Below are 56,284 nucleotides of genomic sequence, written 5' to 3' on the forward strand. Positions count from 1 at the left end.
ATTTCGCCTATCCGGGGCATACGGAATACCTCTCTGCGCTGGCGGGGGACGTGCCGGTCGTGATGATGCTGGCCTGCGACGCCCTGCGCGTGGTGCCCGCGACGATCCACATCCCGCTGGCGGCGGTCCCCGCCACCCTGACCGCTGCGGGGCTGGAGGAAGTGCTGCGCATCACCCATGCCGCCCTGATCCGCGATTTCGGCGTGGCGCAGCCCCGCATCGCCGTGGCGGGGCTGAACCCCCACGCGGGCGAGGACGGCAAGATGGGCGGAGAAGAGATCGCGATGATCGCCCCGCTGCTGGACCGGCTGCGTGGCGAAGGGCTGGCCCTGCGCGGGCCGCTGCCGGCGGATACGATGTTTCATGCGGGCGCCCGGGCGGGTTACGACGCGGCGGTCTGCATGTACCACGACCAGGCGCTGATCCCGATCAAGACCATCGACTTTGCCGGTGGCGTGAATGTGACGCTGGGGCTGCCCTTCGTGCGGACCTCGCCGGATCACGGGACGGCGTTCGATATCGCGGGCACCGGCGTGGCGGAGGCGACGTCGATGATCGCGGCGTTGCGGATGGCGCGCGATATGGCGGACGCGCGGGGGGCTGGTGGTGTGGGACCCTCCGGGGGGAGTATTTGGGAAAAAGCGAGGACATGAGCCAGATCGACGACCTGCCCCCCTTGCGGGCCGTGATCGAGACGCACGGGATCGCGGCGAAGAAGTCGCTGGGACAGAATTTTCTGCTGGATCTGAACCTGACGGCGAAGATTGCCCGGATGGCGGGGGATCTGAAGGGGTCCGACATCCTCGAGATCGGGCCGGGCCCCGGCGGGCTGACCCGCGGGTTGCTGGCCGAGGGCGCGCGGCGGGTGCTGGCGATCGAGAAGGACGCCCGCTGCATCGCGGCGCTGGAGGAGATCGCCGACGCCTATCCGGGGCGGCTGGAGGTCGTGAACGGCGATGCGCTGGAGATCGACGTGGCGGGGCGGTTGCAGGCGCCGATCCGGATCGCGGCCAACCTGCCTTACAACATCGGGACGGAGCTGCTGGTGCGCTGGCTGTCGCCGCCCGACTGGCCGCCGTTCTGGGAGAGCCTGACGCTGATGTTCCAGCGCGAGGTGGCGCAGCGGATCGTGGCACAGCCCGGCGACAAGGCTTACGGGCGGTTGGCGCTGCTGGTACACTGGCGCTGCGACGCGCGGATCGTGATGGACCTGCCGCCGGAGGCGTTTTCGCCGCCGCCCAAGGTCAGTTCGGCCGTCGTGCATCTGACCGCCCTGCCCGCGCCCCGGTACCCGGCGGATGCGGCGATGCTGAACCGGGTGGTGGCGACGGCCTTCAACCAGCGGCGCAAGATGTTGCGATCGGCGCTGAAACCGCTGGGGCCGGACGTGGAGGATCATCTGCGGGCGGTCGGCATCCCGCCCACCGCCCGGGCCGAGGAGATCGGGCTGGAGCAGTTCTGCGCCCTGACCCGCAGCCTGACCCCGTGATACCAAAAAGGCCCCCGGATCGGGGGCCTTTCGTCATTCGGTGCCGTCGGTGCCGGTCTGTGACGGCGTATCGCCGCCCTCGGGTTTTGGCCGGGGCTTGCGCGGGGCGCGGGGTTTGCGCGGCTTCGGTGCTGGCGCATCGCCGCGCGATTCCGGCGTATCGACCAGCGTGCTGTCGTTGGTGGCGCCATCGTCGCCAGACTGTTGGACGTCGTCCTGCGGCTGCGGGTTGCGGCGCGGACGGCCGGAGCGGCGCGGCTGGTCGCCGTCGCGCGGTGCCTCCGGCTGGCGCGGCTGGTCGGAAGCGTCACCGTTCGAGGCCTCTTCCTGCGCGCGCAGGCGCTCGTTGCGCTCGCGGTCGCGTTCGGCCTGACGCTGACGGTTCAGCTCTTCCTGTTCGCTGCGCTCGCGGTCGCGTTCGGCCTGGCGCTGGCGGTTCAGTTCTTCCTGTTCGTTGCGTTCCCGGTCGCGTTCGGCCTGACGCTGACGGTTCTGCTCTTCCTGCTCCTCGCGGGCGCGGTCGACCTCGCGCTGTGCCTCTGCCAGCATCCGCAGGTAGTGTTCCGCGTGCTGGGCGAAGTTCTCGGCGTTCACGCGGTCGTTGCTCAGCTGCGCGTCGCGATGCAGCTGGTTGTATTTCTCGATGATCTGCTGCGGGGTGCCGCGCACCTTGCCATCGGGGCCGGAGCTGTCGAAGACCCGGTTGATGATGTTGCCGCCCGTAGGTCGGTTGGTGTTGCGGTTCTTGTTGCCCCGCGACCGTGACTTCGATGATCTCATGTGAACTTCCGTCAAGCCCTTGGCTTTGTTGCGCTGGTCCCCGCAGGTCCGTGCCTTCTTGCACGGCGGGCGACGAAGCGGTGTCTGGCGGCTAACCGGAGAGAGCGCGAGAGCACTCTGCGCGCCGGTTGGTCTGAATTTGCACGTAGGTGCGCCGGTGGCAAGCCAAAAACGCGGAATCGGCGGTCAAACCCGCGGTTTTTGGCCCGAGACCACGCGATCCCGCCTGTCGAGGTCCGGTGTGATGGTGACGGTCGTCAGGCCGTGGCTGCGGAAGAGGTCAACGACGGCGGCCCCTTGCGTCGGCCCGATCTCGACCACCAGCCAGCCGCCCTGCACCAGATGCGCGGGCGCCGCGCGCAGGATGCGACGGTAGGCGTTCAGGCCGTCGCCTTCGTCTGTCAGTGCAAGACGCGGTTCGTAGAGGCCGACGTCGGGGGCCAGCGTCGCGTAGTCGTCCAGCGTGATGTAGGGCGGGTTCGACACGATCAGGTCGAAGGCGGCGGTGCCGCCGGGCAGCGCATCCAGCCAGTCGCCCGCGTGGAACTGCGCCCGGTCGCCAAGGCGCAGGGCGGCGGCGTTGCGCATGGCGACCGCGAGGGCGGCGCGCGACAGGTCGGTGCCGATGCCGAAAGCGGTGGGCCCCCGTTCCGCCAGCAATGTCAACAGGATGCAGCCCGATCCCGTGCCAAGGTCCAGCACCCGGTTCCAGGGGCGTGCCAGCGCGGTCTCGACCAGGATTTCGGTGTCCGGACGGGGGTCGAGGACGTCCGGCGTGACGGCGAAGGTCCGGCCATAGAACTGCCGGCTGCCGGTGAGATGCGACACCGGCACCCGTCGGGCGCGCTGGCCGACGATGCCCTGATACAGTTGCGCAAGGCCCGGCGGCACCGGGTCCTGTGCGATCAGCGTGATGCGGGCGGGGTCGATGCCAAGGACGTGGGCAGCCAGCCGGCGGGCGTCGCGGGGAGCGTCGGGGATGCCGGCGGCGGTCAGCGTCTGGATCGCCTGCCGCAGCAGGTCGGTCCAGATCATGCGCCCATCTCTGCCAGAAGCTGGGCCTGCGCGTCCGATTGCAGGGCGTCGATGATCGCGTCGAGGTCGCCCTGCATGACCTGACCCAGCGAATAGAGCGTCAGGTTGATGCGGTGGTCGGTCAGGCGGCCCTGCGGGAAATTGTAGGTGCGGATGCGCTCGGACCGGTCGCCGGTGCCGATCTGCGCCTTGCGGTCGGCAGAGCGGGCGCCGTCGATTCGCTGGCGTTCGAGGTCGAAGAGCCGGGTGCGCAGCACGTTCATCGCGATCTCGCGGTTGCGGTGCTGCGACTTTTCGGCGCTGACGACGATGATGCCGGTGGGGATGTGGGTAATCCGGACGGCCGAATCGGTGGTGTTGACGTGCTGGCCACCCGCGCCGCTGGCGCGCATCGTATCAATGCGGATATCCGTGGCGGGGATCTGGACGTCGACCTCCTCTGCCTCTGGCAGCACGGCGACGGTGGCGGCGGACGTGTGGATGCGACCGCCGGATTCGGTTTCAGGCACGCGCTGGACGCGGTGGACGCCGGATTCGTATTTCAGGCGGGCAAAGACGCCGTCGCCGGCGATCCGTGCGGTGACTTCCTTGATGCCGCCAAGCTCGGTGTCGCTTTGATCGAGGATCTCGAACTGCCAGCGCCGGCTTTCGGCGTAGCGCTGATACATGCGCAGAAGATCGGCGGCGAAAAGCGAGGCCTCGTCCCCGCCGGTGCCGGGCCGGATTTCCAGCAATGCGGGGCGCGCGTCGGCGGCGTCGCGGGGCAGCAGGGCCAGTTGCACGGCCTGTTCGCTGGCCTCGAGTTCCGCGCGCAGGGCCGGCAGCTCTTCCTCTGCCATGCGGCGCATTTCGGGATCGGCCAGCAGGTCCTCTGTATCCGCGATCTGCTGCACGAGGTCCTGATAGGCCCGCAGGGTGCCGACCACCGGGGTCAGGTCGCTGTATTCCTTGGCAAGTGCGGCGATGTCGGCGCCGGCGATATCGCCGGACATCTTCGCTTCCAGGAACTGGAAGCGGTCGATGATCTGGGCAATGCGGTCTGCGGGTATCATGGCAGTCAGGTGGCAGGCCGTCCGGCCCCCGTCAAGAGGCCGGCACCACCAACGGGCCAAGCTGGGCGAGCCATGCCTCTACCCTTTCGCGGTTCACGCCCATGTCGGAGGACCCGAACCGGGCGCGGCCGAGGATCACCAGCAGCGGCCCGTCGGGGCCGTCGACGACGGTGACCGTGGTGTAGTCGGGATAGCCCATGAGGGCCGAGCGCGTCTCGTAGGTCATCAGCCCTTCGCCGACGGAGCCCGCGACAAGCTGCGTCCGTTCGGTCTGGCGCGCGACGCTGTCCACGGCGCGCAGCACGTCGGCGGCGGGCGCGGTGATCTGGCGCGCTGCCTTGAAACTGTGGGCGCCGGCGTCGTCGCCTGCCTCTGTCGCGACGGGGGCGACGTGGTAAGTGGCAAGGTCGGTGGGCGACAGGCGGACGTATGCGACGCCGGCCACGGCCACGACGCCGACACCGAACAGGATCTTCTTCAGCATGGGATGCTCCTTCGTTGCCTAGCGATATGGGACGCCGGGCAGGATCGACAACATCTCGAACAGCAGATTGGCACCGACGAGCGCGGTGTTGCCGGAGGGATCGTAGGGCGGCGAGACTTCGACCAGATCGCAGCCGACGATGTTCAGGCCGCGCAGACCGCGGATCAGTTCCATGGCCTGCGCCGTGGTCAGGCCGCCGATTTCCGGCGTGCCGGTGCCGGGGGCGAAAGCGGGGTCGAGGCTGTCGATGTCGTAGGTGATGTAGGTCTTCGCATAGCCGATTTTCGCTGTGATCTCGGCGGCCAGCGGGGCGAGGCTCTTGTGCCAGAGCCCGGGTGCGAGATGCTGGGTGAAGCCCCAGCCCGCGGCCTCGGTAAAGTCGTCGGCGGCATAGCCGGTGCCGCGCAGGCCGATCTGAAAGACCTTGTCGGGGACGACGAGATTTTCCTCCCATGCCCGTCGCAGGAAGGTGCCATGGGTCTCGCGTTCGCCGAACATGGTGTCGTTGACGTCGGCGTGGGCATCGACGTGGATCAAGGCGACGGGGCCGTGCCGTTTTGCGATGGACCGCAACACCGGCAGCGTCAGGCTGTGGTCGCCGCCCAGCGTCACGGGAATGATGTCCTGCGCGAGGTATGCGTCGTAAGCCCTTGTGATGATGCGGATCGTGTCCGAAAGCGAGAAGGTGTTGATCGCCACGTCACCCAGATCGGCCACCTGCAGACCGTCGAAGGGAGCGGCCCCGGTCTGGATGTTGTAGGGGCGGATCATCGCCGATTGCTCGCGCAGCTGCTTCGGCCCCATCCGGGTGCCGGACCGCCAGCTGGTGCCTATATCCATCGGGATGCCGATGATGCCGACGTCAAGGCCCGCCGCCGTCTCGGCCGCAGGCAGTCGCATGAAGGTCTGCGGGCCGGAGAACCGTGCGAGGTCGTTGCCCGAGATCGGTTGGTTCGGCATCCTCAGTGCCCCAGCGGCAGGGCGCGCTCGATCAGGCGCGCGAAGAAGGACGCGCCGTAAGGCGCTGTTTCGTCATTGAAATCGTACTTCGGGTGATGCAGCCCGGCAGTGTCGCCATTGCCCACGAAAAGATAGGCGCCGGGGCGTGCCTCGAGCATGTAGGAGAAATCCTCTGCCCCCATTTCCCGCGGGGCATTGGCATCGCAGGACGACACTTCTGCCGCGACGGCGGCCGCGAAGGCGGCGCAGTCGGGGTCGTTGACCGTGGCGGGATCGCCGTTGCCGTAGTCCAGCGTCGCGGTCACGCCGAAGCTGGCGGCATGGCCCTGCACGATCTCTTCCAGCCTGCGGATCACCATGGCCTGCACTGCGGGGTCGAAGGTGCGGACGGTCCCGTTGATCATGGCGCTGTCGGGGATGACGTTGAACACGGTGCCGGCGTGGATCTGCGTGACCGAAACGACGAGGTCGTCGAGGGCGCGGTGGTTGCGGCTGACGATGGTCTGGATCGCCTGCACCATGGCCACTGCGGCGCTGATCGGGTCCACCGTGGCGTGCGGCGTGGCGCCATGGCCGCCGCGCCCGTTGATGTGAATCGTGAATTCGTCCACCGCCGCCATGATCGGCCCCGGCGTAGTGTAGAACTGGCCGACCGGCGTGCCGGGGGCGTTGTGCAGGGCATAGACCTCTGCGATGTCGAAGGTGTCGAAGATGCCTTCGCGGCGCATCCGCTCTGCACCCGCGCCGCCTTCCTCTGCCGGCTGGAAGATCAGCGCGACGCGGCCCGCGAAATTCCGCGTCTCGGCCAGATGGCGGGCGGCGCCCAGCAGCATCGTGGTGTGGCCGTCGTGGCCGCAGGCGTGCATCGCACCGGGGGACTGACTGGCATAGGGCAGCTCCGTCTCTTCTGTCATCGGAAGCGCATCCATGTCGGCGCGCAAGCCTATGGTCTTGCCGGGTTTCTGCCCGTTGATGATCGCGACGAGGCCGTTTTCGGCAATCCCTTCGTGGATCTCGTCCACGCCGAATTCGCGCAGTTTTTCCGCGACGAAGGCGGCCGTCCGCTGCGTGCCATAACGCACCTCGGGGATGGTGTGCAGATGCTGACGCCATGCGGCGAGGTCTGGCGCCATGGCGGCGATGGCATTGGTGACGGGCATGGCTGGCACTCCGGGGCTGTGAACCCTAGAACAGTGGCAGAGTGACCGGAGGCCTGCAATGTCGAACGATCTGATCCACGACCCGGAGGGCGGGATGCCGCGCCTGCTGGAAATCATGCGCCGCTTGCGCGATCCGCAGACAGGCTGCCCTTGGGATATCGAACAGGACTTCGCCAGTATCGCCCCCTACACGATCGAGGAAGCCTACGAGGTCGCCGATGCGATCGCGCGGAACGCCTGGGGCGAATTGCGGGGGGAGTTGGGCGATCTGCTGCTGCAGTCGGTCTATCACACCCAGATGGCCGAGGAGGCGGGGCTGTTCAACTTTGACGACGTGGTGCGCGATATTTCGGACAAGATGGTGGCGCGGCACCCGCATGTCTTCGGCGACGAGAGCCGCGACAAGTCCGCCGACCAGCAGACCGCCGACTGGGAGAAGATCAAGGCCGCGGAACGGGCCGCCAAGCGCGAGACCCGGACGCTGGATGGCGTCGCCATCGGCCTGCCCGCCCTGATGCGTGCGGTGAAGTTGCAAAAGCGCGCGGCGCGCGTGGGTTTCGACTGGCCAGAAATCGGCATGGTCGTCGACAAGATCGCCGAGGAAGCCGCCGAGCTGGTCGAGGCCCGCGACACTCTGACGCCCGACAAGGTGGCAGAGGAATACGGCGACCTGCTCTTCGTCATGGCGAACCTCGGGCGGCATCTGGGGGTCGATCCGGAGGAAGCCCTGCGCGCCGCCAATGCCAAATTCACACGGCGGTTCGCGGCGATCGAGGATGCGCTGGCTACCGAGGGCCGGACGCCCGCGGACAGCGATCTGGCCGAGATGGATGCGCTGTGGGACGCGGCGAAGTCCCGCGAGCGGGAGACCGGCAGAACGGATCGGGCATTGACCTGAGTGAAATTGTCGGGTTTATGGGATGTCGACAACAATGGAGACGCCGATGACCCTTCGCACCCTTTTGCTTGCGACCGCCGCCAGTGCCTGTGCCCTGCCCGCCGTGGCAGACGTGAACATCTATACCACCCGCCAGCCCGAGCTGATCCAGCCGGTGATGGATGCCTTTACCGATAAGACGGGCATCGCCGTGAACCTCGCCTTCGTGAACGAGGGGCTGATCGAGCGCCTGAAGGCCGAGGGCCCGCGCAGCCCCGCCGATCTGGTGATGACCGTCGACATCGCCAACATGCAGCGGGTGGTGGACAGCGGGACGATCCAGCCGATGGACGATCAGATCCTGCAGGATGCCGTGCCCGCCAACCTGCGCGCCACGGACAACACATGGTTCGCCCTGACGACCCGCGCCCGCATCGTCTATGCCAGCAAGGACCGCGTGGCAGAGGGCGAGATCAGCACCTACGAGGATCTGGCCGATCCGAAGTGGAAGGGCCGGCTCTGCACCCGCTCCGGTCTGCACGACTACAACCTCGCCCTGCTGAGTGCCTATATCGCCCACCACGGCGAGGAAGAGGCGAAGGTCTGGGCGCAGGGTCTGAAGGACAACCTTGCCAAGAAGCCCGAGGGCAACGACCGGAGCCAGGTGAAGTCGATCTGGGCGGGTGAATGCGACATCTCGCTCGGCAATACCTACTACATGGGGCAGATGCTGGCCGATCCGGAACAGACGGAATGGGCCAACAGCGTCAGCATCCGCTTTCCGACGTTTCAGGACGGCGGCACCCACGTCAACATCTCTGGCATTGCCATGACCAAGAGCGCGCCCAACAAGGCGGAGGCGCAGCAGCTGATGGAGTTCCTCGTCTCGCCGGAGGCGCAGGCGATCTACGCCGAGGTCAACAACGAGTATCCCGTACTGGAGGGTGCGCCGCTGTCCGATCTGGTCCAGAGCTGGGGTGAATTCACCGTCGACGACATCGACCTGACCGAAGTCGCCGGCCACCGCGCCGCCGCGCTGCGGATCATGGAAGAAGTGAACTTCGAGGGCTGAACGATGCTGCGGGCCCGAATTTTTTCGGGCCCGCGACTCTCAGTTTGGGCATCTTCCTAGTGGCAATGAACTTTGCCAACGGACGTCTGCATGTGACAGCATTTGCCCGGAGGCGAACTTTTGCGGCATCCGCCACCATGTGCCGCCGCAGGGAGGACCATCGAAAGTGTAAACAGACCTGCAATTGTGCCCGTCAGAATAAATTTCTTCATTTCGCATCCAATTAATCAATTGTTTACCGTTATCGGTAATGCGCGCAGTGTTGACGCAAACACTGACAGAATCAAAGTTTAATTCCAAATTGCGGGTCGCTTCGGCGCGGCTGGGTCGCGCCCGGGCGTGGCACGTCAGCCCGCGGCCTTTTCCTCGAGCATCAGCCATTCGGCCTCTGCCTCTTCCAGCTTGCCGTGGCGGTCGGTCAGGGCGTCCGTGGCCTTTTCGAACTTCACGGGGTTCTGGGTGAAGAGGTCGGGGTCGGCCATCAGGGTTTCCAGCTTGGCGATCTCGGCCTCCAGCCGCGCGATGACGCCGGGCAGTTCCTCCAGTCGGTGCTTTTCCGTGAAGGACAGGCCGGTCTTGCGGGCCACGGCCTGCGGCTGCTTGCCGGACTTCGACAACTGCTTGCCGACGGAGGATGCCGCCTTGGCCCGGTCGCCGCGCTGCGCCTGATAGTCGGTCCAGCCGCCGGCATAGACCGTGGCCTGCCCGTCGCCCTCCATCGCCACGGTGGTCGTCGCGGTGCGGTCGAGGAAGTCGCGGTCGTGGCTGACCAGCAGCACCGTGCCGTCGTAGTCGCCCAGCAGGTCCTGCAGCAGGTCCAGCGTCTCGATGTCCAGATCGTTTGTCGGTTCGTCCAGCACCAGCAGGTTGCTGGGCTTCGCCATCAGCCGCGCCAGCAGCAGGCGCGCCTTCTCGCCGCCCGACAGGGCGCGGACGGGGGCGCGGGCCTGCGCCTCGTCGAAGAGGAATTCCTTGAGGTAGCCCACGACATGCTTGGGCGTGCCGCGCACCATGATCTGGTCGGCCTTGCCGGAAACGCCCATCTCGGGGTCGTTCACGAGGTTGTCCCAAAGCGTCATCTCGGGGTCGAGCTGCGCGCGGGTCTGGTCGAAGAGCGCGATCTCGAGGTTGGTGCCGAGCTTGACGCTGCCCTGATCCGGTTCGACCTGTCCCAGCAACATCTTGACGAGCGTGGTCTTTCCGACGCCATTGGGCCCGACGAAGGCGATCCGGTCGCCGCGCTGGACGGTCAGGTCGAGACCCTGCACGATCTGCTTGCCGTCGAATTCCTTGAACAGGCCAAAGGCTTCCATCACCTTCTTGCCGGATGTGCTGCCGCCTTCGAAGGCCATGGCGGCGGTGCCCTGCCGCTGGATCTGGCCCGCCCGCTCGGCGCGCAGGTCCTGCAGCGCGCGCACGCGGCCCTGGTTGCGCTTGCGCCGGGCGCTGATGCCCTCGACCGCCCACCGCGCCTCGGCCTTGATCTTGCGGTTCAGCTTGTGGCGTTGCTGGTCCTCTTCCTCCCAGATCCGGTCGCGCCAGGCCTCGAAGCCGTCGAAGCCTTCCTCGGCGCGGCGCACCTCGCCCCGGTCGATCCAGAGCGTCGCGCGCGTGAGGTTTCGCAGGAAGGCCCGGTCGTGGGAGATCAGCACGAAGCCCGCCTTGGTGGACTTCAGCTCCGCCTCCAGCCAAGCGATCGCCTCGATGTCGAGGTGATTGGTCGGCTCGTCCAGCAGCATCAGCTCGGGTGCTTCGGCCATCAGCTTGGCCAGCGCCGCGCGCCGCTTCTCGCCGCCCGAGGCGGTGGCGACCAGCCCGGCCGGATTGAACTTCAGCCCTTCGGCGACCATGTCGACGCGGTAGGCCTCGTCCGGGTCGAGGCCGGAGGCCGCGTAGGCGCCCAGTGTCTCGAACCCCTCCATCGTCGGGTCCTGTTCCATGTAGCCGACGGTCACGCCGGGGGCAGCAGTGCGGGCGCCGGAGTCGGCCTCGACCAGACCGGCCATGACCTTCATCAGGGTCGACTTGCCGGACCCGTTGCGGCCCACGAGGGCCACCCGGTCACCGGGCTGGACGACCAATGAAAGGTTGTCGAAAATGGGATCTCCGCCAAAGGTCAGCGAGATCTCGGAAAGCTGAAGAAGGGGTGCGCGTGCCATGGCGGTCAGCTACGCAGGCGCATCCCAAAGCGCAAGGCCCCGCCCCGTGCCTGCGACGAAAATATCGCCGTGACGGATCAAGACCGCCTCGCTTTTTTCCAAATACTCTCGCCAAAGGCTTGGCCCGGCACGGGCCAAATCAATCCCTGTCCCGCCAGCGCACCATCTGCCGCATCATCCCGTGCAGCATCCGCACGTCGTGACTGGTCAGCGGCATCCGTGACCAGAGGTTGCGCAAATTCAGCTTCATGCTTTCGGCCTTGTGGTCGGGAAAGAAGAAGCCCGCCTGCCCCAGCGTGTCTTCGTAATGTTCGGCCAGCTTCTGCACCTCGATGGTCTCGGCCAGGTCGGGCTGGGCGAAGGCATCGCGCAGGGTGCTTCCATGCTGGCGCTGCCATTCGTAGGCGGTCAGCAACACGCATTGCCCGAGGTTCAGCGAGGCGAACTGAGGATTCACCGGGACCGAAATGATCGCATTGGCCTGTGCGACGTCGTCATTCTCCAGCCCCGCGCGTTCGGGGCCGAACATGACGGCCACCTTTTCCCCCCGCGCGATGCGGGCGGCGGCGTCCTGCATCGCCTCTTCCGGCGTCAGCACCGGCTTGGTCAGCTCGCGGGGCCGCGCGGTGGTGGCATAGGTGTAGTGGCAGTCGGACAGCGCATCGGCCGTCGTGTCGTAGATCATCGCCTCGTCCAGCAGGCGGCCCGCGCCGGAGGCCATGGCGACCGCCCGGCTGTTGGGCCAGCCGTCGCGCGGCGCCGTGATCCGCATCCGGTCGAGGCCGAAGTTCCACATGGCGCGCGCGGCGGCGCCGATGTTCTCGCCCATCTGGGGGCGGATCAGGACGAAGGCGGGTTGCGGCGTGGTCGATGGCATGGCGGGCTTTCCGGTCTGGACCGGGGTCTGATAGGCTGGAGGGCATCAAAGGACAAGATCGGGGCGCGGATCATGGCTTACGACGAAGGGCTGGCGCATCTGTGGCGCGAGGATCTGGCGGAGGTGGAGGGGATCGCCGAGCTGCACATGTTCGGCGGGCTGTGCTTCATGGCACGCGGCCACATGCTTTGCGGTGTGATCCGCGACGGCGGCATGGCGCGGGTCGGCAAGGATCACATGGCGGCGGCCTGCGCGATGGAGGGTGTGACGCCGCTGGCCTTCACCGGGCGCCCGATGGGCGGGCTGGTGGCGCTGGATGCAGAGCTGATGGCGGACGACGCCCGGCGCGGGGCGGTGCTGGCCCTTGCGCTGGATTTCGTGGCGGGTCTGCCGCCGAAGTAGCCAAGCCCGGCAAAGCCCGCTAGAACGCAGAAAATTTCAAACCGGATGCCCGCCATGACCGATGCTGCCGACCTGCCGCAACTCTACCTGATCACGCCGACGGAACTGGACCTCGACACCTTTTCGGCGCGTCTGGCTGCCGTGCTGGACGCGGCCCAGATCGCCTGCGTGCGCCTGTCGCTGGCGACCCGGGACGAGGACCGGATCGGACGCGCCGCCGATGCGGTGCGTGCGGTGACGGCGGAGCGCGACGTGGCGCTGGTGATCGAGCGGCACGTGCAGATGGTCGCGCGGCACGGCCTTGACGGAGTTCACCTGCTGGACGGGGCGCGGTCAGTCCGGGCCACCCGCAAGGAGCTGGGCGAGGATGCGATCGTCGGCGCCTTCTGCGGCCAGTCGCGCCACGACGGCATGACCGCGGGCGAGCTGAACGCAGACTACGTCAGCTTTGGCCCGGTGGGCGAGACGGCGCTGGACGACGGCAGCCGGGCCACGCTGGAGCTCTTCGACTGGTGGTCCCAGATGATCGAGGTGCCGGTCGTGGCGGAAGGCGCGCTCGACGTTGATCTGATCCGCGGCGTGAGCCCGCATGTCGACTTCTTCGGCATCGGGGACGAGATCTGGCGCACAGACGACCCGGCCGCGACCCTGCGCGAGATGATCGCCGCAATGTCCTGACGGGACAGTCGGTTACAGCGCGATCCTCACCTGACGTTCCAGTAGTGCCGCTAGGGGCTTGCGTCCGGTGTCGGCGGTCAGGTGGCGGACCGCGTGATAGGTGACCGTCACATGACCCTGACGCGGCAGCGCCAGCGTCGCCAGCAGGTGCGGACCGAAGGCCATGTCGCCCCACCAGCCATAGGTTCGCGGGTCGGCGCCGCGCGGGGCGGCGTATGACAGCGTCACCGGCTGCACGGCCAGTTCCAGCTCGATCAGCGGCGCAAAGAGCGTCGGCTTGAACGGCAGTACACGTAGCCCGTCGCTCGATGTGCCTTCGGGAAAGAAGACCAGCGTCTGGCCGCGCCGCAACCTGTCGCGCAGGGTGGCGATGTCGCGGGTGGCGTTGCGGCGGTCGCGGGTGATGAAGACCGTGCCGGTGGCCCGCGCCAGCCAGCCGATGCCGGGCCAGTGGGCGACCTCTGCCTTCGACACGAAGACGACGCAGCCGCCGGCGTTCAGCACGAAGATGTCGAGCCAGCTGACATGGTTCGCCACCAGCGCCCCCGGCCCGGTCATCGGCGTCCCCTGCACCCGGCGCGGCAGGCCCATCAGGCGCAGGGCGCCACGACAGACGGTTCGCGTGAGGTATGGCGTCCAGGGGCGGTCCTGTCCGTGCAGGGCCCGTTCCGGCAGGCGCAGGATCAGCAGCAAAGCCAGACCGCCGAAGACCAGCAGCGCCATCGGGATCGCCCGGCGCAGGATTCGCAGGGCGGTGCGCGGCCCGATGACCGGGACCGCCGGGGCGGGATCGCCGGCCCAGGTCATCCGGCGCGTCCCGGCGCGAAGCGCGCCCGCTGTTCGCCGGTCATCGCGGCGGTGTCGAGGATCATGCAGACATCCGTCGTGTTGAAGCCGGCGTCGATGCAGGCCCCGTCGCCCACGACGCCCCCCAGGCGCAGGTAGGCCTTGATGAGAGGTGGCACCGCACGCAGGGCGGCCTTGCGGTCGGGGGCGCCGCCGGTCGGCAGCGGCACGGCGCCGGGGCCCCGGGGCCGCGCGCGCAATTCCACAGGCGCCAGATGATGCTGGCGCAGATAGGCCAGAGGTGCGGCCAGCGCCCCGGCATCCGTGCCATGAAACGAGGCGAGACCGAAGAGCAGCACGCCCGACGTGTTCGCCGCGTGGCGCGCTAGACCGGCGAAGAGGTGCATCATCGCCGGCCCGCCGCGGTAGTCCGGCAGCAGGCAGGACCGCCCCAGTTCCAGCAGCGGGCGGCCACTGGTCAGCAGGGGCGCCAGGTCGAACTCCGCCGCCGCAGAAAAGCCGCCGGCGTCGCGCGCCTGTGCCGCCGTCATCACCCGGTAGACCCCGACGACTTGGTCGCGGGGCCGCGACAGATCCTCGAGCATCAGATGGTCGCTATGGGCGTCGAAGGCGTCGGCCTCGGTCGCGGTGCAGTGATCGACGTGCGGGCCCGCGGCGCCCAGTTCGTCGACGAAGACCCGGTAGCGCAGGTGCTGGGCCGCGTGCAGGTCGGCGGGGCTGCTGGCCAGGCGCGTGCGAAACTGCGGAAGCGCTTGGGTCATGGCGACATGGGTCATTTCGGGTCCGGACGTCTCTTCGGAATAAAGGCAGGTCGTTAAGATTTTGGCAACCAAATGGCGTCACGCTCGCCGGATCGGATTGACAGGTGCGGCAGGGTTGCTACCGTCGGTTGATCACGGCTTGAACACGGGGACCAGCATGACTCGCGATCCGTCGATGACGACCTTCCCCTGCTCTCGGAAGTTGACCGTGATACGCCCGTCGATGTTGGATTGCACTTGCCCCGTGCCCCAGTCGGGGGCGGCCGGGTTCTGCACCAGCATTCCGGGTTCCAGCATGGCGTTCAGATCGTCTGGCATCGGGTCCGTCCTTTGTCTGCCGGGGTGTGCGGAATGACCAACGATCTGGCCACGCTCGTCGGGTCCCGCATCTGCCATGACCTTATCAGCCCGATCGGCGCGATCGGCAACGGGGTCGAACTGATGTCGCTGACGGGCGGCGGCGACAGCAGCGCGGAAATGGCGCTGATCGCGGATTCGGTCGAAAATGCCTCTGCCCGGATCCGGTTCTTTCGCGTGGCCTTTGGCGCGGCGACGCCCGGCCAGACCTTTCCCCGGCGCGACGTCGTCAAGATCCTCGCCGATACCGCCCGCGGCGGGCGCATCAGCTATGACTGGCAGGTGGACGGCGATGCCGACCGGACCGACGTGCGCAGCGCCTTTCTGCTGTTCCAGTGCTTCGAAACGGCGATGACCCACGGCGGCAACATCACCGTCCGCCGCGACGGCACGACATGGACCCTGACCGCCCGGGCCGAGCGTTTCCGGATCGATCCCGACCTTTGGGCAGGTCTGACGCAGCCGGGGCGCCATGTGGTCGAAACGGCGTCGCAGGTGCAGTTCGCGCTGTTGCCGCAGGTCATGGCGGACTGCGGCAGCAGGCTGGCGATCACCCAGGACGAAACCGAGATGACGGCGACCTTCGGCCCGGCATAAGGGGGCGGGTGTCGGGGGCTGCGGTCACGCAATGACGGCGTGTCGCTTCGTTTTTATAGGTCACGACAAATCGTTGCGGGCCGATTTTCGTCCTAACACTTTTGCCGCGGCGATACTTTTGTCAGGCCCGGATTGGGGCGTCGATGCGGCCCCACAGGCGTCAGGGCCTTATCGTCCCGTCACCGGTCACGAGGTACTTGAAGCTGGTCAGCTGCTCGGCCCCCACGGGCCCGCGGGCGTGCAGCTTGCCGGTCGCGATGCCGATCTCGGCGCCCATCCCGAACTCTCCGCCGTCGGCAAACTGGGTAGAGGCGTTGCGCAGCAGGATCGCCGAATCGAGATGGCGGAAGAAGCGGTCGGCGGTGGCATCGTCCTCGGTCAGGATCGCCTCAGTGTGCTGAGAGCCGTAGCGGCGGATGTGGTCGATGGCGGCACCGACGCCGTCGACGATTCGTGTGGCGATCACCATGTCGAGGAATTCGTGGCCGAAATCCTCTGCCGTGGCAGGCACGGTGCCGGCGATCTGCGCGTCGCCCTCGGCCCGCACTTCAACGCCTGCGTTTAGCAGGTCGCGGATCAGCACGTCGCCGTGGCGGTCCCAGAAGGCGCGGTCGATCAGCAGGCATTCCGCCGATCCGCAGATGCCGGTGCGGCGGGTCTTGGCGTTGACGACGATGGCGCGCGCCTTGTCCAGATCGGCGGCGCCATCGACGTAGACGTGGCAGATCCCCTCGAGGTGGGCAAAGACCGGCACCCGCGCCTCCTTCTGCACGAGGCCGACGAGGCCCTTGCCGCCGCGCGGTACGATGACGTCGATGAAATCCGTGGCCTGCAGCATGGCCGTGACCTCGGCCCGGTCGCGGGTGGGGACAAGCTGGATCGCGGCCTCTGGCAGACCGGCGGCGCGCAGGCCAGCGACGAGCGTCGCGTGAATCGCGAGCGAGGAGTGCAGGCTTTCGGAGCCGCCGCGCAGGATGACGGCATTGCCGGATTTCAGGCAGAGCGCGCCCGCGTCGGCGGTGACATTGGGACGGCTTTCATAGATCACGCCGATCACGCCGATCGGCGTGCGGACACGGCGGATCCGCAGCCCGTTGGGCCGGGTCCAGGCGTCGATCTCGGCCCCCACCGGGTCGGTCTGGGCGGCGATGGCGCGCAGGCCATCGACCATGCCCTGAATACGCTCGGGCGTCAGCAGCAGCCGATCCATCATGGCGTCCGACAGGCCCTTGTCGCGGCCGAAATCCATGTCGCGCGCGTTGGCGGCAAGGATCGCGTCCTTCGTGGCAAGCATCGCCTCGGCGGCGGCCAGGAGGGCGCGGTCCTTGGTGGCGCTGTCGGCGGTGGCAAGGTCGCGGGCGGCGGCGCGGGCCGCCTGCCCCATCTGCATCATAAGGTCGGTCATGGGGTGCCCTTGTCCTGAAGAACCATGTCGTCGCGGTGGATGAGGGCCGCGCGGCCCTTGTAGCCGAGGATCGCCTCGACCTCCGCGCTGCGGTGGCCCCTGATCTGGCCCGCCTCGGCGCTGCTGTAGTTCGTGAGGCCAAGACCCAGCGGCGCGCCGGTGGTGCCGACGATCTCGACCGGGTCGCCACGGTCGAAGGAGCCCGACACGGCCGCGACCCCGGCGGGCAGCAGGCTCTTGCCGTCGTGCAGGGCGGCATCGGCGCCGGCATCGACGGTAAAGGTGCCGCGCGGCTTCATCGCGGCGATCCAGCGCTTGCGGGCGGCCTGCGGCGTGGTCTGCGCGGCGAACCATGTGACGCGGGCACCGTTTTCAAGCGCCAGCAACGGGTTATCTGTCGATCCCAATGCAATGCATAGGGCGCAGCCGGCTTCCGTCGCGACACGGGCCGCGAGGACCTTGGTCTTCATCCCGCCCTTGGACAGGCCAGATACGGCGTCGCCCGCCATCGCCATGATCGCCGGGGTGATCTGGGCAACCTGGGGAATGAATTCCGCCGTCGAATCGCTTTGCGGGTTGGCGGTATAGAGGCCGTCGACGTCCGACAGCAGCACAAGCTGGTCGGCGCCCACCGTCACGGCGACCTGTGCCGCCAGACGGTCGTTGTCGCCGTAGCGGATCTCGTCCGTGGCGATGGTGTCGTTCTCGTTCACGATGGGAACCACGCCGAGGGAGAGCAGGGTTTCCATCGTGGCGCGGGAGTTGAGGTAGCGGCGGCGGTCGGTGGAGTCGTCCAGGGTGACGAGGACCTGCGCCGTGACGATGCCAAGGGGGTCCAGCACGTCCTGATAGGCCCGGGCGAGCTGGATCTGGCCCACGGCCGCGGCGGCCTGCGATTGTTCGAGGGGCAACTCTCCCCGCGCCAGCCCGAGCACGCCACGCCCCAGCGCGATCGAACCGGAGGAGACGAGGATCACATCGGTGCCGCGGGCCCTGATGCGGGCGACGTCCTGCGCAAGGGAGGCCAGCCAGTCGGCGCGCAGGGCCCCGGTCGTTCGGTCCACCAGCAGGGCGGAGCCGATCTTGACGACCAGACGCCGCGCGGCGGTCAGGGTTGCCATGACGTCCCCTCGGCGGGATCGTCGGCGTTCTCCTCGGTCCCTGCGGCGGCGCTGACGCGCGCGCGCAGACGTCCCTCGTCGATCTCGGCCCGCAGGGCGCGCAGCACGTCGGTGACGCCTTCGCCGCTGACACCGGACATCAGCATGACGGGGCCGCCGGTGCTGGCCTCCATCTCGTCCTTGAGGAAGGCGCGCTCCTCGGCGTCCAGCGCATCGATCTTGTTCAGCACCGTGATGCGGGGCTTGTCAGCGAGGTCGCCGCCGTAGGCCTCCAGCTCCTCCACGATGGTCCGGCAGTCCTGCATCGGATCGCCGGAGGTGCCGTCGACGAGGTGCAGCAGCACGTTGCAGCGTTCGACGTGGCCCAGGAACATGTCGCCGAGGCCGCGGCCTTCGCTGGCGCCTTCGATCAGGCCGGGAATGTCGGCCACGACGAATTCGACGTTGTCCACGCCCACGACGCCGAGGTTCGGCACGAGCGTGGTGAAGGGGTAGTCGGCGATCTTGGGCCGGGCGTTCGATGTCGCGGCGAGGAAGGTGGACTTGCCGGCGTTGGGCATGCCCAGCAGACCCGCATCGGCGATCAGCTTGAGGCGGAGCCAGATCGTGCGCTCCACCCCCTCCTGCCCCGGGTTGGCGCGGCGCGGAGCTTGGTTGGTGGCGGATTTGAAGTGAAGGTTGCCCCAGCCGCCGTTGCCGCCGCGGGCGAGCACGACCTCCTGACCGACCTCGGTCAGGTCGGCAATGACGGTTTCCTCGTCCTCGTCAATGATCTCGGTCCCCACGGGCAGACGCAGGATGATGTCTTCGCCGGTCTTGCCGGTCATGCCCTGCCCCATGCCGTGCTGGCCGCTTTGGGCAAAGAAGTGCTGCTGATAGCGGAAGTCGATCAGCGTGTTCAGCCCGTCCACCGCCACGGCGATCACGGAGCCGCCGTTGCCGCCGTCGCCGCCGTTCGGGCCGCCGTATTCAATGAACTTCTCGCGCCGGAACGATACGCAGCCGGCGCCGCCGCCGCCGGACCGGATGTAGACTTTGCACAGGTCGAGGAATTTCATCGGACGGGCTTTCGGGCTGTTAAGGGGCGCTGTTACGCCCTTTGGGGGTGTTTCTCAAGAGAGTGCCGCCCGGCCGCTTGCCGGATCAGAGCCCGGTCTTGAGCATGTAGGTCCAGGTGGGCACCAGTGCATTGCGCGCGACGCTGAACGCCTCTGCGTCGCCGAGGTAGTCGAAGCCGCAGTTCGTCAGTACGCGGGCGGACCCGGGACTGTCCTGAAACGCTTCGGCGAAGTATTGCGCCGCCTGATGCGGATTGTGGGCCAGCAGGGTGCGCACCGCTTCGGTCGCGAAGCCGACGTTCCAGAAGGCGGGCGCCACCCAGTAGAAGAGTTCGGACTGCGCCCGGTCCATCGGCGCGAGCGAGATCAGGCCCAGCACCTCGGCGTGGCCGGTGCAGGTGCCGTCGAGGACCCAGATATCCTCTGCCCGGTCGGGGTGCGACGCGCGGGCGATCATCGCCTCGATCACGCCGGGGGGCAGCGGATGCGGGATGGCGCGGGTGGCGCGGGCCAGCTTGGGATCGGCGGCATACATGGAAATCAGGCCGACGTCGGACGCGCGCAGCGGGCGCAGCGAGAACCGATCGGAAACATAGGTCTTCTGCGTCGTGACCGGGGCAATGATCATGGGTTTCGCTCCTCCTCAAAACCGATGGTGCGCCCAGAATATGACGGGCGCTTGAAATGCAAAAAGGGGGACCGGTTTGCACCGATCCCCCTCATCTTGTCAGGTGTCTCGGCTTATTCCGCGGCCTCGGCCACCGGCAGGACGGAAATGAAGGTGCGACCCTTCAGGCCCTTGTGGAACTGCACGTTGCCTTCGACGGTTGCAAAGATCGTGTGATCCTTGCCCATGCCGACGCCGTTGCCCGGCCACATCTTGGTGCCGCGCTGACGCATGATGATGTTGCCCGGAATGACGACCTCGCCACCGAACTTCTTGACGCCAAGGCGGCGTCCGGCGCTGTCGCGCCCGTTACGGGATGAACCGCCTGCTTTTTTGTGTGCCATGTGTCGGTCTCCTTACTTCGAAAGTTCTTTGGCCTGCTCGACCCAGCCTTCACGCTCGATCCGGCCCTTGAAGTTCAGCTTCTCGCCGAACTCTTCGACGTCTGCGTCAGACCAGGCGGCGATCTGCGCGTAGGTGGTGATGCCTTCGGCGTGCAGCTTCTTTTCCAGCGCGGGGCCCACGCCCGAGAGCACCTTCAGATCGTCGCCGCCGGCGGGGGCGTCAGCCTTGGCGGCCTTGGGGGCAGCGGCTTTCTTGGCGGGCTTGGCGTCGGCCGTGTCATCGCTGCGGGTCGCGGCGTAGGCGGCGGCTGCACCGGCGGCGGCCATGGCCACGGCACCGGTTGCAAAGGCGATGCCACGGCCCGACAGGGCGGCGCGGATGCCGGTGTCGGAGGCGCCGGATTCCAGGATGTCGCCGATACGCACGAGGGTCAGCTGCTGGCGGTGTCCCTTCTTGCGCTGCGAACCGTGCTTACGACGACGCTTGACGAAGTTGATCGTCTTCGGGCCCTTGATCTGGTCGATCACGGTGGCCTTGACGCCGGCGCCTTCGACCAGCGGTGCGCCGATCGTGTCGCCGACCATCAGAACGTCGTTGAACTGGATTTCGTCGCCGGCCTGAGCGTCCAGCTTTTCGACACGCAGCACGTCGCCCGACTGGACGCGGTATTGCTTGCCACCGGTCTTGAGAACCGCAAACATATGTCTTTCCTTTTGTCTTTCGCGTCGGTCAGGTTCCCCGAAGGGCATTTGCGGCCTCAGCCACCCGTCAACAGCGCGCCCTTGGGCGAATTCATGTATCAATCCCGACAAGGGTCTTGCCGGGATGGCGGCTTATCTGACCTATGGGCCTGCAAGTCAACCCCGAAGAACGAGGTCCACCCATGCGTATCGCCCTGCCCTGCCTGATCCTGCTGACCGCCGCCGTCACCGCCTGCGCGCCGGGCGGCGGGGTGCGCAACCCCTTCACCGGCGTGACCGGTGCCTTCACCGCGCCCGACCAACAGCGCGGCGCCGTGGAACTGGCGGTGAAGTCGGAATTCCCCGCGATCATGGCCCAGATCGACGCGGGCGGCGGCCCGGCCCTGTCCGCGGCCTTCGACGCGGCGGGCGTCCCGGTCGAGGATCGACCCGCCCGGATCATCCAGCTGCAGAACGACCGCGGGCTTTACGAGGCGAATCCCGCCGCCCTGACCTCTGCCCTGCTGATCTGGGGCGGCGGCGACGGTCAGATGTCCTGACCGGCCATCGTCAGGGCGGAGGCGCGGCCAAGGTCGCGGCTGATCGCCACGAACATCTGGTCGAAGGCGTCGAACATCGCGACGTTCAGGTCCTGACCGGGTTTCGTCTTTGAAAAGTCGATGTAAGCCTGCAGCTCGTCGTCCGAGAGCGGCTGGTAGGCCATGGTGAGGAAGCCGTAGACCCATTCGGTCGTGTTCGCCCTGATCTCGGGCTCCTGATTGTAGACGTCGGCGAGGACCTGATCCTCTGTCAGGGTGCTGTCGTAGGCGCCGCCGTCCTGCAGGCCCATGTAGAAGGCATAGTTCGCGTTCATCGCCCCCACGACGTTGGTGTCGATCAGGTCGTTGGTCTGCGCGAAGGTCGTGATCATCCGCGACCGGGGCGTATCGTCGGCCAGCGCCAGTCCTGCCGCCTCCTTGGCGGCGGCATCGACGGCCTCGTCCAGCAGCGCCCGCCGGGCCGAGGTTTCAAGCTCGATGATCTCCTGCCCGAGGTCGGAGGTGAAGAAGTCCAGCATCGCGTCGACGTCCTTGCCGGCGACGGCGGCGTTCAGTTCGGCGGCAGCCGCGCCCCGCATCCGGTCAAGGTCGTAGATGTCGCTGACGGTCTTGTCCCAGGAGGCGCTCGCGGCACCAGACAGCAGACCGTCGTTGATGTCCTGCCCGTAGGCCAGCCCTTCCTCGCGCATGATCTCGATCATCTCCGGCAGGCCGAGGGCGTCGAAGAGCGCCGCCCCCTTTTCCGCATCGACGGCCTGCGCTGTGGCGCCATTCAGCGTGGCGACGAGTGCCAGGGGGGCCAGGAACAGGGAACGGGCGGCGTGCAGCATGGGGCATCCTCGGGGAACGGGGTAGCGACTTGATAGGGGCGAATGATGAATAATCCAAGCGCCGCCTTGGCTGCGCACGACAAAGTCAGCTTGTCGCGATGCAGGGGGTTGCGGTTTGCCCGGCCGCGTTCTAAATCCCCTGCCAAGACGGCCCCCGCGCGGAGAGGTGACGGAGTGGTCGAACGTGGCGGTCTCGAAAACCGTTGAGCCTGCAAGGGTTCCCAGGGTTCGAATCCCTGTCTCTCCGCCATTTTCCTGATGACCGGTTCAAGATACCCGCCACCGCCCCTGCGGGTGGCAGGATCGCATTGCAGCCCTTCTGGCGAGAGGCTTTAGCCCTTACCACGAATTGCTGCGCTTTGGTCCGGTCAGGAGCGCGGGTGTGTGGACGTTGTAGAGAGCGTAGCGCCGGGGCTTGACCCGGTTGATCACGGTCAGGATGCGGCCGATGTGCTGTTCGCGCAGTTCGTCGAGGGTCTGTGCGACCAGATCGCGGGGGGTCCTGCCCCAACGGGTCACCAGCAACACCTGCGATACGGCACCGGCGATCCGGTCGACCGACACGCTGTCGCGCGGCGGCGTGCCGATGATGACGACGCAAAGGCCCCGCGCGGCGGCGGCGGCGATCAGCGCCTTGATCGGGGCGTCGTCGTAGAGCGGCGGCAGCGGGCCGGTGCCGCGCGACATCTTCATCTGTCCGGTCGCCGGATCGCGGCGCATCGCGGCATCGATGTTGACCTGACCCCGCAAATATTCGGCAAAGCCCGCACGCTTGTCCTTCGCTTGGGACAGGCCGAACCGGCGGCGCTGCGGCAGGGTATCGACGATCAGGATCTGGCGCCCGTTGGCGGAGAGCGCCTGCCCGATCGCGGCGGCGACGAAGCGGCAGCCGTCGCCCCTGCGCGTGGCGGTGATCAGCAGGCTGCTCGGGAATTCACCGCCGGAGGACGCGGCGATGCCGCGCACGAGCCTGTCCGCCGCATGGGTGAGCCGCGTGTCCGTGGCGGGACGCGTCCGGGCCCGCCCCGTCCGGCGCGACTGCGGTAGCAGGCCGACCGGCAGGACCGAGGGATCAGCCGCCAGCTGTCGGGGGCTGCGCACCGCCCGGTCGGTCAGGTCGAGGATACCGGCGCAGGTCAGTCCCAGCACCGCGCCGCCCAGAATGGCAATCAGAAGGTAGACCTTGCGCCCCCGTCCTTCCGGCCAGAGCGGCACGGCAGCGGGCGTCAGGACGTCGACATTCACCGCGGGGCGGCGCAGCACGGTTTCAAGCAGGCGGATCTGGTCGTTCACGGTGTCCAGCTTTGTCGCCTGATCATCCGCCCGGGCGACCAGATTGGCCATGTCCAGTTCGCCGGCCGACAGTTGCGTCAGCTGACCCTGTGCGGTGCCGCGTTTGGCCTGAAGGGCCGCTTCCTCCTGATCGATATGGACAAGTTGCGCGCGCATCGAAGCGGCCCAGTTCGACAGTTCCCGCCGGATCGCGTCCTTGAGGTCCGCGACCTGCGCGCGCTGGGTCTGCACGCCGCCGTAGCCGTCGCCGAAGAGGCTGGTCAGATGGGCCAGATCGCGTTCCTGCCGGTCGAGGGACTGGCGCAGCTGAGTCACCGCCGCGGTTTCGTTCAGGGGTGCGGGGCCGTTGTCGTTCAAGTTGGCCTCGACCGTGGCGACAGTGGCCGCAAGATCGGCGCGGCGGGCCTGCAGGTCCGCAAGCTGCTGGTTGAGCATGGTCAGCTGGGTCTCGTCCGCCGCGGCGTCCGAGCCGCCGGCCACGCCGGCCTGTGCGGTCCGCAGGGCCGCGATATCGGCGCGGGCCTGCGCGGTCCGGGCGGCCTGATCCTGTGCGCGCAGCCGCAACTGGTCGAGCGCCTCGGTCACGCGGGCGTCGCGATGCGCCGTCACCTCGTCCACGTAGGACGCGATGATCGCATTGGGCACCGCCGCCGCGACCTCCGGATCGGTCGAGCGGAAGGTCAGCTGGAGGATGTTCTCGGTCTGCCGCCAGACCGAGAGGCGGCCGTAGACGGCGGCGACGGCGCGGCTTGTCGCATCGCCCGGCGGCGTGGGTCCCGCATCGGCGGGGCTGATCCGCTGATGCAGCCGGGAAAGCCCGGTGACGGGCGCGAGCGCGGGATTGAATTCCGGCTTCCCGGTCAGGTTCAGGCGGTCCACGACCCGCTCCACCACGGTGCGTGCGCGCAGACGCTCGACTTCGTCGGACATGACGAAGACCTCGGCCGGCTGACCGTCCTCGACGCTGAGGACCGGGGTGACCAGAAAGCGCGCCTCAGCCTGATAAACCGGCACTATGGACAGGATGTAGGGCAGTGAAAGCAGTGTCACGAGGGCCGTGACCCCGAGGATGACGCCAAGCCTGCGCCGGACGAGCCGCACGAGAACCATCAGGTCGAGGTCATTCGCGGTCGGCGTGATCGCATCGGGCTCTGTCGTCTTGAGCCATGCGATACTGTTGCCGGAAATCTGGTTCATGCCGCACCTCTTTGCAAGTCTCGGGTCGTGCAGGCCTGTTCGGCGGTCGCGCGGTAGATCTGGTCCAGATGCGCGGTATAGGCCGCGATACTGAAATATTGCAGGTAATGGGCCCGTCCCGCGCGCGACAGCGCGGCGCGTTCCGTCCCGTCCGCGATCAGACGCGCCAGCGTCGCGGCCAGCGCCGTCACGTCGCCGACGGGCACGAAGACACCGGTGATGCCGTTGGTCAGCACCTCGCCATGGGCGCCGACGGGCGTTGTCACGACGGCGAGCCCGTGCGCCAGACCTTCAAGGACGGCCATCGCCATTCCCTCGCCGTGGGAGGGCAGCACGAGGATGTCGAAGCGGCGGCACAAGGCGTCGACCTGCGCGGCGTTCAGCCAGCCGGTCAGCGTCACCCGGTCCGACAGCCCTAGGGCCGCGGCCTCTGCGCGGTAGGTCGCGACCGGGCCGTCGCCAGCCAGCACCGCCTGCCAGGGCAACGCGGCGAGCGCGGGATCGGCCAGCGCGCGAAGAAGTTCGGGCACACCCTTGCGGGGGCCGAGTTGACCGAGGAAGAGCAGGCGCACCGGGGCAGCCCCGGTCTGCGGTACGGCCACCGCCGGGCCGGGGTCGGGCACCGCGTTGTGCAGCACCGTGACCTTGTCCGTGCCATGCCCCAGCAGGTTGAAGACCGTACGCCGGTCCCGCTGACCGAGGACCAGCACGCCGTCGGCACCGGCGAACATGCGCCGGATTGCCCGCAACTGCCGCGGGGACCGCGCCGCCAGATCGGTCGCGTAGTCGTAGTCGTGCAGGTGCAGCAGATGGGTGCAGCCCAGCGCCCGGGCCCAGGCGGTCAGGATCAGCTTGCGGCGGGTACTGCCGCGCCCGGCGACATGGATGTGGTGGACGGTCTGCGGCGCGGTGACGCGGCTGACGGCCATGGCGCACAGGGCATGGGCCAACCGCAGGGCGGAGGTTGCCGGGCTGAACCGTGTGCCGCGCGTGTCGATGACGCGGTGGTCGGCCTGGCCGTCGGCGAACTTGATGTATCCGACGAGCCGGCCGATCCCGCCACCGGACTCTGTCCCGCCGGGCAGGTAGTGACAGATGTTCAGGGCTTTGCGGGTCGTTGTGGGTGCCACATTCATACAGGATATCCTTTCGGACGGCTGAACGTCCGGGGCAGTGTCGGACAGGACCCGCGGCCCGGCAATCGGGCCGACCGATATCAGGCCCATCCCTTTGATCCGGCGCGCTTGGCCTTTTGGTGGACGTCGGCGTAGAGGTTTTCAGCCAGTGTGCCGACCCGGTCCGCCCCGATCGCCCCTGCGGCCCATGCCCTTGCGGCATCGCCATGGCGGCCGCGCAGGGCCGGGTCCTGGGCCAGCCGCGCGATCGCTTCTGCCAGCGCCGCCGGATCGTTCGGCGGTACCACGAGGCCCAGGTGGTGCGGCAGCACCGTGGCGCGCAACTCGCCGACGTCCGTAACCACAGCGGGGACGCCGAAGGTCGCGGCGACCGGCAACACACCGCTTTGCGAGGCCTCGGTATAGGGCAGGACCACCAGATCGGTGGCCCGGAAGAGGGCGGCGACCTCGGCGTCCGGGATGAAGCGATTGTGGATCACGTAGCGGCCGGGGTCGCCCATCAGGGCGCGCAAGGCGTGCGGATCGTCGCCGCGCCCGGCGATCGTGATGCGCAGACCCGGGATGCGGTCGCCCAGCAGGTGCTCTGCCCGGATCAGCTGGTCCAGCCCCTTGTAGGCGAAGATGCGTCCGAACAGCAGGACGTCGAAGGCGTCGGAGCGGTCGGTCTGGTCGGGTTGCGTGGCGACGGCAAGGTCCGCGTAGCGGCGGATCGCCGGGTGCGGCAGGATGTGGATCCGGTCCCCCGGAATGTCGAAGACCCTTTGCGCGGCGCGGGCCAGCGTCGGGCCATGGACCACGACATGGCGGGACAGGCGCGCCATCAGCCGCGGCGCCCAGCCGGGCAGGACGGCGGTGTCGCGGTCGCCGGGATGCAGGCTGACATCGTGGACCGTCGTGATCACCGGCACCGGTCTCCACAGCGGCACCGCGAGGTTGAGCCAGAGGTGCGTATTGCTGAGGACGTGGATCAGGTCCGGCGCCTCTGCCCGGATCAGGCGGGTCAGCTGCCAGAGGAACGCGAGATTCGCGAGACTGCGGTGCCGGGGCCAGTCGATCAGGCGGACCGTCACCTGCGGGTCGAAGAACGGCAGGGCCGCGGCGAATCGGTCGCGCGGCACGATCAGCGTCACCGGCATCCGGCTTGCGACGGCATTCGCAAAGGCGATGGTGTAGTCGAAGGGCTCTCCTCCGATCAGAAGCACCCTCACGATGCGGGGCCCTGCACGAGGATGTCGCACCCGCGGCCCCTGCCCTTGCGGGCCCGCAGGCGCGGATCGTGTCCGGCGAAGATGACGCGGGGTTTCATCGCGGGTCTGCCCCTGTCAGCCGCGCGGCCCGGACAGGGGCAGGCTGACGTCGACGACGTCGCCGGGGTTGATCTCTGTATCCATCGTCGCGGGCAGCGCCTGTGGTTCCGCCCCGGCGGCCCGGAAGATCTGCACGACCGGCACGATCCGGTCGGCGGGCGCATCCTCGGGTGCGCGACCGGCGGCGAGGAGACGACCCTGCAGCGCCTCGAGGGCCGCGACCTGTTCGGTGCGCGCGCCCAGCGCCTTTCGCAGCGCCTCGCGGGTGGCGATCCTGCGGGCGGTCAGGTCGGCCTCGGTCTGGTGGCGGATGGTTTCCTGATTCTGGCGGGCCCGGGCGGCAAAGGTCTGGTTCTCCAGCAGGTCACGGGCCAGACGGCTTTCCTCGCGCTCCAGTTCCTGCAGGCGCGGACGAGGCGCGACACCACGCGCCACCAAATCGCGCATCGCCTCGACCTCGGCGTGCTGGTCGGCCTGCGCATCGGTCTGGTGCTTTGCCAGCTGGTCCAGCACGTCGAGTTCCACCGCCGTCAGCGTCAGCGCCGTGTCGGCGTAGGCGCGGTCGTTGGCGCGGCCCGCGATCACGTCATGCAGCTGCGCTGAATCGAGGTCCTCGATCCGAGGGAGGCCGTCGTCATCACCGGCGGGCGTCGCATTGACCGGCGCCGGTGGCGGCGCCGCGTCCGAGAGTTCCGCACGCAGGCGGGCGATCTCGCTGTCAGTCGCCATCAGCTCTGCGGTGCTGGCCCGTTGCCTTGCAAGCAATTCGATGATGTCGCCAAGCCCGGTCGACGCCGCCTCTTCGGAGGTCGCGATTCCGCCGGCGGCGATGATCGCCTGCCGGACGGTCAGGCCGGGCCGGAACGGCACCTCGCCGCTCGTCTTGACCAGTCCGCCGACATAGACCGCGCGGTATTGCGACACTTCCACCAGCACCACGGGATCGCGGAGGATATCGCGCGCCACGAGGGTTTCCGCCACGCGGGTCTGGATCGCGTCCAGCGACAGGCCCGCGACACTGATGCCGCCGACCAGCGGCAGGCGGATGCGGCCGTCCACGTCGACGGGGCAATCTCGGGTCATTTCGGGCGCACCCGTGACGGCGACATAGAGCACATCGCCACGCGCCACGGGGGTTTCGGCCAAGGCCGGCAGCGTGGCAAGGCAGAGGGCGACCAACGTGCCGCCAAGCTGGCGGCAGAAGGTGGGGATGGGCGGAACGATCACCGGTCGCGGACCTTTCGGCTGGATCATCGGCTGCGCGGCGGCAGTCGGGTCGGGTCGATCGTAGCGCCGTCGCGTCGCACACCGAACCTGACCATCCGTTGCAAACGCGGCCCGTCGATTATCCGATCTGGGGAGGCCGGGGGGGCCGCCACCACCGGATGGCGGGCCGTCGCACCGAAGGGCCACGTTTGCACGGCAAGGCGATCCCGGTCTGATGATCGCAACGGGTCGTCCGGCGTCGCACCCGTCCACCCGCGCGAAAGGGCCCACGATGAACCGACCGGCAGAGGGTCTGACACCCGCCCTGACCGCCCCGGACGGGCTGCGGCTCGGCTGGCGCAGGCTGGAATGGTGGGGTGCGTCGATCGCCCTGTTCCTGCAGACGGGCGCCGTCTTTCCCTTGTTGCTGATGGTGCAGAACGGCGAGCTTGGCGATGCAGAGCGGGCGCGTCTGCGCCTGCTGCAACTGCCCGTCATCGCCATCGTCGGTCTTTTGCTGCCGCGCCATGCGACCGCCCTGATCGTCGCGCTGCGCCGGTCGCTGCCGCTGGTCCTGCTGATCGGACTGACCGTCGTGTCCGTCCTGTGGTCGATCGAGGCGCCGCTGACCCTGCGCCGCGCCATCTCTCTGGTTGTGACCTGCCTGCTGGCTGCGCTGCTGGCGATCCGCTTTTCCCCGCGGCAGCTGCTGCTGCTGACCTCGGGCGTCATCGGCGCCTGCCTTTGGCTGAGCCTTGCCGCCGCCGTGCTTGCGCCCGGTGCCGCGTGGAGCCCCGATGGCGAGGGGTTGCGTGGCGTCTATACCCACAAGAACGTGCTGGGCTGGGCGGCTGCCATCGGCTTTGTCTGCGGTCTGGCGCTTTGGCGGGATGCGCAGCGCGCGCTGCACCGGCGCGGGTTCTGCCTGACGGGCGCGGCGCTGGGCTGCCTGATCCTGTCCGGGTCGGGCACCGGGGTCATCTGTGCCGCGGTGGCGGTCGTGCTTTTCCTCTTTCACGCCGGTCTGGCGCGCACGCGGGGGCTGATGCGCCTCGTCTGGCTGCAGAGCGCGGCGCTGTTGGTCGGTGGCGTGGTTCTTGGCGGCCGTTCGCTGCTGGTCCATGTGCTGGACGCGCTGGGCAAGGACGCGACCTTGACCGGCCGCCTGCCCCTGTGGGATCTGGTCGATGCCCGCATCGCGGTGAAGCCCTGGCTGGGCTACGGCTACCAGTCGTTCTGGACGCCCGGCACCTTCGGCAACGACCTGATCGCCGCGGCTTTGCAATGGAACCCGCCCCATGCCCACAACGGTTTCCGCGACACGCTGCTGAGCGTCGGTCTGCTGGGACTGGCGCTGCTGATCTGGGTCCTGCTGCGGGCGATCCGGCAGGGGGCCGCGCTGCAGGCGCGCGCGCCGCAGGACGGCTGGATCTGGCTGAACGTCCTGATCGGCGTCATGATCGCGATGAACCTGACGGAAAGCAACCTGCTGGCGCAGAATGACGTCCAGTGGCTGCTGCTGGCCACGGCGATCGTCATGCTGGGACTGCGTGCGCCACAGCCTGCCGACTGACGCCCCGGCCTGTCCCATCACGTCCTGCACGTCATCCGCTTGCGGACCTGCATCCGACGGAGCGCGGTGGGCAACGGCACCTCTGGCAGACGGGATCATCCGATTGGCGGACGCCGCCCTCCTTCCACTGCGGACGGTGGATGCAGGAGGAGGACAGGATCAGCGATAGGGCTGCGCGCATCGCCGATCTATCGACTTCCCAACTTTCGGGTCGCGCTCCTAGGGTCTCGTATCGTCCGGCCACTCAGGAGGACTCCGATGATCCCCGGCACTGCCCTCACCACAGACCCCGCAATCGACCGACTGGACAGCATCAACGTGCTGGGCGTCGCCGTCTCGGACCTCGACATGGCGCGGGCGGTCCGGCTGGTGGGCGCGGCGGTGCGCATGCGGACCCGCGGCTATATCTGCATCTGCGGCGCGCATGGCGTCGTGGAATGTCAGGCGGACCCGGCGCTGCAGCGCGTCTTCAACGGTGCGATGGCGGTCACGCCCGACGGGATGCCGCTGGTCTGGGCCTTGCGTGGGGCGGGACATGCGCAGGCCGGCCGCGTCTATGGACCCGACCTGATGCGCAACATGCTGGACACCGGCCGCACGGCGGGCCTGCGGCATTTCCTTTACGGCACTACCCCCGCCACGCTGGCGAAACTGACAGCGCAGATCGGGCGGCGCTATCCCGGTGCAATCATCGCCGGCAGCTATGCGCCGCCGTTCCGGCCCCTGACGCCCGACGAGGAACGTCACTTCGCGGATGTGATCAACGGCGCGGCAGCCGACATCGTCTGGGTCGGGCTGAGCACGCCCAAGCAGGACCGCTGGATGGCCGCGATGCGCGACCGGCTGGAGGCGCCGGTGCTGATCGGCGTCGGCGCCGCCTTCGATTTCCTCGCCGGCAACACACGGTCCGCGCCCCCCGTCCTGCAACGTGCGGGGCTGGAATGGGCGTTCCGGCTGGCGACCGAACCGCGTCGCCTGTGGCGGCGCTATGTCCGGATCGTGCCGCTTTACCTGATGCTGCGCGGATTGCAGCGCGCCGGACTGCGGCACTTTCCGATCGAGTGGCCGACCCCGTCCACGCCGCCGCAGGGCGTCAGTGGCGCCGACCCCGCCGCCACGACGTAATGCGTCCCTGCATAAAAGGTTGCCAAGATGAAGCCGATGCGACTGACCTTCCCCCTGCCCGCCGAGATGTCCGACAGCCTTGCGCCGGTCCGCGCGATCGCGCCGCGAAGGTCGCACAGGCGCATGCTCTGCCGCGTGGCCATTCTGGCGGCCGATACGCTGGGCCTGCTGATTCCGCTGGCGCTGCTGTCCTCTGGCGCGGTCGGCGACACGGCACCTGCGGCGGTCCCGTCGCTGGCCATGGTGGGCGGCATCACATTGGTGCTGAACGCGCTGCAGGGGCTTTATCCCGGCGACCGCCTGCACCCGCAGGAGACTTTGCGCCGCCGCACCCGGACCCTGCTTCTGGCCTTGATCCTGCTGCCGGCCGTGAGCATGTCCGCAGCGCCGGGTGACTTGTGGACGGTGGCCGTGACGACGCTTGCGCTGCTGGCGGGGCTGCTGTTGCAGATGCCACTGCGCCGGGGGATCCGCGGCCAGCTTTATCGTTCCGGTGTCTGGGGCACGGCGGCGGTTTTCGTCGGACCGCGCCAGATGAGAGAGACGCTGGCGGCGTTCTTTACGACGCACTGGCGCTATGGCCTGCGCCCGGTGCAGACGGGGGCGCAGATCGCGGTGCTGGTCCGCAGGCCCGACACCGCCAGCGCGGCCATGCTGCGGCAGGACTACCCCGAAGTCATCGTGCTGGCAGATATGCCGGATCTGCGGGTATCCGGCCTTCATCCGGCTGATATCGGTGGCCGTATCGGTTACCCGGTCGGTCATGCGGGTGCACCGGGGTGCGTCACGGCGAAGCGCGTCATGGATGTCGCCATCGCGCTGGCTGCGCTGGTCCTGACCGCGCCGGTCATGCTGCTGGCCATCATCTGCATCCGGATCGCCGACGCGGGGCCGGTCTTCTACATCCAGCGCCGCGAGGGGCTTGGCGGCCGGACTTTCGGTGTGCTGAAGTTGCGGACGATGTACCAGGACGCCGACGTGCGGCTGGCAACGCTGCTGGAGACCGATCCGCAGGCCCGGGCCGAGTGGGCGCATCACTTCAAGCTGCGCCGCGACCCGCGTCTGCTGCCGCGCATCGGGTCCTTCCTGCGTGCGTGCAGCATCGACGAGCTGCCGCAGCTGATCAACGTCCTGCGCGGCGAGATGAGCATCGTCGGACCGCGGCCCTTTCCCGACTACCATCTTGCGGCACTGCCGCAGGCATTCCGCGTCAAGCGCGCCAGCGTCGCCCCGGGCATCACCGGACTGTGGCAGATCAGCGGTCGCAGCGACGCCGACCTGAGCCAGCAGCAGCAACTGGACGCGTATTACATCGACAACCGGTCGCTGTGGTTCGACCTGCAGATCATCCTCGGCACCGTGCCCGCCCTTTTGCTGCGCAAGGGCGCCTACTGATGCCGGGGCACCCAAACCTGTCCATAAAGGGAACGTTCGACATGCATTCCGACAAGACGATCCTCGTGACCGGCGGCGCCGGGTTCCTTGGATCCCATCTGTGCGATCGCTTGATCGCGGACGGCCATCACGTCATCTGCCTCGACAATTTTCACACCGGGCGGCGGTCCAACATCGCCCACCTGCTGCATCACGACCGGTTCGAGGTCGTGCGTCAGGACGTGACCGACCCGGTCCGCGCCGAGGTGCAGGAAATCTACAACCTCGCCTGCCCCGCGTCGCCGGTCCACTATCAGGCGGACCCGGTGCGGACGGTACAAACCAATGTCATCGGCGCGATCAACATGCTGGACCTTGCGCGGCGCACCGGCGCGCGGCTTTTCCACGCTTCCACCAGCGAGGTCTACGGCGATCCGCTGGTGCATCCGCAGACCGAGGACTACCTCGGCAACGTGAACCCGACCGGCCCGCGCGCCTGTTACGACGAAGGCAAGCGCTGCGCCGAGACGCTGCTGAGCGACGGTCGGCGCCAGCATGGCTTACGGTTGCGGATGGCGCGGATCTTCAACACCTACGGGCCCCGGATGCGGCCAGACGACGGACGCGTCGTGTCGAACTTCATCGTGCAGGCCCTGCGCGGCGAGCCCCTGACCGTCTACGGCAGCGGCGAACAGACCCGGTCCTTCTGCTACGTCGATGACCTGATCGCGGGTGTCGTGGCGCTGATGGCGGCGCCCGATGACGTGCCGCAGCCCGTCAACCTGGGCAACCCGGTCGAATTCACCATGTTGCAACTGGCCCGGCTGGTGCTGGACCTGACGGGATCGCGTGCCCGGCTGGACATGCGTCCCCTGCCGCAGGACGACCCGGTCCAGCGGCGCCCGGACATCACGCGCGCGACCACCCATCTGGACTGGCAGCCCGCGGTGCCCCTGCGCGAGGGGCTGATCCGGACCATTGCGCATTTCGACTCGGTGCTGGGCCAGCGGCCTGCCTCGCCGTTGCCGGCGCGGTCCTTCGATTTCCCGACGCTCCTGAACGGCGCGATGCCGGCATTTGCTCCGGAGGGGCAGGTCATTTGAAACTCCTCGTCTTCGCACAGCGTCTGGATCCGGACGAAAGCCAGATGAACGCCATCGCCCTGGCGGACCGGCTGCGCGAGACGCATGGCTACGACATCGTCCTTCACGCCACGGACGGACCCGCCGCGCAGATGGTGCGCGACCGCGGGTTCCGGTTCGTGCCCGCACCGGACGTGACCTATCACCCTGCCCCGCAACGCATGGCCGCCCTGCGGCGTCTTGTGCGCGGCGAGGGTCCCGACGTGATCCATGCCTGGGACGGATGGCAGGGGCTGGAGGCCTATTATGCCGTTCACCTGAGGCTGGGGGTGCCGCTGCTGATTTCAGACCTGAACGCCGATGTGACCCGCTATCTGCCACGGAACGTGCCGACGACCTTTGGCTGCGCCGCGTTGGCCGAAGCCGCGGCGGAACTGGGTTGGCGGTTTCCGATGACCTTGCCGATGCCGGTGGACACGCGCACCAATGCGGCAGAGGCGGTTAACGGCGCGGGGTTTCGCAGCCGATACGGGATGAAGGATGGCGATGTGATGATCGCGGCGGTGGCGGAACGGCCAGATGCATCCGCGTCGGGCGGAACGATCCGCGCGATCGAGGCGATCCGGACCCTTGGGCAGAACCTGCCGTTGAAGCTGGTCCTTCTGGGCGAAAGCGACACCGATGTGAACCTGCGGGCCCGCGTGGATGCCGCCAATCGCCATCTGTATCGCGAAGCGGTGATCCTGACCGGCGCCATGCCCGACCCGCGCGAGGCCTATGCCGCCGCCGACATCGTCGTCGGGACGGGCGGATCGGCCCTGCGGGGGCTGGCATTCGGCAAGCCGCTGGTCGTGGTCGGCGCGGCGGGCTTTGCAGCGACCTTTACCCCGCAGACAGCGCCCGGTTTCCTGCGGTCGGGGATGAGGGGCACCGGAGAGGGCCGGTTCGGCGGCTCTGCGATGCTGGACGCGCTGCGCCCGCTGGCGCAACGCCCGCAGCTGCGCGCGCAACTGGGCGCCTTCGGACGCGATTTCGTGGTAGAGAACCATGACTTCGGCCGCGTCGCCGCCCAGCTTGCCGCTTGCTGCAATGCCGCCAAGAGCGGCGCCGCATCCCGGATGGGCGACCTTGTCGATGCGGCGCGTACGGCGTTTTATGTCTTGCGCGAACGCCGGTTCCGCGTCGCGGCGCGGACGACCGTGCCCGGGCGCTGACCGAGATCCTTATGCAGTGTTGCGAGGCAGCGGCGCAGCCGTTGAAAAGCCCTTGCCGGCAGTCGGGCGATTGCGACCGCGTGCAATAGGAAGGGACCGCGCCGCGGTCCCTTCCTTGCGTGCATGGCCGGGCGTCAGTGGCTGCGGGGGTCGGCGGGCCAGCCGGTCATCTGGTTCAGCAGAAAGGCGGCTTCCGTGCGGTTGGTCGCCTTGAGCTTGTGAAAGATGTGGCGGATGTGCACCTTGACGGTGCTTTCCCGCAGATCGAGTTCATAGGCGATCGTCTTGTTCGCGGCACCGCGGCGCAGAGCCTGCGCAACCGAGAATTGCCGGTCCGTGAACATCTCCGGCATGACGCTGTTCGTCTCTGCCTGCGAGAGGGAATTGCGAAGGGCCATCAGGCTGGCCCGGGACAGGAAAGATGCGCCCGCCACGGTCATCCGCGTCGCCTCGACGATATCGGGGAAATGGACGCAGGGCGGGATATAGCCGTCCGCGCCGCATTCAAGCGCCGCGATCATCGCGTCGACGTCGTCGGTGGCGCCCAGGATAACGACGGGCACCAGTTGCGCCTGTGCCACCAGTCCGCGCAATTCGGCGCGGACGCTTTCATCGGCCAGTGATTTCGAGCCGATGTTGTGCAATATGACCTGACGCTCTTCTGCGTTGCAGGAGCTGGCGCGCCAGTCGGCGATGGATCCGAAACCGATCACCCGTGCCGAGGTGCATTGCTGCTGAAGGCAGGCGACGAAGCACTCCCGCTCCAGCGAGCGATCGTCGATGACGGCGAACACCTCGAAGGCGAGGTCGTCATGGGACTTCGGCTTTTTGGTTCCGGCCTGTGCGCCGGGACTGATTTCGGCGAGGTGCCCTCGGCTGGGCCCCGGAACCGGATTCCTTGCGATAGTTGCATCGGTAGTTCTGTGATAGTGTGCGTCGTTCACGATGAACTCCTAGAGCGGTTTAAAATTCATAAATTGGGCTGCCTTCAATGCGGCAACGGTAGATAAATGCAGAAAATCTTGCAGCTTCAGACACGCTGAGCTGCAGCGCTTCGTTTTCTGAAAAACAACTTCTGCGCGAAACAGACGATGCTTTGCATAAACGTTAATTTTGTCTTAATCAGACAACTTAATATTAGCATTTTTTGCGGCTGAGCGACATTATTTTCGCTAAAATGGCTGCCACGGTGCTAACTTTGTGGTGAAATTCGGGCGGCCAAAAGGCGAATCTCTGGCATCATGCAACCGAAAGACGAACAACGAAATCGTGTGAATACCTTCTGTTGTCGGTCGGTCCCGACCCCTGTCTTGCGCTGCGAATCAGGGGCGATTTTCCGGACGCCGTGACAGGGACGTAGACTGTATCTCTTTTATTCAGGTGGCCATGACACGCCTCGTTCTCGTCGGGTTAGGCGGAAATACCCTCGAACTTCTGGACCTTGCCGCCGCGACGTTCGACGTTGCGGCAATCCTGTCGGAAAATCAGGACCATACCCCTGATTTTGAAGGCATTCCCGTCGTCCCTTTTGCAGACGCAAAATTGTTCACCGATTGCCAGTTCGTCTTTCTGATCGGGTCCGAGAAGTCCTATACCCGGCGGTCGGCCATGATCGCTCGCCTCGGGATTCCGGACGACAAGTTTGCCACATTGACAGACCCCCGGGCGATCATTTCTCACCGGGCGACGATCGGTCGGGGGGCGGTGTGTTCGGCGGGGGTGGCGGTCATGGCCCGGGCCGTGGTCAAGGATCACGTGATGATCATGCCCTACAGCATCGTGCACCATGACAGCCGGATCGGACGCTGCAGCATCGTCGGGTCGCATGTGACCATCGCGGGCCGCGTCACGGTCGGTTCAAATTGTTATATCGGCAGCGCCAGCGCGATCCGGAACGGTGTCACGATCGGTGATGGGGCGCTGATCGGCATGGGGGCCAACGTCGTCGCCGACGTGGCCCCCGGTGCGATCATGGTCGGAAATCCCGCGCGGCCCCTGACCCCGCGGGACGGGGATGGGTCAGGACGCCCGTGACAGGGGCTGCGGCCGGATAGCGGTCCGGCCGGCCAGCCCGCGCAAGGCGGTGACCAGAACGTCGGCGACGGTGTCGACCTCGGCGTCCGTCATCTGGGCGAAGAGCGGCAGAAGCACGCTGTAGTCCCTGGCGGTTTCCGACCGCGACAGCGGATGACGACGGGGGACATCGTGCAGGGCCTGTTCCAGATGCATGCACATGATGCCGCGTCGGGTCGCGACACCGGCGTCCAGCAGAACCTGCATCAGCGCGCGCTGATCGATGGCGGGATCGAGCGCTATTGCGAAGCTTTGCCAGTTCGACCGGGCCCATGCAGGCTCTGTCGGCAGGGTGATGCCGTCGATGGCCTGCAGCACGGTCCGGTAGCGGTCGGCGATCGCGCGGCGGCGCGCGACGATATCCGGCAGGCGGGTCAGCTGAACCCGGCCCACTGCGGCCTGAATGTCCGTCATGCGGTAGTTGTAGCCGGGCACGGGATAATCCTCGAACACGACCTGCGCCGCGGCGTGTCGCTGGGTGTCGGACACCGACATGCCATGCTGACGCCACAGGCGGAATCTTGCGTCGAGCGTGGCGTCGCGGGTCGTCAGCATCCCGCCCTCGCCCGTGGTGATCACCTTGCGGGGATGGAACGAAAAGCAGACGACGTCGCCATGCGCGCGCCCGATCCTTTGCCATTCGCCCCGCATCCGGATTTCCGATCCCACCGCGCAGGCTGCATCCTCGATCAGCGCAAGACCGTGGGTGCGGGCGATCAGCAGAAGGGCGGTCAGGTCGCAGGGCATCCCGATCTGGTGCACGCAGAGGATCGCGCGGGTCCGGGACGTGATCGCCTCGGTCACGCGGTCGGGATCGATATTGTAGCCGCCCGGTTCGATATCCACGAAGACCGGGACCGCGCCGCACTGACGGATCGCATTCGCGCCGGCGATGAATGAATGGGAGACGGTGATGACCTCGTCACCCGAACCGACCCCCATGCCCATCAGCGCCAGATGCAGCGCCGTCGTGCAGTTGGACACGGCGCAGGCATGGGGTGCGCCGACGAAAGCCGCGAAATCGGCCTCGAAGGCCGCGACCTGCGGGCCTTGCGACACCCATCCCGACAGGACCGCGGCGCGGGCGGCCTCTGCCTCGGCCTCGCCCAGCAGGGGTTTCGCGATCGGGATCATGCGGTCACCTCTGGCGTGCGGGACGGGGCCCGTTCGGATTGCCACCAGTCGACAAGCTCCCTCAGGCCCGTGGCCAGCGGAATCTGGGGTCTGAACCCCAGTTGTGCGCGCGCGGCGCGGGCAGAGGAGAGCCTGCGCGGGACCGGATTGATCGCACGTTCCTCTGCATGGACGGGGACCAGATCGTTGCGGCCCATCGCCTGCGACAGCAGCGACGCGATGCCCAGAAGCGAGGTCTCGGTCTCGCTGCCCACGTTGAAGACGGTGTCGGTGACGTCGGCCTTGGCGGACAGGATGTTCGCGCGTGCCACGTCGCGGACGTTGATCATATCCATCGTCTGCAGTCCGTCGCCGAAGACGATGGGCGGCTGGCCCGAGGCGATGCGTTCCATCCATCGCACCATCACCTCTGTATAGCGGCCGCGCAGGTCCATGCGCGGGCCGTAGACGTTGAAGTATCGCAGGGCGACGTAATCCATGCCGTACATGTCATTGAACGACCGCAGCAGACCCTCGCCGAAGGCCTTTGCCGCGCCGTAGAGGGTGCGGTTGGGATAGGCCGGTTCGTCCTCCGTCGTGGGGAAATGCGCGGCCATGCCGTAGACAGAGGCGGATGACGCCATGACGACCTTGCGGGTGCCGGCGGCGCGGCATTGCTGCAGCAGGTCATAGGTCGCCTGCACCATGACGGCCATCGGCTCGTCCGGTTCGGCCGCGCAATGGGTGATGCGCAGCGCCGCCTGGTGAAAGACGGTGTCAGTGCCCTCGACCAGATCGGCCATCAAGGCGCCGTCGCGGATGTCCCCCTCGACCAGACGGACGCGGCCGGAGGCCATGGCGGCGTCCAGATTGGACCGCCGCCCCCGGATCATGTTGTCGATGACGATGATCTCGCCGCACTTTTCCTGCACGAGCAGATCGACGATATGCGACCCGATGAAGCCGCTTCCGCCGGTAACCAGAACGCGTTTGCCCCGCAGGACGTCGGGATGTTTCATGTGCTCAGTCTCCTTCAGGCGGTCAGACGCGACGGCGCAAGCGCCAGACGGTTCACGGTGTCGATGACGAAATCGATGTCGGCGGGGGCCATGTCCGGATGGATCGGCAGGGACAGGGTGCTGTCGGCATAGGCTTCTGCCACCGGAAGGCTGCCGCGGGCGTAGCCCAGATCGCTGTGTGCGGGCTGCAGGTGGACCGGCACGGGGTAGTGCGTATTGGTCGGCACCCCTGCCGCGTTCAGCCGGGCGGACAACCCTGCCGGGTTCGCGTTGCGGATCGCGTAGACGTGGCCGACGTGGTCGGGGCCGAAGGGTCCGGCGGCGCGCATGATTTGCGGCGACAGGCCCGCGTGATAGGCATTGGCCACGGCTCTGCGCCGGTCGGTCCAGTCTTCCAGATGGCGCAACTTCACGTCCAGCACCGCACCCTGCAGCGCGTCCATGCGGGTGTTGTAGCCGTCCATGACATGGTTGTGCCGCCCCTGCTGACCCCAGTCGCGCAGGCATCGCAGGGTGTCGGCGAAGACCGGGTTGCTGGTGACGACCGCACCGCCCTCGCCGCAGGCACCAAGGTTCTTGCCCGGGTAGAAGCTGAAGCAGCCGATATCGCCGAAGGCGCCGGCGCGCAGGCCGTCACGCTCTGCCCCGTGCGCCTGCGCCGCATCCTCGATCACCAGCAGATCGTAGTCGCGCGCGATCTTCAGGATGGCGGCTATGTCGGCCAGACGTCCGTGCAGGTGGACCGGCAGGATCGCCCTGGTCCGGTCGGTGATCGCATCGGGGATCAGGGCGGGATCGATGCACCACGTCACCGGATCGATATCGACGAAGACCGGCGTGGCCCCGGTATAGCGGATCGCGGCCGTGGTCGCGACGAAGGTGGTGGGCGTGGTGATGACCTCGTCCCCCGGGCCTATGCCGGCCGCCAGAAGCGCCATGTGCAGCGCCGAGGTGCCGGTGTTCACCGCCACCGCCGCTGAGGTGCCGCAGTATCGGGCGAAGTTCACCTCGAACCGTTCGACCGGTTCACCGAGGATGTAGGAGCAGCTGCGCAAGACCGACAGGACGGCGTCTTCCAGCTCGGGGCCGATGGCGCGGTACTGGGCCTTGAGGTCGAGAAAGGGGATCATCAGGCGACTTTCTTCTGGACAAGATCGACGGGGAAACCCCGGCTTTGCGTGGACAGGGTGGCTGCGGCGAGAATCTCGACCACCCGCAGGCCGCTGATGCCGTCGGTCAGGGGGGTGGCATTCTCTTCGACGCAGCGGGTGAATTCCTGCACTTCGGTCAGCAGGGCCTCTTTCGTGGACAAGGCCGGGGCGTGCATGTCACCCATGCGGTAGGACACCATCGGCTCGTACGGGTCGGTGCCGGCGGTGGCCCCGCTGTCGTAGATCTTGACCTTCTCGCTGGTCTGCATGTCGTCGTAGATGACCATCTGCCTGCTGCCGCCGATCACGGTCTGGCGGATCTTGACCGGCGACAGCCAGTTCACGTTCAGATAGGCCATCGCACCGTCGTCGTAGTAGACCGACAGATGCGCCATGTTCGCCGGGCTGCCCGCGATGCAGGTGGCCGCACTGGCGGACACGGCGACGGGCTGCGATGGCATCAGCCGGTCGAGGATGGCGAAATCATGCACCGCAAGGTCCCAGATCACGTCGACGTCCCGCTGAAAGATCCCGAGGTTCACACGGGTGGAGTCGTAGTAGTAGAGATCGCCCAGATCGCCGTTCCCGATCAGGGCGGCGATCTTCTGCACCGCACCCGTGTAGACGAAGGTGTGATCCACCATCAGGACGAGATTCCGGCGCGCCGCCTCGTCCACAAGCTGAGCCGCGCGGGCGGGCGTATCTGCCATCGGCTTCTCGACCAGCACATGCTTGCCCGCCCTGAGTGCTGCCATCGCCATGTCGAAGTGGGTGCTGACCGGCGTCGCGATCATCACCGCGTCGACCGCAGGGTCCGCGATCATGGCGTAGATGTCCTCGGTCAGCCGGGCCGCGGGGTGATGCAGGGCGGCACGTCCGCAGGCCGATTCCATCCGGTCGGCGATCATCTCGACCCGGGCGCAGCCCGAAGCCGCGACGGCCCGGGCGAGGTTCGGCCCCCAGTATCCATATCCGGCGATGCCGATGGCGATCATGATGCGTCCCTTCCGGCTGCGATGCGAATCTTTGCGGTCCCGCGCGATGCGATACGGCGGGCGGGATTGCCCGCGACGGTGGTGCCGGGGGCCACGTCCTGCGTCACGACGGCCCCTGCCCCGACGGTCGCCCCGGCGCCGATCGTAATGCCGCAAAGGATGGTGGCGTTCGATCCGATCGCCGCCCCCCGCTGCACCAAGGTCGGCAGGCAGTCCCAGTCGTCACCGCCCTTCAGGCGGCCATCGGCGTTCGTGCTGGCCGGATACATATCATTGGTGAACATGACTCCGTGCCCGACGAAGACCTCGTCCTCCAGCGTGACGCCGGTGCAGATGAAGGCATGAGAGGAGATCTTGCAGCGCGCACCCACGGTGGCGCCTGACTGGATTTCGACAAAGGGTCCGATGCGGCTGTCGGCGCCGATGCGGCACCCGTAAAGGTTGACGAGATCCCCAAGCGGTATCGCTACATCGGGTCCAAGTTCGCAATTCGTGATCGGCATTCCTGACGCTCCTTGAAACGGCGGCCGCGCGGGCCGTGAAAACCCGGTCGTATTGCGGCGATCCTGTGCGTGAAGGCGCAGAGCGGGAACTGCATTTTCCGGTGCAGCGGCTATGCAGAATGGCGCATCGCGGGATCGCGCCGTGCCGTCCTTCGGCCGAGGGGGGTTCACCCTTCGGTGGAGGCGATCTGACATCGCAGTCCGGAACCGCGTCCGCATCCACCGATCTGATGCTGCGCGGTCGATCTTCGGATCGCGCGGCGCGGGTCTGGACCGCGACATCTCGCCGAAAGGCGTATCGGTCAGCGAGATGCCGCCGCTTTAGGTCTGCAGCCGTCCTTGCGTGCCGTCAGGAGCGGATTTCCGCGCGCAGAATTAAAGCGCCGGCAAATTGCAAGCGTTCTCAATCCGATAGATCGCTCGGCAATGTATATTGCCTGATTTGCCTTGATTTAGGGCCTTTTGGGCAGGCGGATTGCCGCATATTGGTATTGGGCGGACAATACCTTGAATCAGATATGCTTTCCTCATCATGTCACATTGGCATGTCAATGGTTTGGTGAAGCGGCGGGCAATCGATCGCCCATGACATGGGTCTTGGCCCGGGTGCCGTTTTCAACAGGGTGACCCTCTGCCAATAACACCGTCGGACAGTTGACCCATTCAAAAAACAAAAGGGCAAGACGCATGACATCTTACTACGTTTCGACGACGGGAAGCGATTCTGGAAACGGCACATCGGAAAATCCGTGGGGATCTATCAATCAGGCGATGAATTCGAATTTGCAGCCGGGCGATGAAGTCATCGTTCGCCCGGGCACATATGCGGAGTCGGTATCCATCAATCACAGCGGCACCAGCAGCGATTACATCACCCTGCGGTCCGAAGTCCCGGGCGGTGCGGTGATTGCGGCACCGTCGGGCGGGCCCAACGGCATCACGATCCGCGCCAATTACGTGACCGTGGACGGGTTCGAAATCTACGGCAGCGATACCCACGGAATTGCCGGATTCGATTCACACCATGTCGTTGTTTCGAATAACATCTCTCATGACAACGCCCAGTCGGGCGTATCCTTTGCCTGGTCCGATTTCATCACGATCGAAGGAAACGAAACATACGGCAACGCCAGTTCGGGCTGGTTTTCGGGCATTTCGCTGTATCAGAACCGGAATATCACCGGCGATATGTCGACCGATGGATTCCGCAACATCATCAGAAACAACGTGTCCCACGACAACGTCACCGAATCCGGGGCCCATACGGACGGCAACGGCATCATCATCGACGATTTCCAAAGCACGCAGACCTCGGGCTTTCCCGCCTACGACTTTCCGACGCTGGTCGAAGGCAACATCACCCATGGCAATGGCGGCAAGGGCATTCAGGTGACGTGGAGCGATCATGTCACCGTGGCGGGCAATACGGCCTACCACAACAACGTCGACCTCGCGAACACCGGAACGTGGCGCGGCGAGATCTCGAACGCGCAGTCCAGCAACAACACCTTCGTCAACAACATCGCCGTGGCCGACCCGTCGGTGAACGGCAACAACACGGCGATCGACAACAATTCCTACGGCGGTTACGTCAACGAGAATGTCGTGTGGCAGGACAACCTCGTGACCGACGGCCGGCCCGGCGTTCTGTCGGCCAGCAACGACGGCGGCAACTCCGTTCCCACGGCAGCCGACGGCAACCTGATCGGGGTGGACCCGCAATTCGTGGACCCCGCCCGGGGCAACTTCGACCTGTCGGACGGGTCGCCGGCGATCGACGAAGGCCACAACGGCGCGGCGATATCGCACACGGACAACGATGGGGACGCGCGCATCGTCGGTCAGATCGACATGGGCGCGCAGGAAAGTGGCGCCGCGCCGGTCGAAAGTCCCGATCCGACACCGGCACCGGCACCGAAGCCGCCCGTCGACGTTGCGCCCACACCGGACACGACCCCGGACCCCACCTCGGCCCCTGGGACCGATACCTTCCGTCTGTTCGACGCGGCTGACAGGCCGCAGACCGCGGCGGACCACGACACGCATTCCGTCGAACTTGGTATGAGGTTCACGGCCGACACGACCAGCAGCGTCAGCGCGCTGCGGCTTTTCCGCGGCGAGGGCAATCACGACAACCTGCCCGCGACCCTGTGGGATTCGTCCGGCCACAAGATCGCGACCGCGACCTTCGCGGATACGGGCCATGCCGGTTGGCAGGAGGTTGCGTTAGACACGCCGGTCACGCTGGCCGCGGGTGAGACCTATACCGTGTCCTATCATGCGCCGAACGGGGGCTATGCAGTGACGACCGGCTATTTCGACACCGCAGAGGATGCCGGTCCGGTGTCCACCGCCCGTGGTGCCGGGGTCTATCAGTATGGCGAAACGGCGGCCCTGCCGACCCAGACCTACCAGAACAGCAACTACTGGATCGATGTCGTCCTGTCCGACACGACAGCAGAAGCATCGCCCGAGACCCCCTCGCCAGCCACGCCCCCGGTGACGGAGACGCCGCCCACGACAGGCGGCATCCACGCCGATCCCTTCGGGGCGGCAGGCACCGTGACGGTGGAGCAGACAGAGGTCAATGGCTGGCACCGGGTCGATTTCGGCGCCACACTGGACAATGCTTCGGTCGTCATGGGGCCATTGACGCTGAACGACGGCGCGCCCGCGACGGTTCTGGTCGATCATGTCACCGACACCGGATTCGATTTCCGCATCGCGGAGTGGAACTATCAGGACGGTTTTCACGGCGCCGAGAAGATCAGCTGGATGGCGGTCGAGGCAGGCACCCATACGCTGGACAGCGGACAGGTGATCAGCGCGGGCAACGTCACGACAGGCCGGGCGGCGACGGTGAAGTTCGATGCCGGCGATTTCTCTGCGGCGCCCGTGGTGCTGACGCAGGTCGCATCCAGCAAGGGCGACGTGGTCACGGCAGAACAGGTCAGGCACGTCAGCGAGGACGGCTTCAAGGTCGCGCTCGTCGCACAGGAAAGCCTGCGGGGCCAGCACGACGCTGGCACGGTGAACTGGATCGCCCTGTCGCAGCACGGCGACGGCATCCACAGCGGCACGATCGGCGGCGTCACCCACAGGGGAAGCTCTGCCGATCTGTCGGGACAAGGGTTCGCCGACGATTTCGTCTTCCTTGCGGATGCGCAGACGACGAACGGCGGCAATACCTCCGTCATTCGGTCGACAGAGGTCGCGTCGGATCACGTGAACTTTTTCGTACATGAAGAAACGTCGCAGGATGCCGAGGTGCAGCATGTCGCGGAAACCATTGGCTTCGCTGCGCTGGATGCCGGTCTGATCTACCACGATACCGTCTTCGGCTGATCCTGCGGGACCGACGATCTGACGACGCCCGGCACCATGGTGCCGGGCGTCTTGCGTTGTGCGGTGTCGGGCGAAAGTGACCGTTCCCGCTGCTGCGATCCATCGGTGCGGCCTTGGTCCAGCGGTCTACGCCCTATGGTCAAGTTCCGCGTTTCCGCTCCTGCATGGTAACGTCTTGCGGCGTGATCGCACGCTCTTGCGCCCCTTTCGGCGGCTGACCCGCGGCGCGCCGCCGGGGGTGATGTGATGCGAAAGGGACCGGGCCGATGAAGCTGGACACGATCGAGCCGGCCACCCGGGTCGCACCCACGCCGCCATCGCAGCGCTTCGACGCCAGTGCCGGGACGGCGCTGCAGGCCGTCAGCATTCACGACGGGCCGGTGCTGCTGGACCTCGACGAAACGCTCTATCTGCGCAGTTCGACCGAGGATTTCATCGATACGGCACGACCTGCACTGATCGCGTGCGGGCTGCTGAAACTGCTCGACCTGCTGCGCCCCTGGCGGTGGACCGGGCCCGAGACGCGGGATGTGTTCCGCGTTCGCCTGATCCTGCTTTGTTTTCCCTGGACGGCCCTGGTGTGGCGCAGGCGGGTCAAGGCGCTTTCCGACGACTTCGCGAACGCGCCGCTTCTGCAGGCAGTCCGCACCATGCGCGGGACACCCGTTGTCGCCACGCTGGGATTTCTGCCGGTGGTCAGGCCGTTGCTGCGCGCCATGGGTCTGGCGCAGGTGAATGTGGTCGCGACGCGGGTCTGGACCATGGCCGACCGCCGCGACGGCAAGCTGGCGCGGCTGGACGCGACGCTGGGTCGTGACGTCATAGAACAAAGCCTCTGCCTCACCGATTCGGTGCAGGACATGCGCCTTCTGGAGGTCTGCGCCCGGCCGTTGCGCACGGTCTGGCCGGGCGCGCGGTATCGTCCGGCGTTCACCGGCCTTTACCTGCCCGGTCTCTACCTGACCCGGATCAAGCGGCCCGGTGCCCGGTACATCCGACGCAGCATCCTGCAGGACGACTTTGCGCTCTGGGTGCTCGCATCTGTCTGGCTCGCGCCGTTTCCGATCCTGCACGTGATGGGCCTTCTGGGTCTGCTGGTGTCGTTCTGGGCGGTCTACGAGCTGGGCTACGTGGACAACGACCGCATCGGCGCGCGCTTCGAGGCTTGTCCGCAGCTGTCCGCCGCCTTCGGCAGGGTCGAGGTCGCGACGCCGCTGCTGGCCCCGTGGGCCTGGGCGGCGGTGACGGGGGCCTTGGGCCTTGCCGCCTGCCGCTGGCCCGGCCCGGTCCGCCTGTCGGATGCCATCCTGTGGGGCGGCGTGCTGGTCGCGACGGTCCTGCTGTTCCGCCTGTTCAACCGGTTGGACAAGGCGACCCGCATCTGGCCCTATGCCGGCCTGCAGCTGGCGCGCTGCGCGGCCTTCGCGGCGGTCGTGCCGGTGGTGCCGATCGCGCCCGCGGCCCTCGGCGCGCTGGTGATCGAGAAGTGGATTCCCTACCTCGTCTACCGCCTGCGGGGCGGCGGCTGGGAACTGCCGCTGCCTCTGCTGCGGTTGCACCTTTTCGCCGGGCTTGCGGTGCTGATCGCGCTCGAACGGGGGGCCGGCGTCCTTGTCAGTTGGCCGACGCTGACCCTGACCGGGTTCATGGTGTTCAAGGCCCGGCACGACCTGCGCAGGGTTCTGTCCGCCGCTACCCGGATCGACCGTGCGGCCCCCCCTGCGCCGCAGGGCACGCGGCCGTGACGGTCAGTTGCCACCCGTCACCGATGCGGGCGGCAGGATCGTCAATTCGGACAGGTCTTATCCCTTTTGCCGACGCACGCCGTCGAATGGTCGTCCTGTCGGCCAGCGCGCGGCATGGCACAGTCGTCACGACATCGCCGCCACGGGCACCGACGCGGTGCCAACGGTGCGGCTGCAGGAAAGGAACGTGCATCTTGCGCAGGACCAGCCCCACGACCGACCCGGCATCTTCCTGCCGTTCGATTCCTGCCGGAGCGGAGAGCCGCAGATGATCGCCGCCCCTGCCCCGACCGCTGCGCACAAGCCGAAGCTGGTCTATTTCCAGTGGGATCACACACCCTACGCCCGCTATGCCAGCTACATGCTGAAGCACACGCAGGAACACGTGCAATGCCTGCGGCAATTCTTCGACGTGGTGGTCATCAATGCCGACTGCGATTTCGGCAAGGTCTGCGACCTTCACCAGCCAGACCTCGCGCTGTTCGAGGTCGGCTACCAGTCGCACGTGTCCCATCGGATCGAGGTCCGGAATACCTCGGCCCATCCGCATGTCCCCAAGGCCGCGCTCCTCAACGGCGATTCCTGGTCGTGGACGCGCACGGGGGCGATGTCGGACATGGACCGGTGGGGCATCGGCGTCGGCTTCTCGGTCTGCACGACGGTGCACGATTACATGCCGGACGGGCTTGACGCGCTTTACTGCTGGCCGAACTTCATCGATCCCGCGGTCTTTCGCGATTACGGCATGGACAAGTCCATTCCGGTCATGCTGACGGGCATGCAAGCCCCGCTCTATCCCTGGCGGCAGCGGGTCCATCCGGTTCTGACACAGGCCTATCCCTGCCTTGTCAGTCCGCCGCACGGCTATCTTGATGCCAACGCGGCGCGGGCGCTGCAGGGCGAGCGATATGCCCGGACGCTGAATGCCAGCCTCTTTGCACCCACCTGCGGCACCATGGCGAAGGAGGTCGTGCGCAAGCATCTGGAGATACCCGGCGCGGGGGCCTGCCTCGTGACCGAAGGCACGCCGATGGTCGAGGCCGCAGGCTTCGTCCACATGGAAAACTGCGTTTTCGCCGATGATGGCGATATCCTCGACAGTCTGGACAGCCTGATGGCCGACCCGGCGCGGTTGCAGCGGATCACCCGGGCGGGCCACGACCTTGTCCACGCGCGGCATACGATGGCGCAGCGGGCGCAGATCCTGCAGTGGTACCGGTTGCAGAAGGCGATGTCCCCCGGCAGCATGATCGTGCAGCACGGTCCCTTCGCCGATCTGGAAGCGGTCGACCGGACCGCGTCGCGGGTGCCGCACCGCCGGGCCGGGGGCCTTGATCGCGGGTATCTCGCCCAGGGATATGCGCGCCTGCTACAACGTGACATTCCGACAGCCCGGCAGCAGTTCGACGCCTGCCTCGCGCTGACACCGATCATCGCCGAGGCGCGTCTGGGGCGCGCCCTGTGCGACCTGAGGACTGGCGATCCGGCAGCGGCTGCCGCCACCACCGGCGCGTTGATTCAGGAAACGACGGTGCAATATGGCGCCCGCGACCCCGATCCCGTCGCATGGGCGGTCTATCTGGCGGCACTTCAGCGGCTGGGTCGCGACGGCGAGGCCCGCCGCATCGCCCACAGCTATCCGCGGCTGCGCCACCCGGCGCTCGACGCGGTGTGGCAGCGCCTTGCCGTGGCCTCTTTGCCGCCCCGTGCTGCCGGACCGGGGATGCGGCAGAGTCTGAGCATTCACGACGCATTCTTGCCGAGTCCGGACGGATGGGCGGCACTGTTCGACACCCACGCACCTGTCCCGGTGGCTGCCGCAAGGGTGGCCGGCCGGACCGCGCCCCTGTCGCGCGGCGCTGCGCGGGCCCTTGACCTTGCCCTGTCGATCGGCCCCGCCGTCGTGCGCCCCAACGTGCCCCCGGCGGCGGAATTCGGGTATTTCCGATCCGTCGGCCTGCAGCTGCGGTCCATCCTGCGCAAGAGCCCGCTGGGCGGCCCGCTTGCCGATCTGCGCCGGAATCTGAGAACCCTGCGCAGGCGGCCCTTGATATCTTTTGCGCTGCGGCACCGGTCATGACACGGATCGGAAAGGACCACATGCAGGGCGTGTCCTGCGGCGGGGTGACGGCGGGAGCGGCAGAGCCGATGGCAATCCTGTTCTGCGCCGAGCCGAAATATTTCGAGCCGCTGGCGGTCGCGGCGACATCCGTCGTGGCGAACGCCCCGGGGGCGGCGATCGATTTCCACGTGCTGACCTGCGACCATGACGATGCCGCCGAGCGCGCATTGGCGCGATGCCTTGCGCATGGCCCGCGCGTGTCCCTGACTGTCCATCACGTCGATCCGGGTCTGGTGAACGGGTTCTTCGTGGACCGCTACCTGAAGAAAGAATGCTACCTGCGGCTTCTGGCTGCGCAGGTTCTGCCGGATGCCGTCAAGAAGGTGATCTACCTCGATTGCGACGTCGTGGCCGTGGCGGACCTGCGGTCCCTCTGGTCTGACGGCCTGAACGGCAGACTTCTGGCGGCTGCACCGGATTTTCCGCTCATACCGCAGGTCCGGTCGCGCGAGCGACTGGCCGCCTTGGGGATACCGGCGGCCTTCACCTATGTGAATTCCGGCGTCCTTGTCATGGACCTCGACCGCTGGCGCCGCGAGGCCGTCGCGGAGCGGCTGGCCGCCTTCATCGACCGCATGGGGTCCCGCCTTGACCTGCATGACCAGGACGCGATCAACGCCGTTCTGTGGGACGATATCAACCTGCTGGACTATCGCTGGAACGTGCAGGCCCGGATCTATCGGTGTTCCCGCAGGTCGGACCCGGCTGAATTCAGGGCCACACGTGATGCGCGGCGCGCGCCTGCGATCATCCACTATACCGGATCAGAAAAGCCGTGGCTGTTCCGATCGCGCATACCGTGCAAGAGGGCATTTCGGCGGTATCAGGCCATGACGCCCTGGCCCGACGCGGGACCGCGTCTTGCGAGCGGGTGGCAGCGCGCCGAATACCGGTGCGACCGGGCGCTGTCGTCCATCGGCATCGATTACCTGCAGGTACTGTATTACGCCAGACGCCTTCCGGCGAAGCTGCGGCTGGCGGGCAGCACAGGCGCTTCCACGACACAACCTGGCATCCACATGAGCGAGACGATCGATGGATGACGCATTGGCCCGCGGCAGGACGAAGAGCGCAGGCGCGCCAATCCGCGTCCTGTTCTGTGCGGAACCGAAATTCTTTCAACCGCTGGCGGTTGCCGCGACCTCCGTCATCGCGAACGCGCCGGGTGCCACGCTCGATTTTCACGTCATGACCTGCGACCGGGACACGGCAGCGGAAGACAAGCTGCGGCAGTGCTTTGCCGGCCATGCCAACGCGACGCTGTCGATCCATCACGTTGATCCGGGTCGCGTCGGTGACTTCTTTGTCGATCAGCACATCACGAAGGAAACATACCTGCGTCTGCTGGCGCCGGATGTCTTGCCACGGGATTTCGAAAGGATCATCTATCTGGATTGCGATTTGATCGTTCTGGATGACCTGCGTGACCTGTGGCGGCACGATCTGGGTGGCAGGACACTCGCGGCGGCGCCGGACTACCCGCGCATCGCCTCTGTCATCTCGCCGGAGCGTTTCGACCTTCTCGGGATGCCCGCCGGGTCGACCTACGTCAATGCCGGCGTGCTGGTCATGGACCTGATCCGTTGGCGCCGCGAAGACGTGACCCGCCGTCTGGCCGACTACATCGCGCGCATGGGTTCGCGACTGGCCCTGCACGATCAGGACGCGATCAACGCGGTGCTGTGCGACGACATCAGCCTTCTTGACTGTCGCTGGAACGTGCAGACGAAGCTTTACCTGTGCCGCCGCGCATCCTGGCCGCAGGATCACGCGGCGACGCTGACCGCGCGCCGCGATCCGGCGATCCTTCATTTCACCGGACCGCAGAAGCCGTGGCTGTTCCGGTCGCGGACACCGCGGAAACGCGACTATCTGAGGTATCAGCGCATGACGCCCTGGCGCGATGCGACGCCGCCGCTTGCGGGCCCTTTGCAGCGGGCCGAGTATCGTCTCGACCGGGCCCTGTCATCTGTCGGCGTGGATTACCTGCAGCCAATCTATTATGCGACACGGCTGCCGGCGAAACTGGGACTTGTCCACGATCCCTATGCGGCGACATCGCAGGCGGCGGCGCGGCCATGAGCGGACTGCGCCGCTTGACGATCATGGGTGTGCGATGACCTCTCTTCGGCTCTCACTCCTGTTTTCGGCGATCGATCGCTACATCAACCAGATCCTGCTGGTCGTGACGACGGCGATCATGGCGCGTATCCTGACCCCGGCCGAGACGGGTCTGTTCCTGATGGCCAACACGCTGATCATGCTGGCCGACAGCCTGCGGTCCTTCGGGATCGGGCCCTTCATCGTGCAGCACCACACCTTAAGCCGCACTGCCCTGCGGTCTGCCTTCACGCTGACGATGCTCATTTCCCTCGGGATGTGCGCGCTGATCCTCGGGACGGCAGAGGCCGTCGGCCGTTACTACGACCAGCCCGCGCTGGCGGGTCTGCTGCGGATCGCGGCCGTCGGGTTTCTGGCCGGTCCGTTCGGTGGGCCCAGCATCGCCCTACTGCAGCGCGATCTGGCCTTCGGCCGGCTTGCCGTCGTGAATACCGCCGCCGTCGTCGCCAGCGCAGTGGTCACCATCTGGCTTGGCCTGTCCGGTATCGGCGCCGCAAGCTACGTCTGGGGCTATGTCGCGCTCGGCGTGGTCAGCGCGACATTTGCCTTCGCCATGCGACCGGAGCCCTGGGTCTTTCGCCCGTCGCTGCGCGAGGTGGGTGGCTTCTTCTCCTTCGGTGCCGTGTCGTCCTTCGTCGCCTTCATCAATCTGGCGTCGGAGTTCCTGCCGCGCCTCGTCTTCGGCAAGCTCCTCGGGTTCGACGCCGTCGGTCTTTACGCCCGGGCCGTGACGATCTGCCAGTTGCCGAACCGGGCGATCGTGCAGGCCCTGCAGCCGGTCGTGCTTCCGGCGATGGCGGCGCACCGGCGCAACGGCGGCCATCTGGGAGAGGTCTATCTGCGCAGTCATGCGATCATGTCGGCGATCCAGTGGCCCGCGCTTCTGATGCTGGCGTTGCTGGCGGGACCGGCGGTGCGCGTTCTTCTTGGACCGCAGTGGGACGCGGTGCCGCCCCTCGTGCGGGTGATCGCGCTGGGGACCATGGCGCTGGCGCCGGATTTCATGAGCTACCCGGTGCTGGTCGCGACAGGCCGCATCCGCGATACGCTGCTGACCGCGCTGATCAGCCTGCCGCCGTCCGTCGCGATCACGATCACGGCGGCGCATTTCGGGTTGTGGGCCGTCGCCGCAAGCCTGCTGGTCGTGGCACCGTGGCAGATGCTGGTCAGCCTCGTCGTCGTGCGGCGTGCCATCGACCTGCGCTGGCGAGACCTCGTAAAGGCGTCTCGCGCCAGTGTCGTGCTTGCACTCGGCACCGGGGTCGGGCCGCTGGGGCTCCTTCTTCTGTTTTCTCCGGACGGATACAGCCTTGGCGTCTATCCGACCCTTGCGGCCCTTGCGCTGGGGGCGGCGGGGTGGCTGACGGCCCTGCGCCTTGTGCGGCACCCGATCGGGACAGAGATCGTGGACACGGGCCGGGCGATCACGGCGATGGTGGCCCGCACGGCAGGCAGGCGCGCCTTTGGGCGCGGTTGAGGCGGCGGCGTCAAAGCTGGCCCATCCGGATCGCGAAGACGATGTAGATGGCAAAGGCGAGGAAGGGGCCGAAGGGAATGCCGGCGGGCGCCGCGGGGCGGCGGGCCCGGTGGATGAGGGCGGCGGCGATGCCGCCGAGGGCCGCGATCAGGATCACCCACCAGATCGCGAAGGGACCGACGCACAGCACCCCTGCCCCCAGCAGCTTTGCGTCACCGATGCCAAGCCCCTCTCGCCCGCGCAGGCGGTAGTGCAGCGCGCCGGCCCCCCAGAAGACCGCCGTGACGGTTATGGCGGCGGCAATGGACATGATGAGCATCGCCTCGTGAAACAGCCACTGACTGACAAGACCGAGCACCGCGACGCTGAGGCTGGCCGCGTCGGGGATGGTGAAAGCCGCCAGATCCCGCAGGCTGAGCCAGACGCAGGGCAGCGCCAGCAATGCCGCGAGGGTCAGCGCCGCGCCGCCGGTGTCGGAAACGGCCAGCAGCCCGGTCCAGACGGCGGCGTAGCAAAGCGACAGGGCCGCCCCGACGGGCATCATGTTCGGCAGGTCGGCCTTTGTCCTGCGGTCACGCCAGCCCAGACCGCGGCGCACGGCGCTGACGATGCGCGGGATGGGCCCCTCAGCCCCCGGTCCAGACAAGATCGCCTTCCCAGATATCGCGGCGCACCATCTCGGCGGCGACTTTCAGCGTGACGGCGGCGACGGCGCTGCAGGCGCGGCTTTGCCCGGCGCTGCGGTTGCGGACAAGGTAGACGGGGCGTGAGATGACGGGATCGATGATCGGCGTCTTGATCATCCGTCCGGCCTGCACGACGTCGTGGCAGGCTGCCGGCGCGAAGATCGAGCACCCCGACCCGCGCGCCACCAGTTCCTTGATCTGGGTCATCGCGTCCAATTCGGTCACGACGTTGAGCCGCACGTCAGCCTCTGCCGCCGCCGCCTCGACAATACGGCGCAGACCGTGGGGTTCCCCGGGCAGGACCAGTTCGATGCCGGCTAGATCGCGCAACGGAACGGGCGTGCCCGGAGGCGTCTGCAGCGGCCAGTTGTCAGGAGCCGAAAAGAAGAACAGCCGTTCGTTCAGCACATGGGTGATCTCGAAATGGGCGACGCCGGTCAGGTCGTAGAGGAACCCGATCTCGACCGTGCCGTCATCCACCCATGTCTTGATGAAGCCACTCATCGCCTCGCTGACGCGCAGGCGGATGTCGGGCAGTTCCAGGCGCACCGTCTCGGCCAGAGGCACGGACATGACCATCGAGACGGAAGGCGGCATGCCGAAGCGGACGCCGCCCGCGACCGCGTCCGACAGGTCCCGCATCTCGCGCAGGCAGTCGTCGAGGCTAGCGCAGATGGTTCTGGCGTGGCGCAGCAGCACCTGCCCCTCTGCCGTGGTGGTGGATCCGCGGGGCGAGCGGGTCAGCAGCCTGACACCCAGTTCGCGTTCCATGTTCGCCAGATGCTGCGACAGCGACGGTTGCGCGATGCGCAACTGTCGCGCGGCAAGCGAGAGCGAACCCGCCTCGACGATGGCGATGAAATACTTCAGCTGACGGATGTCCAATCGCCGCTCTCCCCATGCGCCGCCCGACGCCAGCATAGGGCGGTTTCGCGATGACTGCATCCAAAAGCCGCTGTCGGTCAGGCGAAGATCAGTCCTGTCAGCGCCGCGGAATCCGGGGCGGCGCCCAAGCCCTCTACCGCTTGCCAGAGAGGTTCCGCGACCGCAGACCCCAGCAGAGAGGCGGACTTGTCCTGCAGGCGTTGGCGAAGGGCCGCGGCGGAGCCTGTGGCCATCAGATCGTGGAAGGCGTCCTGCGTGCCGTCCCGCGTCGTGACGCTGACCCGCGCCTGCATGTCGGTCAGCGCAGTGTCGGCAACGACCGTGACACGGTCGCGCAGGGCGACGAGGTCGGGCCTTTGGGTCATCGCGTCGGTATAGGTGTCGAGCGCTGCGGTATCGACGCCGGCAAGGGCCATGGCGGCGGTCAGGCGATAGCTGAATTTAGCCCCCAAACCGGTGTCCGGCGACGGCTGGTTGCAGACCGCCAGCCAGCGGGGATGGGTGTGGATGGTGATCGCCTCGATCGCATCGGCGCTGACGGCGTTGCGCAGGCGACCCGCCGCCTCCAGCATCGCGTGCAACCCGTGACAGCAGGCGTGGAACTTGTAGGAGACATCGGGAAAGACCCACACCTGCCCCAGTCCATCGAACGCCTGATCCCGCGCCATGCCGGCGTGGGTCGGGCCGAAGCCCTGCGAACCGGCGATGGCGTCGTGGGTGGATGTGACGCCCTGGGCCGCGAGCATGGCGCAGGTCACGCCGACCTCTGCCGCGAAGCCGGCGTTCAGGGGCTTGCCCATGGTGCCGAACTGGCTTTTCAGGCCGGCCGCCCGGGTGGCGGTCAGGGCAAGGGCGTGCGTCATCCGGTCGGCATCCAGCCCGAGCAGGCGGCCCGCCGCGACGGTGGCGCCGAAGGCCCCGGCGGTGCCGGTCTGGTGAAATCCGGCCTCGTAATGGGCGCGGCCCAGCCAGTCGCCGATCCGGCAGGACGCCTCCAGCCCCAGTGCCAGCGCGTCGAGGAAGGCGGCACCGGTCGCACCCTTCCACTGCGCCACGGCGAGCGCCGCGGGGGTCACGGCGACAGAGGGGTGGCCGATGTGCAGGAAATGCGTGTCGTCGTAGTCGAGCGCGTGGCTGGTCGCGCCGTTCACCAGCGCCGCCGCCCGTGCGGTCGCGGTGCCGCCACCGAAGAGCCCCGCCTGCGTGCCGCCCTCCTCCAGCGCGGCGGCGCGGCTGCGTTGCGCCACCGGCTCTGACCGGCCTGCAAGCCCGACGCTGGCCCAGTCGAAGAGCGATGCGCCGACGGAGGCGCGCATCGTGTCCGGCAGGTCGACCGGTGCGGCGGCCCAGCGGGCGAGGGTTTCGGTGACGGTCATTCAGTAGCTCCGCGGCATGCCGAGGACGTGTTCGGCGAGGTAGGACAGGATGAGGTTGGTCGAGATCGGTGCCACCTGATAAAGCCGCGTCTCGCGGAACTTGCGCTCCACGTCGTATTCCTCGGCAAAGCCGAAGCCGCCGTGGGTCTGAACGCAGGCCTCCGCGGCTTCCCAGCTCGCCTCTGCCGCCAGCATCTTGGCCATGTTCGCCTCTGCCCCCGGGTTCTTGTCGGCCTGATACATGGCGATCGCCTCGTGCAGCATCAGTTCTGCCGCGCGCATCCGGGCATAGGCCTTGGCGATCGGGAACTGGATGCCCTGGTTCTGACCGATGGGGCGGCCAAAGACGACGCGGTCGTTGGCATAGGCCGTCGCGCGCTGGATGAACCACTTGGCGTCGCCGATGCACTCCGCCGCGATCAGGATGCGTTCGGCGTTCATTCCCGACAGGATGTAGCGAAAGCCCTTGCCCTCTTCGCCGATCAGGTTTTTCGCCGGCACCCGGACGTTGTCGAAGAAGAGCTCTGTCGTCGCGTGGTTCATCATGGTGCGGATCGGGCGGATCGTCAGGCCGTTTTCCTTCGCCTCGCGCATGTCGACCAGCAGGACGGACAGGCCCTGAGTGCGTTTTTCGACCTTGTCGAGCGGCGTGGTGCGGCACAGCAGGATCATCAGGTCGGAGTGTTCGGAACGCGAGATCCAGATCTTCTGGCCGTTGACCACAAAGTCGTCGCCGTCGCGCACCGCCGTCGTGCGCAGGGCGCTGGTGTCGGTGCCGCTTGTCGGTTCGGTCACGCCGAAGGACTGCAGCCGCAGGCTGCCGTCGGCGATCTGCGGCAGATATTGCTGCTTCTGCGCCTCGGACCCGTGCCGCAGCAGGGTGCCCATCGTATACATCTGCGCGTGACAGGCCCCGGCGTTGCCGCCTTGACGATGAATCTCCTCCAGGATCA

The 56,284-nt window shown here is 67.2% G+C and carries 52 protein-coding genes and 1 tRNA gene (2 of these 53 only partly in view); 21 read left to right on the top strand and 32 right to left on the bottom strand.

Annotation, left to right across the window (positions count from 1 at the left end; translation table 11 throughout):
* Positions 1-653, top strand: the 3' portion of a protein-coding gene (gene pdxA, locus BUA54_RS03810) for a 4-hydroxythreonine-4-phosphate dehydrogenase PdxA (RefSeq protein WP_072855838.1). 382 nt of this gene lie to the left of the window's left edge; 653 of the gene's 1,035 nt are visible here — the last part of the coding sequence; its start codon lies off the left edge, out of view; its stop codon occupies positions 651-653.
* Positions 650-1,489 (top strand): 16S rRNA (adenine(1518)-N(6)/adenine(1519)-N(6))-dimethyltransferase RsmA, encoded by an 840-nt coding sequence (rsmA, locus tag BUA54_RS03815; protein WP_072855839.1) that lies wholly within the window; start codon positions 650-652, stop codon positions 1,487-1,489. The genes pdxA and rsmA overlap by 4 nt, the downstream gene beginning before the upstream one ends.
* A gap of 33 nt (positions 1,490-1,522) precedes the next feature.
* On the opposite strand, the gene BUA54_RS03820 is transcribed toward rsmA, so the two are convergent.
* The 6 genes from BUA54_RS03820 to BUA54_RS03845 form a co-directional block, all read right to left on the bottom strand.
* Complete coding sequence (locus tag BUA54_RS03820; protein WP_072855840.1) at positions 1,523-2,269, bottom strand: DUF4167 domain-containing protein; 747 nt, start codon at positions 2,267-2,269, stop codon at positions 1,523-1,525.
* 186 nt (positions 2,270-2,455) lie between these two features.
* Positions 2,456-3,304 carry a peptide chain release factor N(5)-glutamine methyltransferase gene (prmC, locus tag BUA54_RS03825; RefSeq protein WP_072855841.1) on the bottom strand — a complete coding sequence of 283 codons (849 nt, stop codon included), beginning with the start codon at positions 3,302-3,304 and terminating at the stop codon, positions 2,456-2,458.
* Positions 3,301-4,356 carry a peptide chain release factor 1 gene (gene prfA, locus BUA54_RS03830; RefSeq protein ID WP_072855842.1) on the bottom strand — a complete coding sequence of 352 codons (1,056 nt, stop codon included), beginning with the start codon at positions 4,354-4,356 and terminating at the stop codon, positions 3,301-3,303. The genes prmC and prfA overlap by 4 nt, the downstream gene beginning before the upstream one ends.
* Before the next feature lie 31 nt (positions 4,357-4,387).
* The gene (locus BUA54_RS03835; RefSeq protein ID WP_072855843.1) at positions 4,388-4,840 is read right to left on the bottom strand and encodes a DUF1499 domain-containing protein; all 453 of its coding nucleotides are present in this window, start codon (positions 4,838-4,840) and stop codon (positions 4,388-4,390) included.
* An 18-nt stretch (positions 4,841-4,858) separates the two neighbouring features.
* Entirely contained in the window at positions 4,859-5,800 is a 942-nt protein-coding gene (speB, locus tag BUA54_RS03840) for an agmatinase (protein ID WP_072855844.1), read from the bottom strand.
* Between the two features lie 2 nt (positions 5,801-5,802).
* Complete coding sequence (locus BUA54_RS03845; protein WP_072855845.1) at positions 5,803-6,960, bottom strand: M20 aminoacylase family protein; 1,158 nt, start codon at positions 6,958-6,960, stop codon at positions 5,803-5,805.
* A gap of 58 nt (positions 6,961-7,018) precedes the next feature.
* On the opposite strand from BUA54_RS03845, the gene mazG reads away from it, so the two are divergent.
* Positions 7,019-7,858 (top strand): nucleoside triphosphate pyrophosphohydrolase, encoded by an 840-nt coding sequence (mazG, locus tag BUA54_RS03850; protein ID WP_072855846.1) that lies wholly within the window; start codon positions 7,019-7,021, stop codon positions 7,856-7,858.
* 46 nt (positions 7,859-7,904) lie between these two features.
* Complete coding sequence (locus BUA54_RS03855; RefSeq protein ID WP_072856140.1) at positions 7,905-8,909, top strand: Fe(3+) ABC transporter substrate-binding protein; 1,005 nt, start codon at positions 7,905-7,907, stop codon at positions 8,907-8,909.
* A 347-nt stretch (positions 8,910-9,256) separates the two neighbouring features.
* On the opposite strand, the gene BUA54_RS03860 is transcribed toward BUA54_RS03855, so the two are convergent.
* Both BUA54_RS03860 and BUA54_RS03865 read right to left on the bottom strand, forming a co-directional pair.
* On the bottom strand, positions 9,257-11,068 hold the full coding sequence (locus BUA54_RS03860) for an ATP-binding cassette domain-containing protein (RefSeq protein ID WP_072855847.1): 1,812 nt from the start codon (positions 11,066-11,068) through the stop codon (positions 9,257-9,259).
* Between the two features lie 139 nt (positions 11,069-11,207).
* On the bottom strand, positions 11,208-11,945 hold the full coding sequence (locus BUA54_RS03865) for an RNA methyltransferase (RefSeq protein ID WP_072855848.1): 738 nt from the start codon (positions 11,943-11,945) through the stop codon (positions 11,208-11,210).
* A 72-nt stretch (positions 11,946-12,017) separates the two neighbouring features.
* Here BUA54_RS03865 and BUA54_RS03870 point away from each other — a divergent pair, with 72 nt between their 5' ends.
* Together BUA54_RS03870 and BUA54_RS03875 are read left to right on the top strand one after the other, a co-directional pair.
* Positions 12,018-12,347, top strand: coding sequence for a TfoX/Sxy family protein (locus BUA54_RS03870; protein WP_072855849.1), 330 nt, complete (start codon positions 12,018-12,020; stop codon positions 12,345-12,347).
* Positions 12,348-12,401: 54 nt separating this feature from the next.
* Positions 12,402-13,025, top strand: a complete 624-nt coding sequence (locus tag BUA54_RS03875; protein ID WP_072855850.1) for a thiamine phosphate synthase — start codon at positions 12,402-12,404, stop codon at positions 13,023-13,025.
* Between the two features lie 12 nt (positions 13,026-13,037).
* On the opposite strand, the gene olsA is transcribed toward BUA54_RS03875, so the two are convergent.
* The 3 genes from olsA to BUA54_RS03890 form a co-directional block, all read right to left on the bottom strand.
* Positions 13,038-13,832: a lyso-ornithine lipid O-acyltransferase gene (gene olsA, locus BUA54_RS03880; protein WP_072855851.1), complete on the bottom strand. Its 795-nt coding sequence runs from the start codon at positions 13,830-13,832 to the stop codon at positions 13,038-13,040.
* A complete protein-coding gene (locus tag BUA54_RS03885; protein WP_072856141.1) occupies positions 13,829-14,593 on the bottom strand; it encodes a GNAT family N-acetyltransferase in 765 nt (254 codons plus the stop codon). Before BUA54_RS03885 ends, olsA begins: the two co-directional genes overlap by 4 nt.
* A 132-nt stretch (positions 14,594-14,725) precedes the next feature.
* A complete protein-coding gene (locus BUA54_RS03890; protein ID WP_072855852.1) occupies positions 14,726-14,911 on the bottom strand; it encodes a DUF3553 domain-containing protein in 186 nt (61 codons plus the stop codon).
* 33 nt (positions 14,912-14,944) lie between these two features.
* Here BUA54_RS03890 and BUA54_RS03895 point away from each other — a divergent pair, with 33 nt between their 5' ends.
* A complete protein-coding gene (locus tag BUA54_RS03895; RefSeq protein ID WP_072855853.1) occupies positions 14,945-15,547 on the top strand; it encodes a histidine phosphotransferase family protein in 603 nt (200 codons plus the stop codon).
* A 160-nt stretch (positions 15,548-15,707) separates the two neighbouring features.
* Here the strand turns inward: BUA54_RS03895 and BUA54_RS03900 are convergent, their stop codons facing one another.
* The 6 genes from BUA54_RS03900 to BUA54_RS03925 form a co-directional block, all read right to left on the bottom strand.
* Entirely contained in the window at positions 15,708-16,952 is a 1,245-nt protein-coding gene (locus tag BUA54_RS03900; RefSeq protein WP_072855854.1) for a glutamate-5-semialdehyde dehydrogenase, read from the bottom strand.
* Positions 16,949-18,073, bottom strand: coding sequence for a glutamate 5-kinase (gene proB, locus BUA54_RS03905; RefSeq protein ID WP_072855855.1), 1,125 nt, complete (start codon positions 18,071-18,073; stop codon positions 16,949-16,951). Before proB ends, BUA54_RS03900 begins: the two co-directional genes overlap by 4 nt.
* Positions 18,061-19,131: a GTPase ObgE gene (obgE, locus tag BUA54_RS03910; protein ID WP_072855856.1), complete on the bottom strand. Its 1,071-nt coding sequence runs from the start codon at positions 19,129-19,131 to the stop codon at positions 18,061-18,063. Before obgE ends, proB begins: the two co-directional genes overlap by 13 nt.
* An 85-nt stretch (positions 19,132-19,216) precedes the next feature.
* Positions 19,217-19,759, bottom strand: a complete 543-nt coding sequence (locus BUA54_RS03915) for a GNAT family N-acetyltransferase (protein ID WP_072855857.1) — start codon at positions 19,757-19,759, stop codon at positions 19,217-19,219.
* A gap of 113 nt (positions 19,760-19,872) precedes the next feature.
* On the bottom strand, positions 19,873-20,142 hold the full coding sequence (gene rpmA, locus BUA54_RS03920) for a 50S ribosomal protein L27 (protein WP_072855858.1): 270 nt from the start codon (positions 20,140-20,142) through the stop codon (positions 19,873-19,875).
* Between the two features lie 12 nt (positions 20,143-20,154).
* Positions 20,155-20,844 carry a 50S ribosomal protein L21 gene (locus BUA54_RS03925; protein ID WP_072855859.1) on the bottom strand — a complete coding sequence of 230 codons (690 nt, stop codon included), beginning with the start codon at positions 20,842-20,844 and terminating at the stop codon, positions 20,155-20,157.
* A 182-nt stretch (positions 20,845-21,026) separates the two neighbouring features.
* Between BUA54_RS03925 and BUA54_RS03930 the strand changes: the two genes are divergently transcribed.
* On the top strand, positions 21,027-21,383 hold the full coding sequence (locus BUA54_RS03930) for a hypothetical protein (protein ID WP_072855860.1): 357 nt from the start codon (positions 21,027-21,029) through the stop codon (positions 21,381-21,383).
* On the opposite strand, the gene BUA54_RS03935 is transcribed toward BUA54_RS03930, so the two are convergent.
* Positions 21,371-22,213, bottom strand: coding sequence for a DUF2059 domain-containing protein (locus BUA54_RS03935; RefSeq protein ID WP_072855861.1), 843 nt, complete (start codon positions 22,211-22,213; stop codon positions 21,371-21,373). The two genes, BUA54_RS03930 and BUA54_RS03935, sit on opposite strands and share 13 nt — an antisense overlap.
* A 160-nt stretch (positions 22,214-22,373) precedes the next feature.
* Between BUA54_RS03935 and BUA54_RS03940 the strand changes: the two genes are divergently transcribed.
* Positions 22,374-22,463: transfer RNA gene (locus BUA54_RS03940), tRNA-Ser, on the top strand.
* An 89-nt stretch (positions 22,464-22,552) separates the two neighbouring features.
* Here the strand turns inward: BUA54_RS03940 and BUA54_RS03945 are convergent.
* From BUA54_RS03945 to BUA54_RS21150, 4 genes are all read right to left on the bottom strand, one after another.
* Positions 22,553-24,703, bottom strand: a complete 2,151-nt coding sequence (locus tag BUA54_RS03945; RefSeq protein WP_072855862.1) for a GumC family protein — start codon at positions 24,701-24,703, stop codon at positions 22,553-22,555.
* Positions 24,700-25,839 carry a glycosyltransferase family 4 protein gene (locus BUA54_RS03950; RefSeq protein WP_072855863.1) on the bottom strand — a complete coding sequence of 380 codons (1,140 nt, stop codon included), beginning with the start codon at positions 25,837-25,839 and terminating at the stop codon, positions 24,700-24,702. Before BUA54_RS03950 ends, BUA54_RS03945 begins: the two co-directional genes overlap by 4 nt.
* Positions 25,840-25,919: 80 nt before the next feature.
* Positions 25,920-27,047: a glycosyltransferase gene (locus tag BUA54_RS03955; RefSeq protein WP_072855864.1), complete on the bottom strand. Its 1,128-nt coding sequence runs from the start codon at positions 27,045-27,047 to the stop codon at positions 25,920-25,922.
* Positions 27,048-27,161: 114 nt separating this feature from the next.
* The gene (locus BUA54_RS21150; protein ID WP_072855865.1) at positions 27,162-28,373 is read right to left on the bottom strand and encodes a polysaccharide biosynthesis/export family protein; all 1,212 of its coding nucleotides are present in this window, start codon (positions 28,371-28,373) and stop codon (positions 27,162-27,164) included.
* Positions 28,374-28,644: 271 nt separating this feature from the next.
* Here BUA54_RS21150 and BUA54_RS03965 point away from each other — a divergent pair, with 271 nt between their 5' ends.
* From BUA54_RS03965 to BUA54_RS03985, 5 genes are all read left to right on the top strand, one after another.
* The gene (locus BUA54_RS03965) at positions 28,645-29,925 is read left to right on the top strand and encodes an O-antigen ligase family protein (RefSeq protein ID WP_178352702.1); all 1,281 of its coding nucleotides are present in this window, start codon (positions 28,645-28,647) and stop codon (positions 29,923-29,925) included.
* Positions 29,926-30,183: 258 nt separating this feature from the next.
* On the top strand, positions 30,184-31,050 hold the full coding sequence (locus BUA54_RS03970; RefSeq protein WP_072855866.1) for a WecB/TagA/CpsF family glycosyltransferase: 867 nt from the start codon (positions 30,184-30,186) through the stop codon (positions 31,048-31,050).
* Between the two features lie 27 nt (positions 31,051-31,077).
* Positions 31,078-32,445: a sugar transferase gene (locus BUA54_RS03975; protein ID WP_084114051.1), complete on the top strand. Its 1,368-nt coding sequence runs from the start codon at positions 31,078-31,080 to the stop codon at positions 32,443-32,445.
* Between the two features lie 41 nt (positions 32,446-32,486).
* Entirely contained in the window at positions 32,487-33,527 is a 1,041-nt protein-coding gene (locus tag BUA54_RS03980; RefSeq protein WP_084114053.1) for a UDP-glucuronic acid decarboxylase family protein, read from the top strand.
* Positions 33,524-34,720 carry a glycosyltransferase gene (locus BUA54_RS03985; RefSeq protein ID WP_072855867.1) on the top strand — a complete coding sequence of 399 codons (1,197 nt, stop codon included), beginning with the start codon at positions 33,524-33,526 and terminating at the stop codon, positions 34,718-34,720. The genes BUA54_RS03980 and BUA54_RS03985 overlap by 4 nt, the downstream gene beginning before the upstream one ends.
* A 134-nt stretch (positions 34,721-34,854) precedes the next feature.
* On the opposite strand, the gene BUA54_RS03990 is transcribed toward BUA54_RS03985, so the two are convergent.
* On the bottom strand, positions 34,855-35,664 hold the full coding sequence (locus BUA54_RS03990) for a LuxR C-terminal-related transcriptional regulator (RefSeq protein WP_245810549.1): 810 nt from the start codon (positions 35,662-35,664) through the stop codon (positions 34,855-34,857).
* 442 nt (positions 35,665-36,106) lie between these two features.
* Between BUA54_RS03990 and BUA54_RS03995 the strand changes: the two genes are divergently transcribed.
* Entirely contained in the window at positions 36,107-36,754 is a 648-nt protein-coding gene (locus BUA54_RS03995) for an acetyltransferase (RefSeq protein ID WP_072855869.1), read from the top strand.
* On the opposite strand, the gene BUA54_RS04000 is transcribed toward BUA54_RS03995, so the two are convergent.
* From BUA54_RS04000 to BUA54_RS04020, 5 genes are read right to left on the bottom strand one after another with little or no spacing between them, the layout of a single operon-like run.
* Entirely contained in the window at positions 36,740-37,927 is a 1,188-nt protein-coding gene (locus BUA54_RS04000; protein WP_072855870.1) for a DegT/DnrJ/EryC1/StrS family aminotransferase, read from the bottom strand. The genes BUA54_RS03995 and BUA54_RS04000 overlap by 15 nt on opposite strands.
* A complete protein-coding gene (locus tag BUA54_RS04005; RefSeq protein ID WP_072855871.1) occupies positions 37,924-38,925 on the bottom strand; it encodes an NAD-dependent epimerase/dehydratase family protein in 1,002 nt (333 codons plus the stop codon). The genes BUA54_RS04000 and BUA54_RS04005 overlap by 4 nt, the downstream gene beginning before the upstream one ends.
* A 14-nt stretch (positions 38,926-38,939) precedes the next feature.
* Positions 38,940-40,055 (bottom strand): DegT/DnrJ/EryC1/StrS family aminotransferase, encoded by a 1,116-nt coding sequence (locus BUA54_RS04010; RefSeq protein ID WP_072855872.1) that lies wholly within the window; start codon positions 40,053-40,055, stop codon positions 38,940-38,942.
* Positions 40,055-41,071, bottom strand: coding sequence for a Gfo/Idh/MocA family protein (locus BUA54_RS04015; RefSeq protein WP_072855873.1), 1,017 nt, complete (start codon positions 41,069-41,071; stop codon positions 40,055-40,057). The genes BUA54_RS04010 and BUA54_RS04015 overlap by 1 nt, the downstream gene beginning before the upstream one ends.
* Positions 41,068-41,574 carry an acyltransferase gene (locus tag BUA54_RS04020; RefSeq protein ID WP_072855874.1) on the bottom strand — a complete coding sequence of 169 codons (507 nt, stop codon included), beginning with the start codon at positions 41,572-41,574 and terminating at the stop codon, positions 41,068-41,070. Before BUA54_RS04020 ends, BUA54_RS04015 begins: the two co-directional genes overlap by 4 nt.
* A 771-nt stretch (positions 41,575-42,345) precedes the next feature.
* Here BUA54_RS04020 and BUA54_RS21155 point away from each other — a divergent pair.
* The 6 genes from BUA54_RS21155 to BUA54_RS04050 all read left to right on the top strand — a co-directional run bounded on the left by BUA54_RS21155 (position 42,346) and on the right by BUA54_RS04050 (position 52,384).
* The gene (locus BUA54_RS21155) at positions 42,346-44,919 is read left to right on the top strand and encodes a DUF4082 domain-containing protein (RefSeq protein WP_218588262.1); all 2,574 of its coding nucleotides are present in this window, start codon (positions 42,346-42,348) and stop codon (positions 44,917-44,919) included.
* A 266-nt stretch (positions 44,920-45,185) separates the two neighbouring features.
* Positions 45,186-46,664, top strand: a complete 1,479-nt coding sequence (locus BUA54_RS04030) for a haloacid dehalogenase-like hydrolase (protein WP_072855876.1) — start codon at positions 45,186-45,188, stop codon at positions 46,662-46,664.
* Between the two features lie 187 nt (positions 46,665-46,851).
* Complete coding sequence (locus BUA54_RS04035; RefSeq protein ID WP_143155330.1) at positions 46,852-48,744, top strand: glycosyltransferase; 1,893 nt, start codon at positions 46,852-46,854, stop codon at positions 48,742-48,744.
* On the top strand, positions 48,741-49,829 hold the full coding sequence (locus BUA54_RS04040) for a glycosyltransferase family 8 protein (RefSeq protein WP_084114057.1): 1,089 nt from the start codon (positions 48,741-48,743) through the stop codon (positions 49,827-49,829). Before BUA54_RS04035 ends, BUA54_RS04040 begins: the two co-directional genes overlap by 4 nt.
* Positions 49,822-50,868 (top strand): glycosyltransferase family 8 protein, encoded by a 1,047-nt coding sequence (locus tag BUA54_RS04045; RefSeq protein ID WP_072855878.1) that lies wholly within the window; start codon positions 49,822-49,824, stop codon positions 50,866-50,868. Before BUA54_RS04040 ends, BUA54_RS04045 begins: the two co-directional genes overlap by 8 nt.
* Before the next feature lie 34 nt (positions 50,869-50,902).
* Positions 50,903-52,384 carry an oligosaccharide flippase family protein gene (locus BUA54_RS04050; protein WP_072855879.1) on the top strand — a complete coding sequence of 494 codons (1,482 nt, stop codon included), beginning with the start codon at positions 50,903-50,905 and terminating at the stop codon, positions 52,382-52,384.
* 10 nt (positions 52,385-52,394) lie between these two features.
* Here BUA54_RS04050 and BUA54_RS04055 read toward each other — a convergent pair whose 3' ends face one another.
* From BUA54_RS04055 to BUA54_RS04070, 4 genes are all read right to left on the bottom strand, one after another.
* Positions 52,395-53,030: a prepilin peptidase gene (locus BUA54_RS04055; protein WP_072855880.1), complete on the bottom strand. Its 636-nt coding sequence runs from the start codon at positions 53,028-53,030 to the stop codon at positions 52,395-52,397.
* The gene (locus BUA54_RS04060) at positions 53,011-53,955 is read right to left on the bottom strand and encodes a LysR family transcriptional regulator (protein WP_072855881.1); all 945 of its coding nucleotides are present in this window, start codon (positions 53,953-53,955) and stop codon (positions 53,011-53,013) included. The genes BUA54_RS04055 and BUA54_RS04060 overlap by 20 nt, the downstream gene beginning before the upstream one ends.
* A 77-nt stretch (positions 53,956-54,032) precedes the next feature.
* Positions 54,033-55,331: an MmgE/PrpD family protein gene (locus tag BUA54_RS04065; protein WP_072855882.1), complete on the bottom strand. Its 1,299-nt coding sequence runs from the start codon at positions 55,329-55,331 to the stop codon at positions 54,033-54,035.
* On the bottom strand, positions 55,332-56,284 hold the 3' portion of the coding sequence (locus BUA54_RS04070) for an acyl-CoA dehydrogenase family protein (RefSeq protein WP_072855883.1). 205 nt of this gene lie beyond the right edge of the window; the window shows 953 of its 1,158 coding nt (coding positions 206-1,158); its start codon lies off the right edge, out of view; its stop codon occupies positions 55,332-55,334.

The sequence above is a fragment of the Loktanella atrilutea genome (assembly GCF_900128995.1).
GTDB classification, from domain to species: domain Bacteria; phylum Pseudomonadota; class Alphaproteobacteria; order Rhodobacterales; family Rhodobacteraceae; genus Loktanella; species Loktanella atrilutea.

Coding starts and splice junctions, on each gene's coding strand:
- BUA54_RS04045 (WP_072855878.1), top strand. CDS start 49,822: ATGGATGACGCATTGGCCCGCGGCAGGACGAAGAGCGCAGGCGCGCCA.
- BUA54_RS03945 (WP_072855862.1), bottom strand. CDS start 24,703: ATGAACCAGATTTCCGGCAACAGTATCGCATGGCTCAAGACGACAGAG.
- BUA54_RS03845 (WP_072855845.1), bottom strand. CDS start 6,960: ATGCCCGTCACCAATGCCATCGCCGCCATGGCGCCAGACCTCGCCGCA.
- BUA54_RS03915 (WP_072855857.1), bottom strand. CDS start 19,759: ATGATCATTGCCCCGGTCACGACGCAGAAGACCTATGTTTCCGATCGG.
- BUA54_RS03925 (WP_072855859.1), bottom strand. CDS start 20,844: ATGTTTGCGGTTCTCAAGACCGGTGGCAAGCAATACCGCGTCCAGTCG.
- BUA54_RS04020 (WP_072855874.1), bottom strand. CDS start 41,574: ATGCCGATCACGAATTGCGAACTTGGACCCGATGTAGCGATACCGCTT.
- BUA54_RS03900 (WP_072855854.1), bottom strand. CDS start 16,952: ATGACCGACCTTATGATGCAGATGGGGCAGGCGGCCCGCGCCGCCGCC.
- obgE (WP_072855856.1), bottom strand. CDS start 19,131: ATGAAATTCCTCGACCTGTGCAAAGTCTACATCCGGTCCGGCGGCGGC.
- BUA54_RS03865 (WP_072855848.1), bottom strand. CDS start 11,945: ATGCCATCGACCACGCCGCAACCCGCCTTCGTCCTGATCCGCCCCCAG.
- BUA54_RS03975 (WP_084114051.1), top strand. CDS start 31,078: ATGAAGCCGATGCGACTGACCTTCCCCCTGCCCGCCGAGATGTCCGAC.
- BUA54_RS03890 (WP_072855852.1), bottom strand. CDS start 14,911: ATGCCAGACGATCTGAACGCCATGCTGGAACCCGGAATGCTGGTGCAG.
- rpmA (WP_072855858.1), bottom strand. CDS start 20,142: ATGGCACACAAAAAAGCAGGCGGTTCATCCCGTAACGGGCGCGACAGC.
- prfA (WP_072855842.1), bottom strand. CDS start 4,356: ATGATACCCGCAGACCGCATTGCCCAGATCATCGACCGCTTCCAGTTC.
- BUA54_RS03870 (WP_072855849.1), top strand. CDS start 12,018: ATGGCTTACGACGAAGGGCTGGCGCATCTGTGGCGCGAGGATCTGGCG.
- BUA54_RS03875 (WP_072855850.1), top strand. CDS start 12,402: ATGACCGATGCTGCCGACCTGCCGCAACTCTACCTGATCACGCCGACG.
- prmC (WP_072855841.1), bottom strand. CDS start 3,304: ATGATCTGGACCGACCTGCTGCGGCAGGCGATCCAGACGCTGACCGCC.
- rsmA (WP_072855839.1), top strand. CDS start 650: ATGAGCCAGATCGACGACCTGCCCCCCTTGCGGGCCGTGATCGAGACG.
- BUA54_RS04030 (WP_072855876.1), top strand. CDS start 45,186: ATGAAGCTGGACACGATCGAGCCGGCCACCCGGGTCGCACCCACGCCG.
- BUA54_RS03930 (WP_072855860.1), top strand. CDS start 21,027: ATGCGTATCGCCCTGCCCTGCCTGATCCTGCTGACCGCCGCCGTCACC.
- BUA54_RS03885 (WP_072856141.1), bottom strand. CDS start 14,593: ATGACCCAAGCGCTTCCGCAGTTTCGCACGCGCCTGGCCAGCAGCCCC.
- BUA54_RS03860 (WP_072855847.1), bottom strand. CDS start 11,068: ATGGCACGCGCACCCCTTCTTCAGCTTTCCGAGATCTCGCTGACCTTT.
- BUA54_RS04050 (WP_072855879.1), top strand. CDS start 50,903: ATGACCTCTCTTCGGCTCTCACTCCTGTTTTCGGCGATCGATCGCTAC.
- BUA54_RS04040 (WP_084114057.1), top strand. CDS start 48,741: ATGACACGGATCGGAAAGGACCACATGCAGGGCGTGTCCTGCGGCGGG.
- BUA54_RS03820 (WP_072855840.1), bottom strand. CDS start 2,269: ATGAGATCATCGAAGTCACGGTCGCGGGGCAACAAGAACCGCAACACC.
- BUA54_RS21155 (WP_218588262.1), top strand. CDS start 42,346: ATGAATTCGAATTTGCAGCCGGGCGATGAAGTCATCGTTCGCCCGGGC.
- BUA54_RS03855 (WP_072856140.1), top strand. CDS start 7,905: ATGACCCTTCGCACCCTTTTGCTTGCGACCGCCGCCAGTGCCTGTGCC.
- BUA54_RS03965 (WP_178352702.1), top strand. CDS start 28,645: ATGAACCGACCGGCAGAGGGTCTGACACCCGCCCTGACCGCCCCGGAC.
- proB (WP_072855855.1), bottom strand. CDS start 18,073: ATGGCAACCCTGACCGCCGCGCGGCGTCTGGTCGTCAAGATCGGCTCC.
- BUA54_RS03835 (WP_072855843.1), bottom strand. CDS start 4,840: ATGCTGAAGAAGATCCTGTTCGGTGTCGGCGTCGTGGCCGTGGCCGGC.
- mazG (WP_072855846.1), top strand. CDS start 7,019: ATGTCGAACGATCTGATCCACGACCCGGAGGGCGGGATGCCGCGCCTG.
- BUA54_RS03895 (WP_072855853.1), top strand. CDS start 14,945: ATGACCAACGATCTGGCCACGCTCGTCGGGTCCCGCATCTGCCATGAC.
- speB (WP_072855844.1), bottom strand. CDS start 5,800: ATGCCGAACCAACCGATCTCGGGCAACGACCTCGCACGGTTCTCCGGC.
- olsA (WP_072855851.1), bottom strand. CDS start 13,832: ATGACCTGGGCCGGCGATCCCGCCCCGGCGGTCCCGGTCATCGGGCCG.
- BUA54_RS03980 (WP_084114053.1), top strand. CDS start 32,487: ATGCATTCCGACAAGACGATCCTCGTGACCGGCGGCGCCGGGTTCCTT.
- BUA54_RS04065 (WP_072855882.1), bottom strand. CDS start 55,331: ATGACCGTCACCGAAACCCTCGCCCGCTGGGCCGCCGCACCGGTCGAC.
- BUA54_RS04005 (WP_072855871.1), bottom strand. CDS start 38,925: ATGAAACATCCCGACGTCCTGCGGGGCAAACGCGTTCTGGTTACCGGC.
- BUA54_RS03970 (WP_072855866.1), top strand. CDS start 30,184: ATGATCCCCGGCACTGCCCTCACCACAGACCCCGCAATCGACCGACTG.
- BUA54_RS04000 (WP_072855870.1), bottom strand. CDS start 37,927: ATGATCCCGATCGCGAAACCCCTGCTGGGCGAGGCCGAGGCAGAGGCC.
- BUA54_RS03995 (WP_072855869.1), top strand. CDS start 36,107: ATGACACGCCTCGTTCTCGTCGGGTTAGGCGGAAATACCCTCGAACTT.
- BUA54_RS04015 (WP_072855873.1), bottom strand. CDS start 41,071: ATGATCGCCATCGGCATCGCCGGATATGGATACTGGGGGCCGAACCTC.
- BUA54_RS03950 (WP_072855863.1), bottom strand. CDS start 25,839: ATGAATGTGGCACCCACAACGACCCGCAAAGCCCTGAACATCTGTCAC.
- BUA54_RS03935 (WP_072855861.1), bottom strand. CDS start 22,213: ATGCTGCACGCCGCCCGTTCCCTGTTCCTGGCCCCCCTGGCACTCGTC.
- BUA54_RS04010 (WP_072855872.1), bottom strand. CDS start 40,055: ATGATCCCCTTTCTCGACCTCAAGGCCCAGTACCGCGCCATCGGCCCC.